The organism is Massilia sp. P1_C10, from assembly GCF_056406475.1.
Window position 1 is genome coordinate 109,429 of sequence record NZ_JBFUAC010000004.1, and the last position, 57,516, is coordinate 166,944.

The 57,516-nt window shown below is 62.5% G+C and carries 49 protein-coding genes (2 of these 49 cut by a window edge); 19 read left to right on the forward strand and 30 right to left on the reverse strand.

Annotated elements, in window-relative coordinates:
- The 8 genes from AC1D02_RS10550 to AC1D02_RS10585 form a co-directional block, all read right to left on the reverse strand.
- Positions 1-360 carry the 5' portion of a hypothetical protein gene (locus AC1D02_RS10550; protein ID WP_477316489.1) on the reverse strand. 318 nt of this gene lie to the left of the window's left edge, so 360 of the gene's 678 nt are visible here — the first part of the coding sequence; its start codon is at positions 358-360; its stop codon lies beyond the left edge, outside the window.
- Between the two features lie 152 nt (positions 361-512).
- Positions 513-2,732 (reverse strand): ATP-binding protein, encoded by a 2,220-nt coding sequence (locus AC1D02_RS10555; RefSeq protein ID WP_477316491.1) that lies wholly within the window; start codon positions 2,730-2,732, stop codon positions 513-515.
- Between the two features lie 61 nt (positions 2,733-2,793).
- A complete protein-coding gene (locus AC1D02_RS10560) occupies positions 2,794-3,708 on the reverse strand; it encodes an EamA family transporter (RefSeq protein ID WP_477316493.1) in 915 nt (304 codons plus the stop codon).
- 9 nt (positions 3,709-3,717) lie between these two features.
- Positions 3,718-4,446, reverse strand: a complete 729-nt coding sequence (locus AC1D02_RS10565; protein ID WP_477316495.1) for an ABC transporter ATP-binding protein — start codon at positions 4,444-4,446, stop codon at positions 3,718-3,720.
- A gap of 10 nt (positions 4,447-4,456) precedes the next feature.
- Complete coding sequence (locus AC1D02_RS10570; RefSeq protein ID WP_477316497.1) at positions 4,457-6,403, reverse strand: branched-chain amino acid ABC transporter ATP-binding protein/permease; 1,947 nt, start codon at positions 6,401-6,403, stop codon at positions 4,457-4,459.
- 2 nt (positions 6,404-6,405) lie between these two features.
- Entirely contained in the window at positions 6,406-7,296 is an 891-nt protein-coding gene (locus tag AC1D02_RS10575) for a branched-chain amino acid ABC transporter permease (RefSeq protein ID WP_477316499.1), read from the reverse strand.
- Between the two features lie 99 nt (positions 7,297-7,395).
- Positions 7,396-8,553 (reverse strand): ABC transporter substrate-binding protein, encoded by a 1,158-nt coding sequence (locus tag AC1D02_RS10580; protein WP_477316501.1) that lies wholly within the window; start codon positions 8,551-8,553, stop codon positions 7,396-7,398.
- Positions 8,554-8,789: 236 nt separating this feature from the next.
- Positions 8,790-9,179 (reverse strand): hypothetical protein, encoded by a 390-nt coding sequence (locus tag AC1D02_RS10585; RefSeq protein WP_477316502.1) that lies wholly within the window; start codon positions 9,177-9,179, stop codon positions 8,790-8,792.
- A 107-nt stretch (positions 9,180-9,286) separates the two neighbouring features.
- Between AC1D02_RS10585 and AC1D02_RS10590 the strand changes: the two genes are divergently transcribed.
- The gene (locus tag AC1D02_RS10590; RefSeq protein ID WP_477316503.1) at positions 9,287-9,817 is read left to right on the forward strand and encodes a GNAT family N-acetyltransferase; all 531 of its coding nucleotides are present in this window, start codon (positions 9,287-9,289) and stop codon (positions 9,815-9,817) included.
- 22 nt (positions 9,818-9,839) lie between these two features.
- Here AC1D02_RS10590 and serB read toward each other — a convergent pair whose 3' ends face one another.
- From serB to AC1D02_RS10625, 7 genes are all read right to left on the reverse strand, one after another.
- Positions 9,840-10,688 (reverse strand): phosphoserine phosphatase SerB, encoded by an 849-nt coding sequence (serB, locus tag AC1D02_RS10595; protein WP_477316504.1) that lies wholly within the window; start codon positions 10,686-10,688, stop codon positions 9,840-9,842.
- Positions 10,689-10,695: 7 nt separating this feature from the next.
- Entirely contained in the window at positions 10,696-14,142 is a 3,447-nt protein-coding gene (gene mfd, locus AC1D02_RS10600; RefSeq protein WP_477316506.1) for a transcription-repair coupling factor, read from the reverse strand.
- 66 nt (positions 14,143-14,208) lie between these two features.
- On the reverse strand, positions 14,209-15,144 hold the full coding sequence (locus tag AC1D02_RS10605; RefSeq protein ID WP_477316508.1) for a 5'-nucleotidase: 936 nt from the start codon (positions 15,142-15,144) through the stop codon (positions 14,209-14,211).
- Positions 15,144-16,115: an HDOD domain-containing protein gene (locus AC1D02_RS10610; protein ID WP_477316510.1), complete on the reverse strand. Its 972-nt coding sequence runs from the start codon at positions 16,113-16,115 to the stop codon at positions 15,144-15,146. Before AC1D02_RS10610 ends, AC1D02_RS10605 begins: the two co-directional genes overlap by 1 nt.
- Positions 16,116-16,195: 80 nt before the next feature.
- Positions 16,196-18,163, reverse strand: coding sequence for an OPT family oligopeptide transporter (locus tag AC1D02_RS10615; RefSeq protein WP_477316512.1), 1,968 nt, complete (start codon positions 18,161-18,163; stop codon positions 16,196-16,198).
- 95 nt (positions 18,164-18,258) lie between these two features.
- Positions 18,259-20,568, reverse strand: a complete 2,310-nt coding sequence (locus AC1D02_RS10620; protein WP_477316514.1) for a penicillin-binding protein 1A — start codon at positions 20,566-20,568, stop codon at positions 18,259-18,261.
- A 142-nt stretch (positions 20,569-20,710) separates the two neighbouring features.
- Complete coding sequence (locus AC1D02_RS10625) at positions 20,711-21,640, reverse strand: NAD-dependent epimerase/dehydratase family protein (RefSeq protein WP_477316516.1); 930 nt, start codon at positions 21,638-21,640, stop codon at positions 20,711-20,713.
- Between the two features lie 104 nt (positions 21,641-21,744).
- Here AC1D02_RS10625 and AC1D02_RS10630 point away from each other — a divergent pair, with 104 nt between their 5' ends.
- A complete protein-coding gene (locus AC1D02_RS10630; protein WP_477316518.1) occupies positions 21,745-22,647 on the forward strand; it encodes a LysR substrate-binding domain-containing protein in 903 nt (300 codons plus the stop codon).
- Positions 22,648-22,690: 43 nt separating this feature from the next.
- Here the strand turns inward: AC1D02_RS10630 and AC1D02_RS10635 are convergent, their stop codons facing one another.
- Complete coding sequence (locus AC1D02_RS10635) at positions 22,691-24,205, reverse strand: peptide MFS transporter (RefSeq protein WP_477316520.1); 1,515 nt, start codon at positions 24,203-24,205, stop codon at positions 22,691-22,693.
- 277 nt (positions 24,206-24,482) lie between these two features.
- Between AC1D02_RS10635 and ppnN the strand changes: the two genes are divergently transcribed.
- Both ppnN and AC1D02_RS10645 read left to right on the forward strand, forming a co-directional pair.
- Positions 24,483-25,856, forward strand: coding sequence for a nucleotide 5'-monophosphate nucleosidase PpnN (gene ppnN, locus AC1D02_RS10640; protein ID WP_477316522.1), 1,374 nt, complete (start codon positions 24,483-24,485; stop codon positions 25,854-25,856).
- 81 nt (positions 25,857-25,937) lie between these two features.
- Complete coding sequence (locus AC1D02_RS10645) at positions 25,938-26,234, forward strand: hypothetical protein (protein ID WP_477316524.1); 297 nt, start codon at positions 25,938-25,940, stop codon at positions 26,232-26,234.
- Between the two features lie 45 nt (positions 26,235-26,279).
- Here AC1D02_RS10645 and lysS read toward each other — a convergent pair whose 3' ends face one another.
- The 3 genes from lysS to prfB form a co-directional block, all read right to left on the reverse strand.
- On the reverse strand, positions 26,280-27,812 hold the full coding sequence (gene lysS / locus AC1D02_RS10650; RefSeq protein ID WP_477316526.1) for a lysine--tRNA ligase: 1,533 nt from the start codon (positions 27,810-27,812) through the stop codon (positions 26,280-26,282).
- A 27-nt stretch (positions 27,813-27,839) separates the two neighbouring features.
- Complete coding sequence (locus AC1D02_RS10655) at positions 27,840-28,505, reverse strand: HAD family hydrolase (protein WP_477316528.1); 666 nt, start codon at positions 28,503-28,505, stop codon at positions 27,840-27,842.
- Positions 28,506-28,508: 3 nt separating this feature from the next.
- Positions 28,509-29,613, reverse strand: a protein-coding gene (prfB, locus tag AC1D02_RS10660) for a peptide chain release factor 2 (protein WP_477316530.1) whose coding sequence is annotated in 2 segments (ribosomal slippage) — positions 28,509-29,531 and positions 29,533-29,613 — 1,104 coding nt in all. Because the reading frame shifts where the segments join, the coding sequence is not laid out codon by codon here.
- Between the two features lie 127 nt (positions 29,614-29,740).
- Here prfB and AC1D02_RS10665 point away from each other — a divergent pair.
- Positions 29,741-31,744, forward strand: a complete 2,004-nt coding sequence (locus AC1D02_RS10665; protein WP_477316532.1) for a bifunctional 2',3'-cyclic-nucleotide 2'-phosphodiesterase/3'-nucleotidase — start codon at positions 29,741-29,743, stop codon at positions 31,742-31,744.
- A 40-nt stretch (positions 31,745-31,784) separates the two neighbouring features.
- On the opposite strand, the gene AC1D02_RS10670 is transcribed toward AC1D02_RS10665, so the two are convergent.
- From AC1D02_RS10670 to AC1D02_RS10680, 3 genes are read right to left on the reverse strand one after another with little or no spacing between them, the layout of a single operon-like run.
- Positions 31,785-32,105, reverse strand: coding sequence for a DUF2288 domain-containing protein (locus AC1D02_RS10670; RefSeq protein ID WP_477316534.1), 321 nt, complete (start codon positions 32,103-32,105; stop codon positions 31,785-31,787).
- Positions 32,106-32,122: 17 nt separating this feature from the next.
- Positions 32,123-32,809 (reverse strand): RES family NAD+ phosphorylase, encoded by a 687-nt coding sequence (locus AC1D02_RS10675; RefSeq protein ID WP_477316536.1) that lies wholly within the window; start codon positions 32,807-32,809, stop codon positions 32,123-32,125.
- Positions 32,806-33,243 (reverse strand): antitoxin Xre/MbcA/ParS toxin-binding domain-containing protein, encoded by a 438-nt coding sequence (locus AC1D02_RS10680; protein WP_477316538.1) that lies wholly within the window; start codon positions 33,241-33,243, stop codon positions 32,806-32,808. Before AC1D02_RS10680 ends, AC1D02_RS10675 begins: the two co-directional genes overlap by 4 nt.
- Before the next feature lie 119 nt (positions 33,244-33,362).
- On the opposite strand from AC1D02_RS10680, the gene AC1D02_RS10685 reads away from it, so the two are divergent.
- On the forward strand, positions 33,363-33,821 hold the full coding sequence (locus AC1D02_RS10685) for a YybH family protein (protein WP_477316540.1): 459 nt from the start codon (positions 33,363-33,365) through the stop codon (positions 33,819-33,821).
- Here AC1D02_RS10685 and AC1D02_RS10690 read toward each other — a convergent pair.
- The 5 genes from AC1D02_RS10690 to AC1D02_RS10710 all read right to left on the reverse strand — a co-directional run bounded on the left by AC1D02_RS10690 (position 33,818) and on the right by AC1D02_RS10710 (position 39,790).
- Positions 33,818-34,855: a hypothetical protein gene (locus AC1D02_RS10690; RefSeq protein ID WP_477316542.1), complete on the reverse strand. Its 1,038-nt coding sequence runs from the start codon at positions 34,853-34,855 to the stop codon at positions 33,818-33,820. The two genes, AC1D02_RS10685 and AC1D02_RS10690, sit on opposite strands and share 4 nt — an antisense overlap.
- Entirely contained in the window at positions 34,852-35,649 is a 798-nt protein-coding gene (locus tag AC1D02_RS10695; protein WP_477316544.1) for a hypothetical protein, read from the reverse strand. The genes AC1D02_RS10690 and AC1D02_RS10695 overlap by 4 nt, the downstream gene beginning before the upstream one ends.
- 30 nt (positions 35,650-35,679) lie before the next feature.
- Positions 35,680-36,939: an alpha-xenorhabdolysin family binary toxin subunit A gene (locus AC1D02_RS10700; protein WP_477316546.1), complete on the reverse strand. Its 1,260-nt coding sequence runs from the start codon at positions 36,937-36,939 to the stop codon at positions 35,680-35,682.
- A 146-nt stretch (positions 36,940-37,085) separates the two neighbouring features.
- On the reverse strand, positions 37,086-38,780 hold the full coding sequence (gene recJ, locus AC1D02_RS10705; protein WP_477316548.1) for a single-stranded-DNA-specific exonuclease RecJ: 1,695 nt from the start codon (positions 38,778-38,780) through the stop codon (positions 37,086-37,088).
- Positions 38,777-39,790, reverse strand: coding sequence for a hypothetical protein (locus AC1D02_RS10710; protein WP_477316550.1), 1,014 nt, complete (start codon positions 39,788-39,790; stop codon positions 38,777-38,779). The genes recJ and AC1D02_RS10710 overlap by 4 nt, the downstream gene beginning before the upstream one ends.
- Before the next feature lie 129 nt (positions 39,791-39,919).
- Here AC1D02_RS10710 and AC1D02_RS10715 point away from each other — a divergent pair, with 129 nt between their 5' ends.
- From AC1D02_RS10715 to AC1D02_RS10725, 3 genes are read left to right on the forward strand one after another with little or no spacing between them, the layout of a single operon-like run.
- Positions 39,920-41,182 (forward strand): lipoprotein-releasing ABC transporter permease subunit, encoded by a 1,263-nt coding sequence (locus AC1D02_RS10715; RefSeq protein WP_477316552.1) that lies wholly within the window; start codon positions 39,920-39,922, stop codon positions 41,180-41,182.
- A complete protein-coding gene (gene lolD / locus AC1D02_RS10720) occupies positions 41,175-41,867 on the forward strand; it encodes a lipoprotein-releasing ABC transporter ATP-binding protein LolD (protein ID WP_477316554.1) in 693 nt (230 codons plus the stop codon). Before AC1D02_RS10715 ends, lolD begins: the two co-directional genes overlap by 8 nt.
- Positions 41,868-41,876: 9 nt before the next feature.
- Positions 41,877-42,680, forward strand: coding sequence for a TatD family hydrolase (locus AC1D02_RS10725; protein WP_477316556.1), 804 nt, complete (start codon positions 41,877-41,879; stop codon positions 42,678-42,680).
- Here AC1D02_RS10725 and AC1D02_RS10730 read toward each other — a convergent pair.
- Complete coding sequence (locus tag AC1D02_RS10730; protein WP_477316558.1) at positions 42,669-43,376, reverse strand: hypothetical protein; 708 nt, start codon at positions 43,374-43,376, stop codon at positions 42,669-42,671. The genes AC1D02_RS10725 and AC1D02_RS10730 overlap by 12 nt on opposite strands.
- A gap of 163 nt (positions 43,377-43,539) precedes the next feature.
- On the opposite strand from AC1D02_RS10730, the gene AC1D02_RS10735 reads away from it, so the two are divergent.
- The 4 genes from AC1D02_RS10735 (at position 43,540) to AC1D02_RS10750 (ending at position 46,296) form a co-directional block, all read left to right on the forward strand.
- Positions 43,540-43,827 carry an autorepressor SdpR family transcription factor gene (locus AC1D02_RS10735; protein WP_477316560.1) on the forward strand — a complete coding sequence of 96 codons (288 nt, stop codon included), beginning with the start codon at positions 43,540-43,542 and terminating at the stop codon, positions 43,825-43,827.
- Entirely contained in the window at positions 43,824-44,474 is a 651-nt protein-coding gene (locus AC1D02_RS10740) for an SdpI family protein (protein ID WP_477316562.1), read from the forward strand. The genes AC1D02_RS10735 and AC1D02_RS10740 overlap by 4 nt, the downstream gene beginning before the upstream one ends.
- Positions 44,464-45,441, forward strand: a complete 978-nt coding sequence (locus tag AC1D02_RS10745) for an alpha/beta hydrolase (protein ID WP_477316564.1) — start codon at positions 44,464-44,466, stop codon at positions 45,439-45,441. The genes AC1D02_RS10740 and AC1D02_RS10745 overlap by 11 nt, the downstream gene beginning before the upstream one ends.
- A 90-nt stretch (positions 45,442-45,531) precedes the next feature.
- Entirely contained in the window at positions 45,532-46,296 is a 765-nt protein-coding gene (locus tag AC1D02_RS10750; RefSeq protein ID WP_477316566.1) for a ComEC/Rec2 family competence protein, read from the forward strand.
- Here AC1D02_RS10750 and AC1D02_RS10755 read toward each other — a convergent pair.
- Positions 46,291-47,703, reverse strand: a complete 1,413-nt coding sequence (locus tag AC1D02_RS10755) for a PEP-CTERM sorting domain-containing protein (protein WP_477316568.1) — start codon at positions 47,701-47,703, stop codon at positions 46,291-46,293. The genes AC1D02_RS10750 and AC1D02_RS10755 overlap by 6 nt on opposite strands.
- A gap of 746 nt (positions 47,704-48,449) precedes the next feature.
- Between AC1D02_RS10755 and AC1D02_RS10760 the strand changes: the two genes are divergently transcribed.
- Positions 48,450-50,291, forward strand: a complete 1,842-nt coding sequence (locus AC1D02_RS10760; RefSeq protein WP_477316570.1) for a recombinase family protein — start codon at positions 48,450-48,452, stop codon at positions 50,289-50,291.
- 543 nt (positions 50,292-50,834) lie between these two features.
- Here the strand turns inward: AC1D02_RS10760 and AC1D02_RS10765 are convergent.
- The gene (locus tag AC1D02_RS10765) at positions 50,835-51,680 is read right to left on the reverse strand and encodes a hypothetical protein (protein WP_477316572.1); all 846 of its coding nucleotides are present in this window, start codon (positions 51,678-51,680) and stop codon (positions 50,835-50,837) included.
- A 394-nt stretch (positions 51,681-52,074) separates the two neighbouring features.
- Between AC1D02_RS10765 and AC1D02_RS10770 the strand changes: the two genes are divergently transcribed.
- From AC1D02_RS10770 to AC1D02_RS10790, 5 genes are all read left to right on the forward strand, one after another.
- The gene (locus tag AC1D02_RS10770) at positions 52,075-52,830 is read left to right on the forward strand and encodes a hypothetical protein (protein WP_477316574.1); all 756 of its coding nucleotides are present in this window, start codon (positions 52,075-52,077) and stop codon (positions 52,828-52,830) included.
- Between the two features lie 201 nt (positions 52,831-53,031).
- Complete coding sequence (locus tag AC1D02_RS10775) at positions 53,032-53,493, forward strand: H-NS histone family protein (RefSeq protein ID WP_477316576.1); 462 nt, start codon at positions 53,032-53,034, stop codon at positions 53,491-53,493.
- 36 nt (positions 53,494-53,529) lie between these two features.
- On the forward strand, positions 53,530-54,267 hold the full coding sequence (locus AC1D02_RS10780) for a hypothetical protein (RefSeq protein ID WP_477316578.1): 738 nt from the start codon (positions 53,530-53,532) through the stop codon (positions 54,265-54,267).
- A gap of 93 nt (positions 54,268-54,360) precedes the next feature.
- Positions 54,361-57,246 (forward strand): plasmid replication protein, CyRepA1 family, encoded by a 2,886-nt coding sequence (locus tag AC1D02_RS10785; RefSeq protein WP_477316580.1) that lies wholly within the window; start codon positions 54,361-54,363, stop codon positions 57,244-57,246.
- A 99-nt stretch (positions 57,247-57,345) separates the two neighbouring features.
- Positions 57,346-57,516: the 5' end (the start) of a DUF4240 domain-containing protein gene (locus AC1D02_RS10790; RefSeq protein ID WP_477316582.1), read on the forward strand. 351 nt of this gene lie beyond the right edge of the window; only the first 171 of its 522 coding nucleotides appear in the window; its start codon is at positions 57,346-57,348; its stop codon lies beyond the right edge, outside the window.

Sequence of the window (57,516 nt, forward strand, 5' to 3'; positions counted from 1 at the left end):
GCTGCGCAGCCAGTAGCAGTAGCTCACCGCGTCCATCGCGAAGGAGGGCTCGTGCAGGAAGCTGTCGAATTCGTCGGGCAGGCAGCGCTGCACCTGCAGCGCCATCGCGCGCGTTTCGGCGCGCGGCAGCTCCTGCACGTGGCCCTTGATTGCCGCGCCGAATTCGCCGAGGTGCAGGAACCAGTGGTCGCCCTCGCCGTTGCGCATCGACCCCATTTGCTCGGTGTCGCCCCAGGTCGCGTCGAAATTAAAGTAGCGGTACTCGAATTCGGGGCAGATGATCGCGTCTAGCATGGCCAGCGCCATGGCCCGATTACCCAGGGTGCGCGGGTCGGGGAAGGACTGGGGGTCAAGCTGCATGGCTGCCTTTGCGTTGCGCGGCTTATGCATTCGGCATGGCGCCGAGGCTGCATTCACCGGGCGGTGAGGGGGAATAAGGAAGAGCTATGGTCCCATGAAATCCAAATTCGCCGCAATCACAATCGCTCCGCTCAAGGCGCCTGGAGCGCACTTCAGTTGTGCGCCCACAACGCAGTTGGCGAGAGGGCAAGCTCCAGCTGCTCGATCGTTATCGGTTTCGTAAAATGATGCTGGAAGCCGGCGTCGAACGCGCGCTGGCGGTCGTCGGCGCTGCCGTATCCGGTCAGCGCGATCAGTTCGATCGGCGCCGTTGCCGGGTTGGCCTTGAGCGCCGCCGCGATGGCGTAACCGTCCATGCCGGCCAGGCCGATGTCGATGAAGGCGATCTCCGGCAGCGCGCAGCGCGCCAGTTCGATGCCTTGCACGCCGTTGGACGCGGCCATCACGTCGCACGACAGCATCTCGAGCAGTGCCGCCATCATGTCGCGCGCGTCCTCGTTGTCTTCGATCAGCAGCACGCGCCGACGCGACTGCGCCGGCGCGGCAATCCGGATCGCGGCCGGCGCCGACTGGTCCGCCGCCAGCGGCAGGTACACCGTGACGCTGGCGCCCTTGCCGTCGCCTTCGCTGTCCACCGCGACCGAGCCGCCATGCAGTTCGACCAGGCGCCGCACCAGCGACAGGCCGATCCCCAGCCCGCCCTGAGTCCGCTGCAGCGATTGCTTGCCCTGGACGAAAATCGTGAACACGTTGGGCAGCAGCTCCGGTGCGATGCCCATGCCGGAATCGCGCACGATCAGCTTCGCATTGGCGCCGTCGCGGCGCAGCACAACGTCGACCCGGCCGCCGCGCGGGCTGTATTTGACGGCGTTATCGAGAATATTGTCGATCACCTGCACCAGCCGGGTCGGATCGGCGGTGACCACCGCCGGCGCCAGGTCCGGGTGGAAGTCGAACTGCGCGGTGCGTCCGCTCGCCTGCAGCGTTTCGACGCAGCGCGCCACTGTATCGGCCATGTCGAGCGGCGTGCGCGCCAGCGTCAGCTTGCCCATCAGCGCGCGGTTCACTTCCAGCAGGTCGTCTACCAGCTTGCGCAGGTGGTCGGTCTGGCGCCGCACCACGTCGCGCGCACGCGCCGCCAGCGACTCGTCAATCGGTCCGGCGGAGTCGAGCAGGTGGACCGCGCTGGTGACCGCCGACAGCGGGTTGCGCAGTTCGTGTGCCAGCATCGCCAGGAATTCGTCTTTCGCCAGGTTCTGTTCTTCGGCGCGGGTGCGCGCCTCTCGCTCGAGCACCAGCAGCATGTTGCGCTCTCGTTCGGCCGTGCCGCGCGAGCGCACTTCCGCCTGCAACCGGGCGCCCGCCTCCTGAATCGCGTCGTGCAGTTCGGCCAGTTCGACGATGCTGGCCGATGCCAGCGGCGCGGCCGGCTCGCCGCCTCCGAGCTGGCGTGCCGCCTGCGATGCGCCGGACACGAACCTGACCAGGCGGCGCCCGGCGACGATCGCCAGCGTCAGCGCCGCGGCCATTGCGACGAACAAGCCGACGCCGATCGCGGCAACGCCGCGCCACACCGCGAGGTCGATTTCCGCCACCGGCGCGCCGACGATGATCGTCCATCCCGATCCCGGAATCCGGTGGAACACGTCGTAGACTTCGACGTCGTCGCGCGTGTCATGGCGCAGCACGCCGTTCGACGCGGCGCGCATGGCGGCGAGCATTTCGGGCTTCGCCGGCAGGCCGATGTATTTTTCCAGGTTGTGGCTGCGCGCGATGATGGTGCCGCTGGCGTCGAAGACCTGGACGCGCCAGCTTGCGGGGATCGCGCTGCCGGCGAAGGCGCGCGTAAAGAACTCGGGCGCATAGGCCTGGCCGATCACGTACTCGCGCCCCGAATGCGTGCGTACCGGCGTTTCCACCATGACGAAGTGGCTGTTCAGCACCGCCCCCCAGCGCAGCCCCGAGATGTTCGATTTGCCGCTGGACAGCAGGCGTGCAAGCTGTTCCGGGTCGGGCCGCACCGGCAGCTCGCTGCCGAACGGTTTGCGGGTGTTGACCAGCTGCTGGCCCTTGGTGTCATAGAGGATGATCCAGGCGCCCGCGCCGGCGTTGACGGCGCGCGCTTCATCGTAAAAGCGGCGCATGTCGCCGTCGTCCAGCGAACTCGAAGCGCCCAGCGCCTTCAGCACCGCATCGGCGCGCCGGGTGTCGCTGTCGATCACGATCGCGGCGAGGCGCACGCTGCCCTGGATGCGCTCGATCGCCGAGTCGTGCTGCGCGTCGAGCATGACCTTCAGCGCGATCGCGCAGAAAATCGCCGCGGGCACGAGGATCGCCATGGCCAGCAGAATGTAGTAGGTGCGCAGTTTCATCGGAACGGGACGGAGGGCGGAAGCGCGCATTTTACAGTATTGACGTAATTACATCGCATTGTTATCGGCCGCGTTGCAGCCAGCGCGCGCCGAACATCACGGTCGCCAGCGCCGCCACGACCAGCGCGATGCCGGCCCATTGCCAGGCGCTGATCGAATCGCCCAGCACCAGCATGCCGGAGCTGATCCCGACCACCGGCACGGCGAGCGAGAACGGCGCGACCCGGTTCAGCGGATGGCGCTTGAGCAGGCCGGTCCAAAGCGCGTAGGCGAGGATGGTGGCGAACCAGCCGAGGTAGGCCAGCGACAGCCATGTGCTCCACGGCGCGCCGGTCCAGCGCCAGCGCGTTGCGGGGTCGTCGAAGGCGAGCGACAGCAGCACGAACGGAATGATCGGCACCAGCGAACTCCAGACCATGAAAGGCATCACGTCGAACTGCGCGGTCGATTGCTGCGCGCGCCGCACCACGATGTTCGACGCCGACCACATCGCCGCCGAGCCGAGCACCAGCACGAAGCCGAGCGGGGTGGTGCCGCCAGCGTCGGCGCCCGGCGACAGATAGTTCATCGCAAAGCAGGCGATGCCCAGCGCGGCGAGCAGCAGGCCGGCGATCAGCGCGCGGCTGGCGTGCTCGCGCAGCAGCACGAAGCCGAACAGCGCGGTGAAGAAGACCTGGGTCTGCATCAGCACCGAACCCAGCGCCGCCGACATGCCGACCTTCAGCGCCAGGAACAGGAAGCCGAACTGTCCGACTCCTTGCAGCAGGCCGTACAGCGCGACGAACTTCCAGTGCAGTTTGGGAGGACGGATGAACAGCACCAGCGGCAGCGCGGCGAACACGTAGCGGCCGGCGCCGAGCTGGAACGGCGTCATGTCGTGCAGCGCGAATTTCATCGCGATGAAGTTGGTGCCCCAGATCAGGACAACGCCCAGCGCCGCGGCATAATCGCGCGCGCCGAGGGCGCCGTTGTTCATGGCCGCCGCCTAGTGCGAATGCCCGCCGCCGAGATATGCGGCGACGACTTTCGGGTCGTTCTTCAGGCTTTCGGCGGGGCCGTGCACCGAGATGCTGCCGTTTTCCAGCACGTAGCCGTAGTCGGCCACGTTCAGCGCGGCGGCGGCGAACTGCTCGACCAGCAGCATCGTCACGCCTTCGCTTTTCAGGCGCGTGATGATGCGGAAGACTTCCTCCACCAGGATAGGCGCGAGGCCCATCGACGGTTCGTCCAGCAGGATCACATCCGGGTTGAGCATCACGGCGCGCGCCATCGCCAGCATCTGCTGCTCGCCGCCGGACAAGGTGCCGGCCAGCTGGTGCTGGCGCTCTTTCAGGCGCGGGAACAGTTCCAGCGCCTTCTCCAAATCGTGCTTGATGTCGCCTTTCGGGCGCGCACGGGTGAAGCGCGGGAAGGCGCCCAGCAGCAGGTTGTCGGTCACGCTCATGGTGGCGAACACGCGCCGGCCTTCGGGAGAGTGGGCCAGGCCGGCGCGCGCGATCTTGTGCGATTCGAGCCCGGTAATGTCGCGCCCGTCGAGCGTGACGGTGCCGCCCTTGGGCCGGATCATGCCGGAGATGGCGCGCATCGTGGTGGTTTTGCCGGCGCCGTTGGAGCCGATCAGGGTGACCAGCTTGCCCTTGGGGACCTCGAGCGATATGCCGTGAAGGACTTCAACCTTGCCGTAGGCCGCTTGCAGGTTCTGGATCGATAACATGGGAATCCTTTCAGTGCGCCGCGGCTGGCGCGCTGTCGTCGCTGCTGCCGCCAAGGTAAGCTTCGATCACTTTCGGATCGCTCTGGACCGTCGCCGGCGTGCCTTCGGCGATCTTCTGGCCGAAGTCGAGCACCGTGACGGTATCGGAAATGCTCATCACGACATCCATGTGGTGCTCGATCAGGATGATGGTGATGCCGTGGTCGCGGATCTTGCGGATGATCGCCATCAGCTCCTTGATGTCGGGCGCGGTCAGGCCGGCGGCCGGCTCGTCGAGCAGCAGCAGGCGCGGATTCAGCCCCAGCGCGCGGCCGATCTCCAGCAGGCGCTGCTTGCCGTAGGGGAGGTTGCGCGCCTCTTCGTTGGCCAGGGCCGACAGGCCGACGAATTCGAGGATACTGGCGGCCCGCTCGCGCGCCGCCGTTTCTTCGCGGCGGTAGCGCGGCGTATGCAGCATCACGTCGGCCACGTTGGAGTGGAAGGTGTGGTGCAGGCCGACCAGCACGTTCTCGGTGGCCGTCATCTCGCCGAACAGCTGTACGTTCTGGAAGGTGCGGGCGATGCCGCCCAGCGCGATCTGCGATGGCGTGCGGCCGGTGATGACTACGCCGTCGAACGACACCTGGCCGGCGGTTGGCTGATAGATCCCGGTCAGCACGTTCATCATCGTGCTCTTGCCCGAACCGTTCGGGCCGATCAGGCCGTGCACCGATTGCGCGGCCACGTTCAGGTCGACCTTGTTCAGCGCCTTCAGGCCGCCGAACTGCATCAGCGCCTGGTCGACCTTGAGCAGGGGCGCGCCCGCGGCGCCGGCCTTGGCGCCGGCGAACGGATCGGCGCCGGCGGCGGCCACCGCCAGCGACGCGTCGTGCACCGCGCCGCGTCCCATCAGCGAACGCAGGAAGCCGACGATCCCGTCCTGCAGGTAGTAGACGACGAACAGCGTCATCAGACCGAAGATGGTCAGGCGCCAGTCGATCATGTTCTCCAACCGGTACGAGAAGAACACCATGCCGGCGGTGGCGACGACCGGCACGATCACGCGGCCCGGCGTGCTCTTTTTCTTGGCCAGCGCGATGCCGGCGCCGACCACGGCGAGGACCGCGGCGCCGATGGCGATCTTGCGGAACAGTTCGATGTCGGCCAGCAGGCTAGGCAGCATGACGACGATGATCGCGCCGATGATCGCGCCCGAGCGGGTCTTGCGTCCGCCCATGATCACCGCCAGCAGGAACAAGATGGTCAGCTCGAAGTTGAAGGTCTGCGGCGAGATGTATTCTTCCGAATAGGCGAACAGGCTGCCCGCCAGGCCGGCCAGGCCGGCGCTGATGACGAAGGCGTAGACCTTGTAGCGGTAGACCGAGACGCCCATGCAGTCCGATGCGATCGGGCTGTCGCGCAGCGCTTCGAAGGCGCGGCCCAGGTTCGAGCGCAGGATGCGGTGCACCACGATCAGCGAGATCACCATCAGCGCGGCGACCAGGTAGAAGTAGCCCACTTCGGTCAACTTGGTCCCGAACACCACCGGCTTGGCGATCTTGATGCCGAGCGGGCCTTCGGTGAGCCAGGTCATCTCGTTAAGCAGGATCTGGATGATGGTGCCGAATGCCAGCGTGACCATCGCCAGGTAAGGACCCGTCACGCGCAGCGCCGGCAGCGCGAGGATTGCGCCGAACAGCGCGGCGCCGCCGATACTGCCCACCATCGCCAGCGGCCACGGCACCCCGAGCTTGAACACCAGCACGCCGGTGATATAGGCGCCGATGCCGAACAGGCCGGCGTGGCCCAGCGAAACCTGGCCGGTGTAGCCGACCACGATGTCGAGGCCGAACAGGAGGATCGCGTAGATCAGGATCGTTTCGGCCAGGTGGATGTAGTAGGGGTTCGGGATCAGGATCGGATAGGCGATCAGCGCAGCGATGCCGACCAGCCCGATGACTAAGTTTTTCTTATCCATTCTTATACTTTCTTGATCGCGGTTTTGCCGAACAGGCCAGCCGGTTTCACCGCCAGCACCAGCAACAGCAGCAGCAGGCCCGGTACTTCCTTGTAGCCGGTGGAGATGTAGAAGCCGGTGGCGGTTTCGGCGATGCCGAGAATCAGGCCGCCGACAACGGCGCCCATGCCCGAGGTCAGGCCGCCGATGATCGCGACCGCGAACGCCTTGAGGCCGAGCGAGGCGCCCATGGTGGCGCCGGTCAGGGTCAGCGGCGCGACCAGCACGCCGGCGAATGCCGCGGTGGCCGACGACAGCGCATACGAGAAGGTGATCACCATGCTGGTGTTAATGCCCATCAGGCCGGCCGCATCACGGTCGTTCGAGGTGGCGACGACCGCCTTTCCGTATATCGATTTGCGGTTGAACAGTTCGACCGCGAGCATGATGGCGACGGCGCCGATCACCACCGCGACCTGCATCGGCTGCACATTGGCGCCGAGGACCTTGAACGGAGTGGTCGACAGCGGGGACGGGAAGGTGAGGTCGTCCTTGCCCCAGATGTTTTCGGCGACGTTCTTGAAGATGATCGCCAGCGCGATGGTCGACATGATCCAGCCGAATTCGGACTTGATCTTGATTGCCGGCCGCACGCCGATCCATTCGACGAACATGCCCTGCAGCGCGCCGAACACCAGCACCACGGGGATCATCAGCATGTAGCCCATGTAAGGGCCGCCGTGGATGTTACTGACCAGGGACAGGCCGACCAGCGCGCCGAGCATCAGCGCCTCGCCCTGGCCGAAATTGAGGGTGCCGGAAGTGGCGAAGGTCAGCTGGTAGCCGAACGCGATGACGGCATAGATCATGCCGAGCGCGATGCCGCTGAAAATAATCTGTAACAGGATATCCATGATCTCACCCAATGGATGGCGCGCGGGCGCCACCGGTCAACAAAAAAATGGCCAGGCTTGAATCCTCAAGTCTGGCCAGTGCGGCTTGAACCGAATCGCTTACTTCGCCAGCACCACTTTGCCGCCCTTGACTTCACCGAACACGGTGTTGTTGAAGTCGATCGCTTCGTGGTCGGTTTTGCTGTACGGCTTGTTGTAGGTGGTGACGACGCCTTCGACCTTCTCGTTCAGGTTCTCCAGCGCGTGCAGCACTTTCGGGCCTTCGGTGCTGCCGGCCTGCTTGATGGCCGCGGCCAGCAGGTAGATCGAGTCGTAGCCCTGTGCTGCCGACACGCCCGACGGCATGCGGTCGCCGGCCGGATGGTAGGCCTTGATGTAAGCGTCGATGAAGGCCTTGCGCTTCGGCGTGCTGGCGTCCTGGATGAAGGTCTGCGGCATGCGGGTGCCGTCGCCGTTCTTGCCGGCGTTGTCGATGAAGTTACCCATCGCGAGCGTCCAGCTGCCGATCAGCGGCACCTTCCAGCCCAGCTTCTCCATGCCGTTGGCGATCTGCGCCAGCTCGGGGCCGATGCCGTAGGTGAGCACGACTTCGGCGCCGGCCTGCTTGGCCTTCAGCAGCTGCGCCGTCATGTCGACGTCCTTGATGTTGTACTTCTCGACCGCGACCGCTTTCACGCCGCGCTTTTCGAGTGCCTTCTCCAGGTCTTCGCGGCCAAGCTGGCCGTAGTTGGTGGAGTCGGCCAGGATCGCGACCTTCTTGAACTTGCGGCGGTCGACCGCTTCCTGCACGATCATCTCGGACTGGATCGTGTCGTTGGCGGAGTTACGGAAGATGTAGTTCTCCGGCTCTTTGGCGAACTGCTGGGTGACGACCGAACCGGTGGCGACGTTGTTCATGACCGGGATCTTGGCTTCCTGGTAGAAGCGCTGCGAGGCCAGGGCGACGCCGGTGTTGATGTAGCCGACGGTGGCGGCGACGCGTTCCTTGTTGATCAGCTCCTGGGCGACCTGCACGCCGCGCGGCGGCGCCGCTTCGTCGTCGCGCTCGACCAGCTGGATCGGGCGGCCCAGGACGCCGCCCTTGGCATTGATTTCGGCGGCGGCCAGGCGCACGCCGTCGCGCATCGACACGCCCATCGGCGCGGAACCGCCGGTGAACGGGCCGGACACGCCGATCTTGATCGGTTCAGCGGCCATCGCCGACATGACAAAACCCAGTGATACGCCCGCAACAATCGCTTTCAACTTGAAATTCATTTTTGCTGTCTCCATAGTGTTTTTCTATTGCCGTACGCTGGTTTGCTGCTTCCATCGATAATTGATTGTATGGCAGCATTTTGCTGACGGCAATCGAATGCTATGCTGCGTCGCACCATGCCGCACTGTAAGGAATCGGTAAGGAAGCAACTGTAGGAAGATCAAGTACTTACGCCGCAAATGAAAAGGCCGCCCAAAGCGGCGGCCGTCGTTAATTTGTGCAAATCTACATTCGGTTACGGCCAGTGCGTGCCGATGCCGATTCCGCCCCAGTTGCGGCTGTGGCGGCCGCCCCAGCTGCGGCCGAAGCCCAGGCTGAGCGACACCGGCGGATAGTAATAAGCCGGCGCCGGCGCGTAGTACATCGGGGCCGGCGCGTAGTAAACCGGCTGCGCAACGTAGACCGGACGGGGCACTGCGACGATCGGCTGGGAAGTGGTTTCGACGTAGGTGCCGGGCGCGGCGCCCAGGCGGGCACCGGTGCCGGGCGCGACCGGCGTCACCGACACGGTGTGCCATTGGCTCTGATCGAGCGGCGCCCCGTAGCGTTGGGCGTACGGCGCCGGCGGCGGGTAGGCGCACCCGCTCAGGACGGCCAGGCCGAGAAGTGGAATCAGGATTTTCATGGTGTCCTCGCGAGGTGGGCGCTTATCATATGACTACTATATGAACTTTTTCGATTTCTTGCCGCGCATTTACAGCTTGTTACATCCACAACAATGACTGAAACAATATGAGACCGCTGCTGCGCGTGGCGCTGCCGAGCGACGTGCCGGCGCTTGAGGCGCTAATAGCGCGTTCGGCCCGTGCGCTGAGCGTTGGTTTTTACACACAGGCGCAGATCGACGCGGTCACGCGCGAGGTGTTCGGCGTCGACAGCCAGCTGGTGGCGGACGGCACCTACTATGCGGTCGAGTCCGACGGCGACATCGTCGCCTGCGGCGGCTGGGGAAAACGGTCGACCGGCTACGGCGGCGACCAGGGCAAGTCGAAGCCGGAACGGCTGCTCGATCCGTCGACCGAGGCGGCGAAGATCCGCACGTGCTTTGTCGATCCGGCGATGGCGCGGCGCGGGCTGGGCGCGACGCTGATGGCGCACTGCGCGGCGCAGGCGGCTGCGGCCGGCTTCACCCGGCTCGAGCTGGTGGCTACGATGCCGGGCGTGCCTTTATATCAGGCGCTGGGATTCGAGGCGGTGGAGCGTTTCGATCTGGCGCTTTCGCAGGGCAGCGTGATGGTGCCGGTGCTGCTCATGCGGCGCTGACCCCAGAGCCTGGTCCGCGCCGCTAGCCGAGAATCGTCAGCAACCCATCGAGCCCCGAATAATTGAGGGCGATGCCGGCCTGCTGGCGCACCACCGGCTTGGCGCGAAACGCCACCGACAGGCCCGCAATGCCCATCATCTTCAGGTCGTTGGCGCCGTCGCCCATGACGATGGCCTGCTCCGGATCGATTCCCATGTCGGTGCACACGCGCTCCACGGTCTGCATTTTACCGACCGCATCAACGATCGCGCCGACCACACGGCCCGTCAGTTTTCCGTGCTCGATTTCCAGCACGTTCGCATGCGTGTAGTCGAGCCCGAGCCGCTCCTGCAGCCGCTCGGTGAAGAAGGTGAACCCGCCCGACACCAGCAGCGTCTTCAGCCCGGCCGCCTTGACGCCGGCCAGCATCGCCTCGCCGCCCATCGAGATCCGCAGGCGCTCGTCGTACACGCGCTGCAGGGCGCCGGCGTCGAGGCCTTCGAGCAGCGCCACGCGCCGCGTCAGGCTTTCGGCGAATTCGATCTCGCCGCGCATGGCCGCTTCGGTGATCTCGGCCACCTGCGGCTTGAGTCCCTGCATGTCGGCGATTTCGTCGATGCACTCGATCGTGATCAGCGTCGAATCCATGTCCATCGCCACCAGCCGGTAATCGGCGAGCGTGCGCGAGGCGTCGATGAACGTCGCGTCCACGCGCGCTTCGAGCGCCGCCATTTCGACCGACTGGCGGATGCCGTTGGAAGCGTCCACCTGCTCGCAGCGCAGCGCGTGCGGGCTCAGGTCGACCATCCGCGCCGGCAGCGCGAGGGCGGCGAGGCGGCGCAGTTCCGGCATCGATGCTTCGGGGCCTTGGAGTACCAGGTTCAGCGTCATTTGTTTGTCACGCCAACAGTTGTTTGATTGTTTGCTTCACTTGCGTCACGCGCGCCGCCAGGTCCGGCATCGCCACGGTGATTTTCAGCCTGTCCTGGCCGGCCAGCTTGATGTGGCGGTTTTTCTGGATCAGCGCGATGATGCGCATCGAGTCGATCGGCGGATTGACCATGAACTGCAGGTTGGCCGCTTCGCTGTGCGCGTCGATCTTGACGATGCCGACCGCCTTGGCCGCGATGCGCAGCCGGTGGGTTTCGATCAGCGCCTTGACCGGCTCCGGCAGCTTGCCGAAGCGGTCGATCAGCTCTTCCTGCATGTCGTCGATCTTGTCGGCGTCGTTGCAGTTGGCCAGCCGCTTGTAGATCGACAGGCGCTCGTGCACGTCGCCGCAGAAGTCGGACGGCAGCAGCGCAGGCACGTGCAGGTTGATCTCGGTGGTGGTCGCCAGCGGCGCCGCCAGGTCAGGCTCCTTGCCCGCCTTGAGCGACTTGACCGCCTCGTGCAGCATGTCCGAATACAGCTGGAAGCCGATCTCCAGCATCTCGCCGGACTGGTTCTCGCCCAGCACTTCGCCGGCGCCGCGGATCTCGAGGTCGTGCATCGCCAGGAAAAAGCCGCTGCCCAGTTCTTCCATCTGCTGGATCGCATCGAGGCGGCGCTGCGCCTGCTTGGTCAGGCTCATCACATCGTGCACCAGCAGGTAGGCGTAGGCCTGGTGGTGCGAACGGCCAACCCGGCCGCGCAGCTGGTGCAGCTGCGCCAGGCCGAAGCGGTCGGCGCGGTGCATGATGATGGTGTTCGCGGTCGGCACGTCGATACCGGTCTCGATGATCGTCGTGCATAGCAGGATGTTGTAGCGCTGCGCCACGAAATCGCGCATCACGCGTTCGAGGTCGCGCTCGTGCATCTGCCCGTGCGCCACGCCGATGCGCGCCTCCGGCAGCAACTCCTGCAGCATCGCCAGGCGGTTCTGGATGGTCTCGACTTCGTTGTGCAGGAAGTAGATCTGGCCGCCGCGTTTCAGTTCGCGCAGGCAGGCCTCGCGGATCACAGATCCGTCTTCGCTGCGCACGAAGGTCTTGATCGCCAGGCGCTTCTGCGGCGCGGTGGCGATGATCGAGAAGTCGCGCAGTCCTTCGAGCGCCATGCCCAGCGTGCGCGGAATCGGCGTCGCGGTCAGCGTCAGCACATCGACTTCGGCGCGCAGCGACTTGAGCGCTTCCTTCTGGCGCACGCCGAAGCGATGCTCCTCGTCGATGATGACCAGGCCCAGGCGGGTGAACTTCACGTCCGGCGACAGCAGCTTGTGGGTGCCGATCACGATGTCCAGCGTGCCGTCGGCCATGCCCTGGATCGCGTTGTTGATCTCCTTGCCGGTGCGGAAGCGCGACAGCTCGGCGATGCGCACCGGCCAATCGGCGAAGCGGTCGGCGAAGGTTTGCGCGTGCTGCTCGGCCAGCAGCGTGGTCGGCGCCAGGATGGCGACCTGCTTGCCGCCCATGACGGCGATGAAGGCCGCGCGCAGCGCCACCTCCGTCTTGCCGAAGCCGACGTCGCCGCACACCAGCCGGTCCATCGGCTTCCCGCCGGTCATGTCCTTGATGACGTTGTTGATCGCCTCCTGCTGGTCGACCGTCTCTTCGAAGCCGAAGCTGTCGGCGAAGTTCTGGTAGTCGTGCGACGAGTACTCGAACGAATGGCCCTTGCGCAGCGCGCGCCGCGCGTACAGGTTGAGCAGTTCGGCGGCGGTGTCGCGCACCTGTTCGGCCGCTTTGCGTTTGGCCTTGTCCCAGCGGTCGGAGCCGAGCGCATGGAGCGGCGCGTCCTCAGGCGAGGCGCCCGAGTAGCGCGAGATTACGTGCAGCTGCGACACCGGCACATACAGCTTGGTGTCCTTGGCGTATTCGAGGTGCAGGAACTCGGTCTCGCCTTCGCCCAGGTCCATGCTGGTCAGGCCCATGTAGCGCCCGATGCCGTGGTTGATGTGCACAACCGGATCGCCGATCTTCAGCTCCGACAGGTCGCGCACCATCGACTCGACCTGGGTCGCGCCTTCCTGCTTCTTCTTGCCGACGCGGCGGCCCGAACCAGCATACAGTTCGGTCTCGGTAATGAACACCAGGTTGCCGGCCTGCTGCTCGAACAGCTCGAAGCCGGCCTGCAGCGGCGCGACGCCGAGGGCCAGTTTGGCATCGGACGCGCGGAAGCCTTCGAAGCCTTCGACAGGCGCCAGCGCCAGGCTGTATTCGTTGAAGTACTGCTGCAGCGTCTCGCGCCGGCCGTTCGATTCGGCGCAGATCATCACGCGCGAATCGTTCTGGAACAGGAAGGCGCGCAGGTTCGCCAGCGGATCTTCGATGCGGCGGTTGACGGCGATGTTCGGGATCGGCGCCGACAAATCGGATGCGCCGGAGTCGGCGTCCTTGGAGATCACCCAGCGCGGGAACGGCTTGGCCAGCGCGAAGAAGCCCTCGTCGCTGAGGAACAGTTCGTCCGGCGGCAGGATGGGGCGTTCGCGGTCGGCCTTGAGGAAGCGGTAGCGCGATTGCGTGTCGGTCCAGAAGCGCTTGATGGCGCCGTCGATGTCGCCCACCAGCGCCAGGCTTGCGTGCATCGGCAGGTAGTCGAACAGGGTCGCGGTCTCTTCGAAGAACAGCGGCAGGTAGTATTCGATACCGGCCGAGGCGATGCCGCTGCCGATGTCCTTGTACACCACCGAGCGCGATGGATCGCCCTCGAAGCGCTCGCGCCAGCGGCTGCGGAAACTGGTGCGCGCCGGCTCGTCCATCGGGAATTCGCGGCCGGGCAGCAGCCGTACTTCGCGCACCGGGTACAGCGAGCGCTGGGTGTCGGCGTCGAAGGTGCGGATGGTTTCGATCTCGTCGCCGAACAGGTCGAGCCGGTACGGCAGCGCGGAACCCATCGGAAACAGGTCGATCAGGCCGCCGCGCACCGAGTATTCGCCCGGCGACATCACCTGCGACACGTGGGTGTAGCCGGCCAGCGTCAGCTGCTGCTTTAGGCGCGCCTCGTCGAGCTTTTCGCCCTGCTTGAAGAAGAAAGTGTAGGCGGCCAAAAACGACGGCGGCGCGAGGCGCACCAGCGCGGTGGTCGCCGGCACGATCAGGACGTCGCACTGTCCGTTCTGGATTTCGTGCAGCGTTGCCAGGCGCTCGGACACCAGGTCCTGGTGCGGCGAGAAAGCGTCGTAGGGCAGGGTCTCCCAGTCCGGCAGCAGGTGGCAGGACAGTCGATCGTCCGCGAACCACGGGATCTCGTCGAGCAGCCGCTGGCCGTCGCTGGCATTGGCCACGACCACCGTCAGCATCTGCTTGTCCTTCTTCAGTTCCAGTCCGGCCACGGCGAGTGCGTACGCGTCCGACGAGCCGTACAGGGCCGGCAGCGCGAAACGGGTGCCGGGCTTGGGAAGGGATTTCTTTAAATCGAAGGGCATGCAGGAGGCGAAAACGATGGGCTTTAATGACTAATTATAGTCGTTATCGCCACCTTCGACCGCCCGCTACGCTGGCCGGCGGTTGGCGATCCCGAAGGGCACGTGCACCATCGGGATGGTGCCGCCGGGCGAGGACTTCAGGTGCGTCAGCTGGTCGTCAAAGAAGATGTGCGGCTTGAACACCGACAGCACGCGCGCCTTGTCCATCCCGCCCAGGAAAAACGTCTCGTTGGCCGACACGCCCCAGCTCTTGAGGGTGGTGATGACGCGCTCGTGCGATGGCGCGCTGCGCGCCGTGATGATCGCGATGCGCAGGACCCGGCGGTAGTTCGGATCGCGTTTCTCCATGCGCTCTTCCATCCGCTGCATCAGCGCCAGCTTCTGGAACATGTCGGCCAGGGGCCCGGGCTGGTGCGGCCGGTCGATGTGCAGCGCTTCGTGGGCGTGGAATTCGTCCAGCCCGTTGGTCTTGAAGACGGTTTCGGCTTCGTCGTCGGCGATCACGCCGTCGAAGTCGAAGGCCACGCGCAGCTCGGCGTCGTCATCGTCGTCGACGATCTTCGACGGCAGCACCAGGCCGGCCGGGTAGTTCGCTTCGATCGCGTTCTTGACGTCTTCTTCGTTCGCGCTGAGGAACAGCGACGTGTTGAAGGCCGGCAGATAGGCGTAGGGCGACTTCCCCGTGGTGAACGAGGCGCGCGAGATATCGAGGCCGTAATGGGCGATCGAACGCATCACGCGCAGGCCGGTCTCCGGCGAGTTGCGCGAAAAGAGCACGACTTCGACCGGGGCCTGGCGCGGGAAGCGCTTGTTGATGTTCAGGAAGCGGCGGATGAAGGGAAACGCCACGCCTTTTTCAAGGATGACATCGAGATGCTGCTCCTGGAATTTGCGGTATTCGTCCGGGCCGCTGTCCAGGTAGACCTGGTGCGATCCGGTCAGGTCGAACAGGGCGCTCGACGCGACCCCGATCACCAGCTTGTGTTCAATCTGAAACGGCATCAGTGTTCCTCGGTGCGGAGTTTGTCGAAGACGGCCCGCGCATCGGCGGAAAGGGCCAGTATCGATGGATGGTCGGCGTCGATCACGCCGGCGTCGGCCAGCAGGCGCAGCATGCCGATGTGGTCGGCCAGCGCAAGCGTCTGCGCCAGCGGCGAGGCGCCGGGCTGGGTGGCGTCGACGATGGCGTTGCATACCGATGCGGGAAATTCCCAAAGCGCGGCAATGCGGGCCGACAGCACGCGCGCGTTGGCCACCAGCGGCGCGCCGAATTCGTCGGACTGCGGCAGCGCGGGACCGGTGTAGATCTGGTCGATCAGGCGCAACGCGACGATCAGGCCGACGTGGTGCAGCAGGCCGGCGAGGTAGGCTTCGAAGGGATTGGCGCCCATCGCCGGCGCGAGCATGCTGCCGGCCAGCGCGCATGCCTCGGACTGGCGCCACACCAGCGGCGCGGCCTGCAGCGCGAACGGGCCGGACTGGCTGTTGATGATCGGGCGGAAGGCGACCCGCGCGAGCAGCATGCGCATGCCGTTCTGCCCGAGCAGCATGACAGCGCCCTCGATATTCTTGATCGGCGCGGCGGGGCTGTAGTACGGGCTGTTGGCCTCGCGGATCGCCTCGGCCACCAGCACGACGTCCTGCGCCAGCTGGCGCGACAGGTCGGCGCCGGACATGGATTCGTCGCGAAGGCTGCGCAGCAGTTGGGGGATCACCGCCGGCACGCGCGGCACCAGGTCGGCTGCCGTCGTCGGCGCATCGACCAGGCGCGCGAATTCGTCGAGGATGAGGCGTTCGGTGGAAGGAAGGACGTCGGCGCCGGGCGGGCCGGCCAGCCAGCGATAGAACAAGGTGGGGATGCCGGCAGGTTGGTGCGCCGGTTCGGCTTGCGCGATCTGGGCGACCGGCGCTGAAGACGCAGCGGGCGTCTTGTCAGCAGGTCGATAGAACCATCGCGCAAGCCATTTGATCATCGGTCCGGGAGCATCGCCAGTTAAAAAAGGATGGCTCATTCTACCCGAGAGGAGGAAAGGCCGGCGCACCGGCCCCTCGGTCAGGCTTCGACGCGCTTGGCGTTGTTCGCCGCCCACCGGTACAGGCCGGCCACCACCGCCGCGCCGAGCGCGGTGGCGATCATCATCGCCTGCGCTTCGCTCAGGTTATTCATGATGGCCAGCGGTTCGCCCTTGCCGGTCGAGACGATCAGGCCGGCCAGCGCCACGTTGAACAGGCTTTCGCCGACGATGAAGCCGGACATGATCAGCACGCCCATGCGCTTGGCCGCGCCGCCCCAGGTGCGGTGTTCGACCGAGCGCTCGAACAGGTAACCGGCGACCGCGCCGACCACCACCGGCAGCGTGACCGCGCTTGGAAGGTAGATCGCCAGGCCGACGCCCAGCGGCGGCAGGCTGTATTTACCGTGGCTCGATTTCTTCAGCACGAAGTCGATCGCCACCAGCGCCAGGCCGATTATGACGCCGTAGCCGAGCAGGTTCCACGGCAGGTTGCCGCCGATGACGCCTTTGGCCAGTGTCGAAATCAGCGTCGCCTGTGGCGCCGCCAGCGGCGTCGAGGAGATCGCCTGCAGGTTCGGCGCGCCGGCAAAGCCGTTGGCGCGATTGAGCAGTTCCAGTACCGGCGGCACCACGGCCGAACCGGCCGCCACGCCGATCAGCAGGGCGACCTGCTGCTTCCAGGGGGTCGCGTCGACGAGCTGGCCGGTCTTCAGGTCCTGCAGGTTGTCGTTGCCGATCACCGCCACCGCCAGCACCACGGTGGTCACGAACAGGGCATAGGCGACCAGCGCCTGGGCGACGTCGGGGCCGATGGTATGGCGCGCGACCATGCCGACGCTGAGCGAGGCGCCCAGGATGGTGAGGATGGCGATGCCGGACACCGGCGAATTGGACGAACCGATCAGGCCCGCCATGTAGCCGCAAACTGCGGCTGCGAACATCCCGGCCAGCAGGATGTAGCCGACTCCGACCGCAACCAGCGGCACCGACAGGCTGGCCAAAGGGCCGCCCTGCAGGAACATGGCCAGCAGCCATCCGGCCGGCACCATCGCGATCAGGGTCACCAGGCCGACGATGAAGATCGGCAGGTCCTGTTCCGAACGGGCGATCACCGCGCCCTCGGTCTTGGCGTGGCGCGCCGCCGCCATCGCCGAGCGCAGGCCGCCGAGGACCGGCTTGGCCAGGCTGGCCAGGGTGACGATTGCGGCTGCGCCGATCGCGCCGGCGCCCATCATGCGCACCTGGCTGCTCCAGACGCCCAGCGCCAGGTCGGCCGCCGGGACGGCGGATGCGGGCTGCAGCGCCGTCATGATTGGCACCAGCACGCCCCATGCGATGATCAGGCCTGCCAGCATCGCGATGCCGACGGTGATGCCCATCAGGTGGCCGGCGCCGATCAGCGCGAGCGAACTCGATGCGCCGATGCCGGTCGCGCCCTGGCCGGTGCGGAAGTAGACCGACACCTCGGCGGCGATCAGTTTGGCGGCGGCGAAGGCGGCGAACAGCGCCGAGGCGATGCTGCCCCAGATGACGGCCCACAGGCCGGCTTTGCCTTCTTCCGCGCCGCTGCGCGAGGCCATGCCGACCTTGAGCACTTCGGCCGCGGCCACGCCTTCCGGATAGGGCAGGTCGGACTGCGACACCAGCGCGCGCCGCAGCGGCACCGTGTACATCACGCCCAGCACGCCGCCAATGGCGCAGCAGCCGAAGGTTGGCCAGAACGGCACGTTGGCCCACCAGCCGATCATCAGCAGGCCAGGCAGCACGAAGATCACCGACGCCAGCGTGCCGGCGGCCGAGGCGATGGTCTGGACGATGTTATTTTCCTGGATCGTCGCGTCCCTGAAGGCGCTGAGCAGCGCCATCGAGATCACCGCTGCGGGGATCGACGTGGCGAAGGTGAGGCCGACTTTCAGTCCGAGGTAAACCTGGGCCGCCGTAAAGATCAGGGTGATGACCACGCCAAGGATGATTCCCCTTACCGTGATCTCTTTTGGTCCAGCCATCGACACCGTCGCCATCCGCAGCACTCCAATATGAGAGGTTGTTTTTATAAAAAGCGTCTCATCATAACCGCGTACCGCGAAGCTCGGCAATGGGCTTACTGCGCGGGCGGCGGTGGCGGCGCCTCGGCTGGCGCCGCGTCAGGTGTGGCCGGCACGTCGATCGACTTGAACTCCGTGCTGTCCGCGTATTCGGCGTAGATCCAGTCTTCGCCCTGGCGCACCACGCCTTCCGGCGCCTTGCGTTCCTCCTCCGGCCGTTTTGCCAGCGCCACGCGCATGTAGTCGATCCAGATCGGCATCGCGAGCGTTGCGCCGAATTCGCGTCCGCCCAGCGACTTCGGCTCGTCGTAGCCCATCCACGCCACTGCCACGATATTGGCGCCGTAGCCGGCAAACCAGCCGTCCATCGCATCGCTGGTGGTGCCGGTCTTGCCGGCGATGTCGGAGCGGCCCAGCTTCCTGGTCGCGTCCGCGCCGGTGCCGTAGCGGGTCACGTCGCGCAGCATGCTGTCGGTGACGAAGGCGTTGCGCTCGTCCAGCACGCGGTTCTCGTCCTTGCGAACCTGCGGCTTCTTCGCCTCGGCGATGACGACGCCGCGCGAATCCTCGATCTTGCTGATCAGGTAGGGCTGGACCTGGTAGCCGCCGTTGGCGAACACAGAATAGGCGCCGGCCATCTGCAGCGGCGTGACCGCGCCCGTGCCAAGCGCCATGGTCAGGTTCTTCGGATGGCGCGCCGGATCGAAGCCGAACTTGCCCATGTAGTCGTGTACATATGGGACGGTCACCGCGCGCAGCAGGCGCACCGACGCCACGTTCTTGGACGCTGCCAGCGCGCGGCGCATCGTGATCGGGCCGTCGAACACGCCGTCGTCGTTCTGCGGCGACCAGGTCTTGCCGGCGTCTTCGCCCGGCATGTCGAGCGGCGCATCCATGATCAGCGTGGCCGGCGAATAGCCTTTTTCCAGCGACGCCGAATACAGGAAGGGCTTGAACGCCGATCCGGGCTGGCGCCACGCCTGCGTCACGTGGTTGAACTTCTGCAGGTTGTAGTCGAAGCCGCCGACCAGCGCGTGGTACGAGCCGGTATCGGCGTCGATCGACACGAATGCGGCCGACACTTGCGGCAGCTGGACGATGGACCAGCTTTTCTTGCCATCCTGGCTGAGGCGCACGATCGAGCCTGGCGCCAGCCTGATGCTGTTCTTCGCGTTCGGCGCCAGGCCCGCGGCGGCGAACTTCAGGCCGGCGCCGCTGATCTCCAGCGTTTCGCCGTCCACGGTCTGGACCCGCACCATCTTCGGCGACGCGGCCAGCACCACCGCGGGCGGCAGGCCGTCGCTCGAGCGCCGCTTCTGCAGCGCCTCGTCGATCGCGTCGTCGCGTTCTTCCGGGTTCGACGGCAGGTCGATCGACGCTTCCGGACCGCGATAGCCGTGGCGCTGGTCGTAGGCCAGCACGTTGCGGCGCAACGACTGGTAGGCGGCATCCTGGTCGGCCTTCAGGATCGTCGTGGTGACCACGATGCCCTTGGTGTAGGCGTCTTCCTTGAGCTGTGCGTAGGCCGCCTGGCGCGCGATTTCGGCGACGTACTCGGCGTGGGTGTCGAATTCCTGGCCCTTCTGGTTGATGTGCAGGTTTTCCGCCAGCGCCTTCTGGTACTGCGCCTCGGTGATGACGTCCTGGTCGCGCATGCTCCTGAGGACCACGTGCTGGCGCGCGCGGGCGCCTTTCGGATTGACCACCGGGTTGTGGCGCGCGGGGTTTTGCGGCAGGCCGGCCAGCATCGCCATCTCCGCCACCGACAGCTCGCCCAGGGACTTGCCGAAGTAGATCCGCGACGCGCTGCCAAAGCCGAACGCGCGCTGGCCGAGGTAGATCTGGTTCATGTAGACCTCGAGGATCTGGTCCTTGGTCAGCGCCGCCTCGATCTTGTAGGCCAGCGCCACTTCATTGAGCTTGCGGGCGATCAGCTTGTCGCGCGAGAGGAAGAAATTGCGCGCCACCTGCATCGTGATGGTCGAGGCGCCCTGGCGGAAGCCGCCGCGCAGGTTCGCCTTGGCCGAGCCGGCCGCCCGGATCCAGTCGATGCCGCCATGTTCGTAGAAGCGCTTGTCCTCGATCGCCAGCACCGCCTTCTTCATCAGCGCGGGCATCTTGTCAACCGGGATGAAGTCGCGGTGCTCTTCGCCGAATTCGCCGATCAGGACATGGTCGGCAGTGTAAACGCGCAGCGGGATCTTCGGCTGGTAGTCGGTGACAGCGTCGATCGCCGGCACGTTCGGCAGCAGCGCGGCCAGCGCGTACACCGCGGCGCCGACGATCAGCAGGAGGACGATGGCGGCCAGGATGAAGAATCCGCGGGCCGATTGGGGGCGTTGCGACTGCTTGTACGTACGTGTCAAAACTTGCTCTCTTCGGTAGGTTGCGCGAAATTATAATCCCGCGTTTGATTCACCCCACCTTATGCGAAAGCCGTCCCTGCGCCAAACGATGTCGCGCAGGGCGCGCTTGCCGGTACCTTCGAGCCTTTCCGGGAATACCTGGTCAGACGAACGCCAGGTCGTGCTGGCGGATCAGGTTGTCGAGCCATTCGTCGCTGTGGCCGAAGCGGTAGCCGAGAGCCGTGGCGCGGCTGGTGTCGGCCATCAGTTGCGCCGGGAAGTCGAACGGACTGAGTTCGCCGGGTTCGCCGGCGTGCTTCACCGGGATCGCCTTGACCGGTTCGTCGAGCGCCATGCCGACGCGCTGGTACAGGTCGAACGCGGACAGCGCGCCGTCGCAGGCGGCGTTGACCGGGCCGGTGAAGTCCTGCATGCCGGTCCATACCAGAAAGTCTGCGACCGTCTGGACGGACATGAACGAGCTGGCAGCGGCCGCGTTCGAGTAGCGCAGCGGCGCGCCCTGGCGTACCAGGTCGACGTAATGCGCAAGGCGTCCGGTGAAGTCCTCGGCGCCGGCCAGCACGTGGCCGATGCGCACCGAGACGACCGGCAGCGAGCCGTCGCGGTAAAAGTAGGCTTCCGCCTGGACCTTGCCCATGACGTAGCTTTCACAGGCCAGGTGCGGGTCGTTCCATGGATAGCGCGTGTCGATCGGCTGCGCCAGCACCTTGACCGCAGATTCGGCGAACGGGGCGTCCTGGCTGCCCAGGAGCGGGCGGTAGACGTCGATGGTCGAGGCCATCACGTAGCGTTTGACCTTGCCGCCGAAGACGCGCGCCGAGATGGCGGCGTCGATCGGGTTGTAGCACATCTGGTCGTAGACGATGTCGTAGCCGGGGGTATTGGCGAAGGCGGCGCGCATGGCGTTTTCGTTGCGGCGGTCGACGCGAATGCGCTGGATCCGGTCGCCGAACGGGTCGGACGCGAGGCCGCGGGTGGCGATGGTGACGCTGTGGCCGGCCTGAAGCAGGCGCTGGACCAGCAGTTTGCCGAAATAGCGTGTTCCGCCGATAACCAATATATTCTTGCGCATGGCGTTCCCTTGTCGATTCAGGTATATTTTCTACCTATAGCGCTTTGGCATCAACCGAGAAAAATTTACGCTATGACTAAGAAAAACTTATGCATGGAGGCGAAATGAAGCCTTTGCGCAGCCTCGGAGGCCTGATCGATTTCGATTGCGCCGCCCGCTGGGGCAGTTTCAAGCTGGCGGCCCAGGAGCTGCACAAGACGCCGGCGGCGGTCAGCCAGGCGGTCAAGCACCTCGAGGAGACGGTGGGCTTCGCGCTGTTCATCCGTCATCCGCGCCACATCACGCTGACCGAAAAGGGCCAGGAGCTGGCGGTCGCGGTGCACCGCGTGCTGGGCGACCTGCGCGCCAAGATCGGCGCGCTGCAGGGCGGCGACGAGGAGGCGATCCTGCGCATCTCGACCACCCATTCGTTCGCGATCAAGTGGCTGGTGCCGCGCATGCACCGCTTCACCAAGCTGTATCCCGAGCTCGATATCCGCATCGACTCGAACGACGCCCCGGTGGACCTGGAGGACGACAGCATGGACGTGGCGGTGCGCTACGGGCCGGTGACCGATGGCGACCCGGCGCTGCTGTTTCGCGAGCGCCTGATCGCTGTCTATAGCCCGGACCTGCTGGCGCCCGGCCAGTCCGAACTGACCCTGGCCGATTTGCCCAACTTCCCGCTGCTGTACGAGAAGACCCCTGAGTCGTGGCTGCAGCTGCTGAACGAGAACAAGGCGCTGAAGGGGAACTACGATTTCTCGCGCGGCTACAGCCATTGGGGCGTGCTGGCGCAAGCGGCGGTGGCCGGGCAGGGCATCGCGCTGGTGGCGTACGGAATCGCGTTCCAGGACATCCTCAAGGGATCGCTCAGGCAGATCAACTGCCGCAGCGCGCCTTTCGGCAGCGGCTACCGCTTCCTGGTCAATCGCAGTAAGGAGAACATGCCGAAGGTGCAGCGTTTCCGCGCCTGGCTGGTGGGGGAGATGGATGATATGCGACGCGCGCTGGCGCAGTCGATGTAGGGAAGATGGGGCGGGTGCGCGGCACCCGACCCCGAAACAACGATTACTTCACGCCGTGCATCAGCTTCTGGATCAACGGAGCCAGGACGAACAGCAGCACGCCGCCGGCCATCAGCGACCAGAACCCGAAGGTGTAGCCGCTCAGCGCGGAGGTCACCGACATGCCCGCTTCACCCGACACGTGGCTGGCGAAAATGCCCGACAGGTTGTTGCCGATGCCGGTCGAGAGGAACCAGCCGCCCATGCCCAGGCCAACCAGGCGGGTAGGCGCCAGCTTGGTGGTCATCGACAGGCCGATCGGCGATAGACACAGCTCACCGATCGACTGGATCCAGTACACCGCGAACAGCGTCCAGAACGGGATCTTGTTGATGGTCGGGTCGACCAAGTACGACAGCGCGTACATCAGCAGGCCGAAGGCGAGGCCGTTGAAGAGGATGCCGAGGCCGAATTTGCGCGGGATCGACGGATTGACGTTGCGCTTGCCCATCGCGACCCACACCCAGGCGATGATCGGTGCGCAGACGATGATGGCCACCGAGTTCACGCTCTGGAACCAGGCGGTCGGGAACTCGGTCATGCCGAGCGCGCCGGCGCGGTTGACGATGTTCTCGGCCAGGAAGGTGAACGAGCTGCCTGCCTGTTCGAAGAACATCCAGAACAGGATGTTGAAGGCGAAGATGATCAGCAGGGCGATGGTCTTGTCGCGCGCGACCTTACCGTCGCGGATACCTTCGATCATCAGCATCAGGACCAGCACCAGGAACAGGATCGACAGCACGATCTGCAGGTTGGCGGCGCCGGCCTTGAGCAGGAAGTACACGACCGGGATCACGGCAACGGCGCCGATGGCGACGTACACCATGCGCATCGGGTTCTGGGCATCGGCTTCAGGAGCGCCGATGCCTTTGAGGGCCTGGCGGCCGATGGCGAACCACACCAGCGAGATCAGCATGCCGATACCGGATGCGATGAATACGATCTTGTAAGCGGGGACGTCGTTGACGCTGAAGACCTTCTGCGCCAGGACCTGGGTCAGGATCGGTGCGAGAAATGCGCCGGCGTTGATGCCCATGTAGAAAATCGTGAAGCCGCTGTCGCGACGGGTGTCGTTCAGCGAGTACAGCTTGCCGACCATGGTCGAGATGTTCGGCTTGAACATGCCGTTACCGACGATGATGGTGGCCAGGCCGATCTTGAAGATGTCCGGATTCGGGATCGAGATGGCGAACAGGCCAGCGGCCATGAAGGTCGCGCCGATCAGGATCGAACGCTGGTAGCCGATGACTTTGTCGGCGACGTAGCCGCCGAACACCGCGCCGGCGTACACCAGCGCGAGGTAGGAACCGTAGGTCAGGTTAGCGTCAGCCTGGCCGGCGGCCGCGCCGGCGTGGAATTGCGTAACGATGTAGAGCACCAGTGCCCACCGGATGCCGTAGAACGCGAAACGCTCCCAGAATTCGGTCATGAACAACATCCACAGCGGACTTGGGTGACCCAGGATCTGCTTGAATTCCGGTATTACGACTTGCTGGCCAGGTGTAGCTGCACCGCTCATGCGGGTTTCTCCCGAATATAGTTATGAATGGATAAATCATATGGAAAATGCAGCGCATTGCGCAGGGACCGATGTGATTCCTGAACCCGCCGCCGATTCCAATAGGGCTGCATTCTAATGTAAATCTCGCACCATCAGCGAATTTTTGCCGGATGTGTTATTTAGGCGGCATTTGGCACGGCGCACTGCGGCGAGATTCTGCAACCCGCACCTCTGCGAGATGTCGTATATTGGCATTGCAGGCTCGATTTCACAGAATCAGAAAAGGAAGTGCACCATGGACCACCACGACGTTGTCGACACCCTGATTTCGCCGGAAGGCCGGCTGGAAGTTTTGTCCAAAGCGGAAGTCGCCAAACTGCTCGATACCAGCCAGGGCGGCCTGTATCAGATCTTCCGCAATTGCGCGCTCGCGGTCCTGAACTGCGGCAGCTCGATCGACGACGGCAAGGAACTGCTGGAGCGTTATAAATCGTTCGATATCAGCATCGTCCAGCGCGAGCGCGGGATCAAGCTCGATATCAAAAGTGCACCGGCGATCGCGTTCGTCGATGGCAAAATGATCAAGGGGATTCACGAGCACCTGTTCGCGGTGCTGCGCGATATTGTCTTCGTCAGCAATGAGGTGACCGACAATCCGAATTTCGACATGAGCCGCTCCGACGGCATTACCGATTCGGTGTTCCATATCCTGCGCAATGCGAATGTGCTGAAGCCCCAGCGCAATCCGAACCTGGTGGTGTGCTGGGGCGGCCATTCGATCAACCGCGTCGAATACAATTATTCGAAGGAAGTCGGCTACCAAATGGGGCTGCGCGACCTGGACATCTGCACCGGCTGCGGCCCGGGCGCGATGAAAGGGCCGATGAAGGGCGCCACCATCGGGCACGCCAAGCAGCGGCTGACCGGCGGACGCTATCTCGGGATTTCGGAGCCGGGCATTATCGCGGCCGAATCGCCGAATCCGATCGTCAACGACCTGGTGATCATGCCGGATATCGAAAAGCGGCTGGAAGCGTTCGTCCGCACTGGCCACGGGATTATCGTGTTTCCGGGCGGCGCCGGCACGGCGGAGGAGATTCTTTACATCCTCGGCATCCTGCTGCATCCGGATAACGCGGAGATTCCATATCCCCTGATTTTCACCGGACCTGAAACCGCGCGGGATTATTTCAGGCAGATCGATTCGTTCATCGGCACCACGCTGGGCGCCGAGGCGCAGAAGCGCTACAAAATCATCGTCGACGATCCGGAAGCGGTGGCGCGCGAAATGCAAATGGCGATCAAGGAAGTGCGCGAATTCCGCAAATCGCGCAGCGACGCGTATTACTTCAACTGGCTGCTGAAAATCGACCAGGAATTCCAGCGCCCGTTCAAGCCGACGCACGAAAACATGCGCAGCCTGAGCCTGCACAAGAATCAGGAAACGCACCTGCTGGCGGCCAATCTGCGGCGCGCTTTTTCAGGCGTGGTGGCCGGGAACGTCAAGGACGAGGGTATTCGGGCGATCGAGAAATACGGCCATTTCGAGATTCATGGCGACCCGTCCATCATGGGTCCGATGGACGCGCTGCTGTCCTCGTTCGTCGCGCAAAGCCGGATGAAACTGCCGGGCAAGACGTATGTTCCGTGCTATCGGGTGATTCAGTAGGTTTGCTGAGATGGCAAAACGGTCAGCGCGGTTCAATCCTGCGGCCGTTGACGCCATGTTCGCGCGGCGCGAACATAAGGAATGAACCACGATTCCTGTTCGTTTGAAGATGAGTTGGCGACGTTGAAGGTCGACGTGGCCGTCATGCGTTCGAACTATGCGACGAAATCGGACTTGCAGGACTTGCGTCTCGAGCAAAAATCAGGCTTTCAAGACCTTCGCGCCGAGCACAAGTCTGATTATCATGAGCTTAAACTGCACATCGAACGTGTTCGAGTCGAGCTGCACAATGCGCTTCGCGCGCAGACTTGGAGGGTGGTCGGACTCGTTGGCGCGTTGCTTGCCGCCAGCCACGTCGCGACGCGCTTCGGCTACTAACCAAAACCGGGGTCAGGTCCGCAGGACCAGACCCCTACACTATGCTTAGTCTTCCTTGCGCAGGTGCGGGAACAGGATCACGTCGCGGATGTTCGGCGAATCGGTGATCAGCATCATCAGCCGGTCGATGCCGATGCCGCAGCCGCCGGCCGGCGGCATGCCGTATTCCAGCGCGCGGATGTAGTCGGCGTCGTAGTACATCGCCTCTTCATCGCCCGCATCCTTGGCCGCGACCTGCGCCAGGAAACGCGCCGACTGGTCTTCCGCATCGTTCAGCTCCGAGAAACCGTTGGCGATCTCGCGGCCGACGATGAACAGCTCGAAGCGCTCGGTGATCCCAGGCTCGGTATCCGATGCGCGCGCCAGCGGCGACACTTCGGCCGGGTAGTCGATGATGAAGGTCGGCTCCCACAGCTGCGCTTCGGCGGTCTCTTCGAACAGCGACAGCTGCAGCGAACCGAGGCCCGACGTGGCGAACGGCTTGACGCCGAACTTGAGCAGCTCCGCTTTCAGGAACTCCATGTCGTGCAGCTGCTCGTTGGTGTAGTGCGGCGCGAACTTGTTGATCGCCTGGACGATCGTCATGCGGTGGAACGGCTTGGTCAGGTCCAGTTCGCGGCCGCCGTAGGTCAGCATCGCGGTGCCGTGCGCGTCGATCGCGGCCTGGCGGATCACCGCTTCGGTGAAGTTCATGATCCACTGGTAGTCGGTGTACGCCGCATAGAATTCCATCATCGTGAATTCTGGATTGTGGCGCGGCGAGACCCCTTCATTGCGGAAGTTGCGGTTCACCTCGAACACGCGGTCGAAGCCGCCGACCACCAGGCGCTTGAGGTACAGCTCCGGCGCGATGCGCAGGAACATCTCCATGTCGAGCGCGTTGTGGTGCGTGATGAACGGCTTGGCCGCCGCGCCGCCAGGGATCGTGTGCAGCATCGGCGTTTCGACTTCCATGAAGTCGTTCTTCTCCATGAAGCGGCGGATCGACGACATCGCGGCGGTGCGCGCCTTGAAGACGCGGCGCGTGTCTTCGCTCATGATCAGGTCGACGTAACGCTGGCGGTACTTGGTTTCCTGGTCGGCCAGGCCGTGGAACTTGTCCGGCAGCGGGCGCAGCGATTTGGTGATCAGGCGCAGCGTGGTGACCTTGACGGTCAGTTCGTCGGTCTTGGTCTTGAACAGCGTGCCCTCGACGCCCAGGATGTCGCCCAGGTCGTAGTGGTGCAGCGCTTCCATCGCTTCGGCGCCGGTCAGGTCGAGCGTGGCGTAGATCTGGATGCGGCCGTCGGCGCGCGCGCCCGACGAGTCCTGCAGCGTCGCAAAGGCGGCCTTCTTGCCCGCTTCGCGCTTGAGCATCATGCGGCCGGCGAGGACGACGGCGACCGGATTGGCTTCGAGTTCTTCGCGCGACTTGGCGCCGAATTCCGCGTGCAGCTCGGACGCCTTGTGCTGCGGGCGGAAGTCGTTCGGGAAGGCGACGCCCTTGTCGCGCAAGGTCGCCAGCTTGGCACGGCGCTCGGCCATGATCTTGTTCTCGTCAGCCGGCTGGGCGGCTTGGTCCTGGATATCCGTAGTCATAATTAATATTGTTTTGGTGTTGGTTGGTCAGGCTGCAAACAGCGCGTCGATGTCGAGCGCGGAAAAGTCGCTGGCAATGGCGATGACGTTGTCGAATTGGGCGAACGCTTCGGCCGGCAAAGTGGTGGTCAGCACCACGCAGCGCATGCGCGCGCGGCGCGCCGCCTCCACGCCCAACGGCGCGTCTTCGAACACGATGCAGTCGGCAGGCGCCACGCCGCAGCGTTCGGCCGCGAGCAGGAAGCCATCGGGATTCGGCTTGCCGCGCGCGACATCGGCCGCGCCGACGATCACGTCGAAGTGGCGGCGCAGGTCGAGCCCATCGAGCGTGAACTCGATGTTGGCAGTCGGCGCCGCGGTCGCCACCGCCAGCACGACGCCTTGCCGCTTCGCGCGCGCGATCAGGTCGTCGAAGCCGCCGACGGTCTTGCGATGCGGGCCATACAGCTCGCGATAGACCGATTCCTTCTCCTGGTTCAGCGTAACGACTTCATGGTCTTCGAGGTGCTCGCCCATGTGGGCGCGGATGATTTCCTTGCCCTGGCGGCCGGCGGTGGTGCGGAAAAATTCCTCCGCGTCGATCGACATGCCGCGCTGCTCGAAGAAGGTGATCCACGACTTCGTGTGGAACGCCATGTTGTCGACGATGGTGCCATCCATGTCGAAAATGAATGCGCTTTTTTCGGTTGCCATCGCTTATACGCCTTGCTTGAGGGAGGCCGAGATGAAGTCGTCCAGGTCGCCGTCCAGCACGTTCTTGGTATTGCCGGTCTCGAAGTTGGTGCGCAGGTCCTTGATGCGGGACTGGTCCAGCACGTAAGAGCGGATCTGGTGGCCCCAGCCCACGTCGGTCTTCGAGTCTTCCAGCTTCTGCTGCTCGCTCATGCGCTTGCGCAGTTCGGCCTCGTACAACTTCGCCTTCAGCATCTCCATCGCTTCGGCGCGGTTGCGGTGCTGGCTGCGGTCGTTCTGGCACTGCACCACGATACCGGTCGGGCCGTGCGTCAGGCGAACTGCCGAATCGGTCTTGTTAATGTGCTGGCCGCCGGCGCCCGACGCGCGGTAGGTGTCGACGCGGATGTCGGCCGGGTTGATGTCGATCTCGATCGAGTCGTCCACCTCCGGGTACACGAACAGGCTGGTGAACGAGGTGTGGCGGCCGTTGGCCGAATCGAACGGCGACTTGCGGACCAGGCGGTGCACGCCGGTTTCGGTGCGCAGGTGGCCATAGGCGTACTCGCCCTCGACTTTCAGCGTGGCGGTCTTGATGCCCGCGACTTCGCCGTCGGACTGCTCGAGAATCTCGACCTTGAAGCCCTTGCGCTCGCAATAGCGCAGGTACTGGCGCAGCAGCATCGAGGCCCAGTCCTGGGCTTCGGTGCCGCCGGCGCCGGCCTGGATGTCGATGAAGCAGTTGTTGGCGTCGAGCTGGCCGCTGAACATGCGGCGGAATTCCATGCCTTCGACGACTTTCAGGATGGCGTCGGCGTCGGCGATGACCGCTTCCAGCGTGTCGTCGTCGTTTTCCTCGCGCGCCATCTCGAACAGGTCGTTCGCGTCCTTCAGGTCCGCGTCGGCCTTGATCAGCGTGTGCACGACGCCTTCCAGCGCCTTTTTCTCTTTGCCGAGGTCCTGGGCGCGCTTCGGATCGTTCCAGACGGTCGGATCTTCGAGTTCTTCGTTTACCTGCTCGAGCTTCTCTGACTTCTTATCGAAGTCAAAGATACCTCCGAAGTTCGGCTTCACGACTGGTCAAGTCGTTCAGCAGGGCGGAAAGGGCGTTGATGCGTTCAGCTTCCATGATCGTGTCGGTCTTCTAGAATTGGTTGAATCGAACCTTCGATTATACCCCACCGCGCGCGCGGCGCCTTGATCGCGGCACGGGCGTTACCGTATGATGTTTGCGATCTGACCATCCGGGCCGCCCCATGAAACTTCGCTTCGCTTATCAAACCTGCATCGTATTGACGCCGCTGCTGCTCGCGGGCTGCGCCACGGTGCAGTCGCCTTCGGTTCCCGCCGGCGCGACCGCCACGCTGGCGGTGCTGGAAACCACCGACGTCCACTCCAACGTGCTTGGATACGATTATTACAAGCTGGCGCCGGATCCGTCGTTCGGCCTCGATCGCACCGCCACGCTGATCCGGAAGGCGCGCGCCGAATTCCCGAACACCCTGCTGCTCGATAACGGCGACACCATCCAGGGCACCGCGCTGGCCGATTACCAGGCGCTGGTGGCGCCGCTGGCGTGCTCCGAAACGCTTGCGGTCTACAAGGTGATGAACAAGCTTGGCATGGAAGGCGGGGGAATCGGCAACCACGAATTCAACTACGGCCTGGGCTACCTGAGCCAGGTGACCGGCAGCCAGTTCGACGTGGAGGGCGTCGATCCCGCCAAACCGCGCTGCGCCGGTCCGGCGTTCCCGCAGGTGCTGGCGAACGTCTACAGCACCAAAACGCGCAGGCAGCTGTTTGCACCGTACCGCATCATCGCCAAGCAGGTCAGCGCGCTGGACGCCAACGGCAAGCCAATCAGCGCCACCGTCAAGGTGGGCATCATCGGCTTCACGCCGCCGACCATCGTCGCCTGGGACAAGCGCTGGCTGGACGGGAAGGTATATACGGAAGGAATCCGCGAGACGGCGATGAAGTACATCCCGCAGATGCGTGCCGAGGGCGCCGACCTTGTCATCGCGATCTCTCACGGCGGGCTCGATAACAGCCCGTACACGCCGGACATCGAGAACGGCAATTGGCACCTGTCGCAGGTTCCCGGCATCGACGCGATGCTGATCGGGCACTCGCATCAGATTTTCCCGAACGCTTCCAGCGCGGTCGCCCAGTTCAACCTGCCGGGAGTGGACAAGGCGAAGGGGCTGGTCAACGGCGTGCCGACCACCATGGCGAACCTGTGGGGCAAGCACCTGGGCGTGATCGGGCTGCATTTGAAATACGACGGCGCGCGCTGGACGGTGGACAAGGGGCAGACCACGGTCGAGGCGCGCAGCGCGCAATCCGCGGCGCCGGATCCGGAGATCGCCGCGCTGGTAGCAAACGAACACCAGGCCACGATCGCGTACGTGAAGACGCCAGTCGGCGCCAGCGCGTTTCGCATGTCGAGCTATTTCGCGGACGTCGGCGACGAGTCGGCGATTGCGCCGGTCAATCACGCGCAGGCCGATTACGTGTCGAAGTATGTGCAGGCGAACCTGCCGCAGTACGCGAAGCTGCCGGTGCTGTCGATGGCGTCCGCGTTCAAGAGCGGCTCGGCCGGCGTCAGCGACTATACCGACGTGAAGGCGGGCAGTCTGGCGCTGAACAATGCGGCGGACCTGTATCTGTATCCGAACACGCTGTACGCGGTGAAGGTCGACGGCGCGGGACTGAAGGCCTGGCTGGAGCATGGAGCCGGGCGCTTCAACACCATCGACCCGTCGAAGGCGGCGCCGCAGGAGCTGGTCAACCCGTCCTTCCCGAGCTATAACTTTGACACCATCACGTCGGACGATTTCAGCTACGAGATCGACATCACCCAGCCGCCGGGCAAGCGGGTCGGCAAGCTGGCGTACCGCGGCAAGCCGGTCGCAGCGTCGCAGGAGTTCATCGTCGCCACCAATAACTACCGGGCCAGCGGCGGCGGTGGATTTCCCGGACTGGACGGCAGCAAGACCGTGCTGGCGTCGCCGGACACCAACCGCGAGGTGCTGATCAACTGGATCAAGGCGTCGAAGCAGCTGTCGTTTGCCGCGCACGGGGCGCAGCGCAGCTGGCGCTTCGCGAAAGTGAAGACGGCCGGGCCGGTGGTGTTCCATTCGGCGCCGGGGATGCTGGACGTGGCGCGCCAGGCAGGACTGGACAATGTGTCTCTGTTGAAGGCGGATGACGGCGGCGGTAAAGGCTACGCGCTGTACGCGGTGGATATCTCGCGCTAGCGGGAACCCCGGGGTCAGGTCGCCGGCCTGACCCCATCCTTCAGTTGAGTTTCTTGCGCTCCTGCTGAACCAGGATGAACGGGTGCACCACCGACGTCCACAGCTCGGCCTGCGCATCGCTCCACGCGAGCGCCTGTTCATCGGTCACCTTGCCAATCTTCCCATCCTGCATCCAGCTTGCGATGCTGTCCTTGTCGTCGTGCGAGATGCGCACCGCGACGTCGATCAGGTCGAGGTCCGGGCTGACGAACACCACCGATCCCTGGGCGAAGTGGCGCAGCAGTTCAGCCCAGGGCAGGCGCGCGGTTTCGCTATTGATTTTTTGGTGCAGTTCGATGTCTTTGTCTGGATTGGTCTTCATGGCGCTGGATGTAAAAGTCAGATGGACTCGACGACCGGAGTCGGCGAACCCGCCCATGTTAACCGATAGGCGCGTCCCTTGCGCACATTGCCCACCAGCGCGGGCCGGAAGCACGCCAGGCAGGTGCCGCCGGCGCGCCGCACGCTGGGATAAATCACGCCCATCGAGCCCGCTTTGAGCAGTTCCTCGGCCAGCGCCTGCGAGGCGATGTAGCTGTCGGGCGCCAGCGTGTTCCTGAAATTGCGCGCGCCGCGCAGGTCGTGGAAAGTGCTGGTGAAATCGGCCAGCATGGTCTGGTAGCTGACGCTGTCGTCGAAGCGGTCGATCTCCTGGTACTCGACGGTCTTGTGGAAGGTGATCTCGGCCAGCGCGGTTTCGGGCTCGAACGCGCAATACCAGGCGCCGCGTTCGCCGTCGTTGAAGCGGCTGCCTTCGGGACGGGGATAGGTGTAGGCGGCGTTGATGATGCGGAAATTGGGCACGCCGAATACCAGTTCGTCGACGCCGATGCCGGGCAGGCCGCCGTACTCGCCGCGCAGCCGCTCGTTGGTGGCGTTATCGAGCTCGAACAGGTCGCGCAGCATGTCGCTGTCCTCGGCCAGCGGCGCCAGCACCGAGTCCTCGACGTCGGCAAAGCGCGACGGGATCAGCCGGCAGGTGTCGAACTGGCGCAGCGGGGTGACCGGCAGGATGGCCAAGGTCACAGGCCCCCGCGGCGTGCGTCGAGCAGCTTGCGTACCGTCTGCATCGCCAACAGGCCGCCGGCCAGCATCTGCGACAGCGGTGTGCGGCCGCCGAACACCGGATTCTTGTTGGGCAGCGCCACCCATTCGTCGGCCAGCTTGTCGCCGTACAGGATGTGCAGCGCTTTGTAGATGCCGAGCAGGTAGGAGATGCGCGTGATGCGGTCGACTTCCAGCACGCGGTCGGGATTCTTCTTCCACTCGTAGAAGGCCGATGAGGACAGGCCGCCGAGCAGTTCGCGGGCATCCTCGTCGCGCAGCTTCCAGGCCGCGGCGAGCTTGAAGAAGCCCTTCAGCGCGGACTTGGACAGGCGCTCGCGCTCGGCCCGGGCATTCAGGTCGACCAGCACGGCGGGTTCGAATCGGCTCTTCGGGTAGGCGTAGGCTAGGTTCATGATGGCTCCGTTTGTGGAGTAGTTATACTCCTTTTCTGATTGACGCGCAAGCGACTCATGTTGTCGTCCGGACATCTCTATGCCAGAATGGCCGCACGTTTTTCACCCCGGGAGCGACGATGACCTTGAAATCCACGAGCGCGGGCATCGTGCTGGCCTGGTTTGCCGCGGGCGCCTGCGCGGCGGCGCCGACCAATGCGGAATTGAAGCAGCAGGTGACCGATACCGAGCGCGCCTTCGCCGCCTCGATGAAGGCGCGCGACCATGCGGCGTTCAGCAGCTTCCTGTCGGACGAGGCGGTGTTCTTCAACGATCCGGAGCCGCCGATGCGAGGCAAGGAGGCGGTAGCCAAGGGATGGAAGCGCTTTTTCGACAAGCCGGCGGCGCCGTTTTCGTGGGAGCCCGACCAGGTCGAGGTGCTCGCGTCCGGGAAGCTGGCGATCAGCGGGGGACCGGTGTACGACCAGGGCGGCAAGCTGGTGGCGCGATTCAGCTCGATCTGGCGGCTGGAGGCGCCGGGACGGTGGCGCATCGTGTTCGACCGCGGCAACGACGTCTGCGACTGCAAGAAGCCCTAGTCGCGGGCGGCCTGGTGTGCCGCGGGCAGGAGATCGGCCATGAAGTCGCGCGCGGCCCGTTCGAGCGCGCTCCACTGGCACACCGATTCGGCCGGGCCGAGCGTGCGTTCGAGCCATCGCCCATCGGCCAGCTCGGCGTCCGAGGAGTCGACGGCCACCTGCGTCATGCCGGCGCCGAAGCGGGTCCACGCGGTCCTCAGCTTTTCCAGCGTTTCGATCGCATCGGCCAGCGCCGGCCCGATCCAGGCGCCTTCGTCGAGGAGGGCGTCGAAGGCGCGCAGTTGCAGCTCGACGCAGTGCTCGCGCTGCATCGCCGCGGCGCGATCCCTTTGCATCGCATGGAGCCGCGACAGCACTGCCTGTTTGCGATGGGCGTTGAACAGGCCGAGGCGGGCGAGTTGGCGTTCGAGCCGGCTGACGCGCTCGTGCGCCCCGGTCACAGCATCCTGGCGGTGCAGCAGCATTTCACCGACCCGCACGCTGGCGTCGGACAAGGCGCGATTGGTCTCCAGCAGCGCCACCCTGGCGTCGGTGAGGCCATCGAGCAACGGCGCGACCCGGCGCCTGGCCTGGTCCGCGATGGCGGCGAGCAGGCGCAGGTGGCTGCGGATATCGGCGGCGCCGGTGTGCGGGGTGGTCATGCGCTGAAACACCGACGCCGTCATTCCGGCAGCCTCCTGCAGCCCGCCGGTCCACCAGATCACCGCGGCATATGGCGCCTCGGGCGCCAGGTCGCCGGACAGGATGGCTGGCTGATCGCGCAGCTGCTGCCGCACCGTGGCGGGCGAACCGAAGGCGATCGCTGCGTCACGGATGTTGTCGAGCACCCGGCCGGCGCCGTCTTCGCCCACCGTTGACGGCTGCAGCTCCCTCGCGAGGGAAATCCAGGTCTGCAGATGGCGCCACGAGGCGCTCGCGAAGACCAGCGCGTAGCCGTCGCGGCGGCGTTCGAGCGCCGCATTCGGCACCGCGACCGCATGCGCCGCCGATATGGTCGCCGCGGCGACCGCGCTCGATTCCTGCATGTACGTCATCCTTGCCTCCGTGTGAAACCATCGTCGTCGTAGCCGAGCGAAGCGGCAAAGCGCCCGCACGCCTCGCCGACCGATTTCCACGCCGCGATCGCGCGGCGCGACCTGGCCGGATCGAGGAAGGGCTGGCTGCCGACGTGCGCCTCCGTGATGCGATTGCCCAGGATGACCATGTGGGAGTTCACTTCGACCCATGCCGCCTCCAGCAACAGCAATCGGTCGACGATGCCGGCCACCGCCCTTGCCACGCGCGGAATCGGCACGCCGAAGTCGAGATCCTGGCTGCAGCGCCGGATGCTGTCCTCGAGCCGTTTGAATTTTTCGATCAGCATGTCGACTTCCGCCGCCATCGCTTTCGCCAGCGGCACCGGGCCGACGGCGCGGTCGTACAGCCAGGCGGAGAGGACGGCGGCCTGCTCCCTGGCCGGGACCTCCGGCAGGTTGCGCAGTACGCTCTCGAGGCCGTTCGCAAGCATGCCGGCGGCGTCGGAGACGCGCTTGGCCAGCCAGGCGGTATGTGCTACGACGCCGGCCGGCGCGTCCCACGCGTCGAGCAGCGACGGCGTCTCGCGCAGCGCGGCGCGGATTGTGCCCGGATGACCGCATTGCTCCGCCGCGGCGAGCACCAAAGTCATCGTCGCGGAGCCGTGCGCCGCCGCCGGCAGCGCGCCTGCGGCGTTGACGAACGCCAGCAGCTCGTGCCAGCCTTCGCAGGACATCGCGAACCGGGCCGGATGACCGGCCGGGACGTATGCGAGCATCCCCGCCGGCGGACCGATCGAGGGTGGTGCGGGCATCGCGGCGGCGTTCAAGGATGTGGCCTCATCTCAGGCAGCCTTGCGGAAGGAGAAATGGGCCTGCCAGGCGCTGTCGTCGCGCGGCAGCACGCTGCCGAAATCGATCGCGTCGGCTTCCAGGAAGGCGCCGGCCACGAAAGCCCGGATGGCGCTGTCGAGCAGCCGCCAGCCGGCCGCCGCCTGCTCCATCGCCTGTTCGTCGAGCCAGGTTGTTCCATGAAGGTTCGCGGCACTCAGTTCGTTGGCCCGCGCGCTCAGCTCGCGGATCGCGCCGGTCCAGCCGTGCTTCAGCGCCACAAGGTCGCCGATCACGCCGCTCGAATCGGGCAGCGAGAACTTCATCAGCTGGTCGAGCGCGCCAAGGTCGGTGCGGAAGCAGACCTGGGTGGTGAACAGGTCGCCTTCGGCCTGCAGGTCCGCCACTAGGGTTTCGTAGGCGGCGCGCGCCGCGGCAGCCGAATGGGCCAGCGACGCGGCCGACGCCGTGGTGCGCGCGCCGGCGGCGGCCGGACCGATCGCGAAGCTCGACGCTCCAGGGGGCAGCGCCAGCGTGACCATCAGCATGGCGCCGGCGATGGCGATCGAGCCGGGCACGATGCAGGCCGACAGCGTCAGCGCGAGCCACCTCTGGTAGGCGGCTTCGCGCGCGCGCTCCAGCGCGACCACGGCCGCCTGCAGCGCGCCGATTTCCTTGTCCAGGCTCGCGCGGGTGCGCGACGCGCGCTCGGTGAAGGCGGTCATCGCCAGCTGCGCGGCATCGAGTTCGCTTTCGATCGCCTGGAATTCCGCGATCAGGACGTTGAGCTGGTCGATCGTGATGTGCATCCGGTCGATGATCCTGCCCTCGCCGAGGAGTCTCGCCTTGATCGCCGCGACCTCCCCGGCGCGCGCGAGCGCGGGGATGGTTCTGAACGCTTCGGCCAGCGCCTGGGCGTCTTCGTGCGCGTGTTCGAGGGTCCAGACCGTCGCCGCCAGGGCGTCGTTCCGCGGGCGGTCCGCATCGGCGAGAAAGCGCGGGTCGTTCAGGATGTGCGCGCGCAGGCTTTTAGGACTGCCATAGCGGCTCGCGGTTTGCTGCAGTTTGCGCATCGCATGGAAGCATTGCTTCATCTGGGAGCCGGACGCGTCGCCGTAGCGCTCCTCGAATTCGCCGAGATCCGAAGGCAGGGCCAGCATCGCCTGGACGCGGGTCTGCAGGTCGATCCATTCCGTGGACGCGAGCAGGAAGCGCTGCGCCTCTTGGTTCTCGCCGGCCTGCAGCAGCAGGGACGTAGGCACGTGCAGGGTCATGGTGGCTCCTCCAACCAGGTGCGACGGGCGGAAAACCACCCGGCTTGGGTTGAAGTGTAATGAAAGGGCGCGGGGCGGCAAGCTATTACTACGCATAGCTTTCGGGAGCCGAAAAGCCCGGCGGGCCTGCCGCCGGAGTTACGACGCTATATCGGTTCGGCGTGCTCCACCATCAGCTGCACCTTGGTCACGCCGTTGTATTCGTTGGCGTCGAGCCGGAACGCCACGCGCGCGCGTTCGCCCAGCGAGGCGGTGTGGCCGAACCAGATCGCGTCGTAGCGCTGGCCGTTCCGTTCGAGCAGCAGTTTCAGGTGGCGCTCCTTGAGGATGCGCTGGCTGATGACCCTGAACTCGTCGCAGAACACCGGCGGCGCGAAGCCCTGGCCCCACACCTGGCCGTCCATCAGCTCGATGAAATGCGTCGTGTAGTACGCATCTTCCAGCGGTCCGTCGGTCTCGATCACGCGCTCGAGCTGCGCTTCGCTGAGCCAGGCCTTGCCGACCGCCTCGAACGCCTCCGAGAACGCGTCGAACGCATCGGCGCGCAGGGTCAGGCCGGCGGCCATCGCGTGGCCGCCGAATTTGTCGATCAGCGAAGGCGCCCGTTTCGACACCAGGTCGAGCGCGTCGCGCAGGTGAAAGCCGGGGATCGAACGGCCGGATCCCTTGATCCAGCCGTCCGCGCCGGGCGCGAACGTGATCGTCGGCCGGAAGAATTTCTCTTTCAGGCGCGAGGCGACGATGCCAATCACGCCCTGGTGCCAATTGGCGTCGAACACGCTAATGGTGCTGCTGTCGGCAGGCTGCCACGCATCGAGGTGCAGCAGCGCGGCGTCCTGCATCTCCGCTTCGATCTCGCGCCGCTTCAGGTTGATCTCGTTGAGCTGCTGGGCGATCGCCCAGGCGCGTCCCTCGTCGTCGGTGACCAGGCATTCGATCCCGAGCGACATGTCGTCCAGCCGGCCGGCCGCGTTCAGGCGCGGGCCGAGCGCGAAGCCGAGGTCGAACGGCGAGGCGCTGCGCGCTTCGCGGCCGGCCACCCGGAACAGCGCCGCCACGCCAGGGTGCATGCGCCCGGCGCGCATGCGCTTGATGCCCTGGGCGACCAGGATGCGGTTGTTGGGATCGAGCCGCACCACGTCGGCCACGGTGCCCAGCGCGACCAGGTCGAGCAGGCTGTCGAGCTTGGGCTGGGTCTGGGCGTCGAAAATGCCGCGCCGGCGCATCTCGGCGCGCAGTGCGAGCAGCACGTAGAACACCACGCCGACGCCGGCCAGGTGCTTGCTGGGGAAGCCGCATTCCGGCTGGTTCGGGTTGACGATCACGCGCGCGTCCGGCAGCGTGTCGGCCGGCAGGTGGTGGTCGGTCACCACCACTTCGATGCCGCGCCGGTTGGCCTCGGCCACGCCGTCGATGCTGGCGATGCCGTTGTCGACGGTGATGATGATGTCGGGCGCCTTTTCGCGCGCGGTCAGTTCGACGATCTCCGGCGTCAGCCCGTAGCCGTATTCGAAGCGGTTCGGCACGATGTAGTCGACGGTCGCGCCCATCGCGCGCAGTCCGCGCAGCGCGGTGGCGCAGGCGGTGGCGCCGTCGCAGTCGTAATCGGCGACGATGGTCATCTTCTTGCCGGCGGCGATCGAGTCGGCCAGGAACACGGCCGCCGCGTCGATGTGCAGCAGGCCGGCCGGCGCAATCAGCGCGGCCAGTTCGCTCGACAGCTCGCGGGTGTCGGTCAGGCCGCGCGAGGCGTACAGGCGCGCGAGGACGGGATGGACGCCGCCCTGGCGCAGCATCTCGGAAGTACGGAACGAACAGGGGCGGGTGGAAATGCGGGTCATGGCAGCAGTCGGTCCAGAGTCGGGCGGCGCCAGAATTTGCGTTGCGCCATGGCGGTGGTGGTGAATTCGGCGAGGGCGTTGCGGTGGCTTAGCACCAGGCGCGCGCTGCCGATTCGGCCCTTTGTTACCGCGTCGAGCAGCGGCGTGAAGGTGTCCTGGTCGAGCTGGCGCATGTGCTGCAGCCAGCCCGCCCAGTCGGTGGCCAGCGCCGCTTCGGCCAGGCGGCCGTCGCAGAACAGGGCCGGCTTGCCGGCGTCGAGCAGGCTGCCGAACGTGCCATGCTGTTGGGCGATGGCGGACAGCCAGGGCGGCGAGCCGGCGCACGCAAGCTGCGTCGACGGCATGTCGCCCGCGCTTGCGGCGCCCCACGGCCAGAACGAATTGACCGCCGGCCAGCCGCGCGCTTCGCGCTCGATGTTGGCGGGATGCTGGTGCCACAGCATCTGCACTTCGTTTTGCAGCTTGCGATAGTCGAGGGCGCGCGCGCCCAGCGGCAGCCAGTCGGTCAGGTTCATGCCGCCCGCGGCGTCGGGCGAGGCGGTGTCCAGGTCCCGCCAGGCGTCGGCGCGCATGAACCAGGTGTGGGCGTCGCCGTACAGCAGCGTCAGGCCGCTGTCTTCGAAATACGGCCTGGCGCTGTCGAACAGCGCGCGCGAATGCGATTCCACCAGGCCGAGACGGCGCAGGTCGCCCATCATCAGGAAGGTGCGCGAGATCTCGATGTGGGCCGGATGCAAGATCATCCAGGCGCCGCCGGCCGGATCGAGTCCGAAACCGCGCATCGCCGCGGCGGCGAACGACAGCTTGCGCCCGTCGGACAGTCCGAGCGCGCGGCCCAGCCACAGCTCGTGCGGCAGCGCGCGCGCGTCGGGATCGGCCGCGCTGGCGCGGTCGGACGAGGTGCGCGACAGCAGCGCGGCCAGGGAGGGCGTCTCCAGCGCGCGTACCAGGTCGGGGGCGAGTTCGGGCGGGGGCAGGGCGAACGGCAGGACAAGCGTAATTTCGGTCATGCCCGACATTGTAGGGCATCGGGCGCCGGCGCCGGAAATCCGCGGGGGCGATTCAATTGTGACAAGCTCTGTCGTGGACCAGCTTTGTGTGGCACACTGCGGGCTCAATCGAATTTCCCGTCGGAGCCCATGAGTATCATCCACAAAATGCCGTATGAATGGCTGGTCGGCCTGCGCTATACGCGCGCCGGCAAGCGCAGTGGCCGCAACAGCTTCATCTCCTTTATCTCCCTCATTTCGGTGGCCGGCATCGGGCTCGGCGTGGCCGCCCTGATCGTCGTGCTGTCGGTGATGAACGGCTTCCAGAAAGAAGTCACCGACCGCATGCTGTCGGTGCTGGCGCATATCGAGGTGTTCGATCCGCGCGGCGCGCTGCCCAGCTGGCAGACGTCGGTGCAGGACGCCTTCAAGAATCCGGCGGTCAAAGGCGCGGCGCCGTTCGTCGAGACCCAGGGCATGCTGGTGCGCGACGTGATGCGCCCGGCGATCATCCGCGGCGTGCTTCCTTCCGAAGAAGGCAAGGTGTCGGACGTCGCGCGCCAGATGAAGGCGGGCAGCTTCGACGACCTCAAGCCGGGCTCGTTCAACATCGTAATGGGCTACGCGCTGGCGCGCGCGCTGAACCTGTCGATGGGCGACAAGGTGACGATGCTGCTGGCGCAGGCGCAGACCACGCCGGCCGGCATGCTGCCGCGCACCCGCACCTTCACGCTGGCCGGCATCTTCGAAGCCGGCCACTACGAATTCGACTCGGGCCTGGCGTTCATCAGCCTGGAAGACGCCGAGAAGATGGAGCGGCTCGACGGCCCGTCCGGCCTGCGCCTGCGCATCGCCGACATGCACCAGGCGCCGCAGGTGGCGCAGGAACTCAAGGGCAGCATGCCCGGCGGGCTGGTGGTGCGCGACTGGTCGCAGCAGAACGCGACCTGGTTCGCCGCCGTACAGACCGAAAAGAAGATGATGTTTATTATCCTGACCCTGATCATCGCGGTTGCCGCGTTCAACCTGGTGTCGACGCTGGTGATGACCGTGACCGACAAGCAGGCGGACATCGCGATCCTGCGCACGCTCGGTTCTTCGCCCCGTTCGATCATGAAGATCTTCATGATCCAGGGCGCGCTCGTCGGCCTGATGGGCACCGCCATGGGCGTGGGCTTCGGCGTGCTGGTCGCGCTCAACGTGGACGTCATCGTGCCGTTTATCGAACACCTGTTGGGAGTGCAGTTTTTGTCCAAGGATATCTACTTCATCAGCACCGTGCCGTCCGACCTGCGCTGGCCGGACGTGGCCAAGATCGGCGGCCTGGCCGTGATCCTGGCTTTTGTAGCCACGCTGTATCCAAGCTTCGCCGCATCGCGCGTGAAGCCGGCGGAGGCGCTGCGCTATGAATAAGCAAGCAAACATGCCGGTGCTGTCGTGCCGCGGCCTGGGCAAGACCTTCACCCAGGGATCATATTCGGTCGAGGTCCTGAGCCACGTCGATTTCAGCATCAAGGCCGGCGAGCGCATCGCCATCGTCGGCGCCTCGGGCTCGGGCAAGTCGACGCTGCTGCACCTGCTGGGCGGGCTCGATACGCCGACCACGGGATCGGTGACCCTGCTCGGCGAGGATTTCGCGACCCTGTCGGAGACCCGCCGCGGCGACCTGCGCAACGGGGCGCTCGGTTTCGTCTATCAGTTCCACCACCTGCTGCCCGAGTTTTCGGCGCTCGACAACGTGGCGATGCCGCTGATGATCCGGCGCGAGAAGCGCGCGGAGGCGGTGCTCCAGGCGCAGGCGATCCTGGAACGGGTCGGCCTGGGCAAGCGCGTTGCGCACCGGCCGGGCGAGCTGTCCGGCGGCGAACGCCAGCGGGTCGCGCTGGCGCGCGCGCTGGTGACCCAGCCGGCCTGCGTGCTGGCCGACGAGCCGACCGGTAACCTGGACCACACCACGGCGCAGTCGATCTTCGACCTGATGCTGGAGTTGTCGAAGACGCTGGGCACCGCGTTCGTCATCGTCACCCACGACATCGAACTGGCGCGCCGCTGCGACCGCGTGTTCCGCCTGACCGAAAACGGATTGCAGCCCGAATAAGGCCCCGCCATGTGGATCGACACCCATTGCCATCTCGACGCGCACGAATTCGGCGGCGAGTCGCTGGCGGTGGCTGAAAAGGCCGGCCAGGCCGGCGTGTCGATGATCGTGATTCCGGCGGTGGACCGCTACAACTTCGCTGCCGTCGCCCAGCTGGCGGCGACGGCGCCGAACGCCAGCTACGCGCTCGGCATCCATCCGATGTGCGTGCCGAATGCGACCGAGGAAGACCTGGTTGCGCTGCGCGCGCTGGCCGAAGCGGCGCTGGACGATCCCCGTTTCGTCGCCATCGGCGAAATCGGGCTGGACTTCTTTATCCCGATGCTGTGCGAGCCCGGCATGCGCGAAAAGCAGGACCACTTCCTGCGCGAGCAACTGCGCATCGCCCGCGATTTCGGCCTGCCGGTGCTGCTGCACGTGCGCCGCTCGCAGGACCAGGTGCTCAAGCACGTGCGCCAGATCCGGCCGGCTGGCGGCATCGCCCACGCCTTCAACGGCAGCTTCCAGCAGGCGCAGACCTATATCGACCTGGGATTCAGGCTGGGCTTCGGCGGCGCCATGACGTTCACGCGCGCGCTGCAGATCCGGCGCCTTGCGACGACTTTGCCGCTCGACGCCATCGTGCTCGAGACGGACGCGCCGGACATTGCCCCCGCATGGATCCACCCGGCCCGCAACAGCCCGGAGCAGTTGCCGGCGATCGGCGCGGCGCTGGCGGAAATGCGCGCCATGGCGCCGGCGCAGGTGGCCGCGGCGACCTGGAACAACGCGCTCGCCGCGCTGCCGCGGCTGGCCCGCGTGCTACCTGCCTGAATCCCACACCTCCGAAGCGGCGCGCGCGCACTTGATCGCGACGCCGAGCGCCGCGATGACGAACGCCAGCAGCAGGAACTCCCACGCATCGGGACTCTCCAGCAGGGCCGACATCGCCTCGTCGCTGCGGGCGGCGCGCTTGCTGTCCTCGAGCGCCGCGATCTCGTCGGCCAACCTGGCGGCCGCCGCCACCGGGGCGTCGCAATCGGAGTGGCTGGTGAACACGTTCGGTATGCAGCCGGGATATCGGCTGCCGAAATCGCGCAGCGACCGTTGCGCCGTTTCCAGGTCGCCGGCTTGTCCGTTGGCGCCGCTGTAGGCGCGGGCGACGGCGCACAGCTCCTTCCTGACGATGGCCGGATTGAATGGCGCCAGTGCGTGCTTCGCGGCGGGCGCGCAGTTATCGAGCGTGACGGCGCGCACGCGCTCGTCCACCGCGGCCTGCGCCATCCGGACGCGTTGTTCCAGCATCTGGTGATCGGAGCTGATCTTCATCCGTCCGGCAAACGTCGCCAGGCCGATCAGGCCGACCGCGACGCAGACTTCCGCGACCAGCGCCAGGCGCCGCCAATAGGCTGCGCCCTTGCCGCGGCTGGCGCGGAAGAACGCATAGCCGAACACGGAGACGAGGAACACGGACACCACGAAAGCGGTCGACGGCGAGGAGAACAATCTGACAAAGCCGAGTTGGGTCATTGCGGTTCCCGCAGGGGTAAATACGTGTAGCGCGAAAAGGTGTCGTAGCTCATGCACTCGATTATCACGGCTTTTGCCTTCGTGGTGCGCACGAAGTTTTGCTTGACAAGGAGGAAAGGCCGGTTCAGTATTTAGATGGATTCCTAATTAGGTGATATTCGAAATGGCGAGTGCGGTCAATCAGGTGTTCAAGGCGATCGCAGATCCTACCAGGCGCGAGATCCTGCGCATGTTGCGCAAGGAGGAGATGACGGCGGGGGACCTGGCCGAGCGCTTCGACATGACCAAGCCGAGCATGTCGCATCATTTTGCGGTATTGAAGGCGGCCGACCTGGTGACCAGCCGGCGCGACGGGCAGACCATCTGGTACGCGCTCAATACCACGGTCGTCGAAGACGTGCTGGCGTGGGCGGTGGAACTGGCTGGCGGATCGAAAGGAGAAGGACGATGAAAAACAGGTATTTGGTGCTGTCGGGACTTGCGGTGCTGGCCGTTGTCGGCTTCACGATGGCGCTGTACTCGCAGCTTCCCGCGGTGATTGCGGTGCACTGGGACGCGGCAGGCCGGCCAAACGGCTATGGTCCGCGCGCGATGGTGTTCGTGCAGACCGCCATCATGGTGGCCATCATGCTGCTCTGGACGGTGCTGCCGACGATTTCTCCGAAACGCTTCACGGTCGATTCGTTCGATCCCACCTATTGGCAGATCGGGCTGATCGTCGTCTGCATGCTGGGATACTTCCAGTGCGTGATGGTCTGGGCGGCGGCATCGCCTTCGACGCCGATGACCCGCGCGATGATCGGCGGACTGGCCGTCTTCCTCGGCCTGCTCGGCAACGTGATGGGCAAGGTGCGGCGCAATTTCTGGATCGGCATCCGCACGCCCTGGACCCTGGCCAGCGAGAAGGTATGGTATTCGACCCACCGGTTCGCAGCCAGGACGATGGTGGCCGGCGCCTTGCTGTCGCTGGCGGCGACGTGGATGGGACTCCCGATGTCGGCCTGCCTGGGGCTGGCGCTGGCCGGCCCGATCATCCCGGCCCTCTATTCTCTCTTGATCTACAAACGCCTTGAAAGGAGTGGAAATCTTGAAGCCTGATTCCCTGCGCCTGTTGTTCGCCGCGCTCGCGGCGTTCCTGATTGCGTCGGCCGCGCACGCCGGACCCGCCATTCCGGACATCCCGGTCACCCTCGACACACCGACCGGTCAGCTGGCCGGCAGCCTGTCGCTACCCGCGGCGAAAGCGCCGGTGCCGGTGGCGCTGATCATCGCCGGCTCCGGGCCGACCGACCGCAACGGCAACAGCAAGCTGCTCCCCGGCGCCAACAACAGCCTGTTGCTGCTGGCGCAGGCCTTGGGCGACGCCGGGTTCGCGAGCGTGCGCTACGACAAGCGCGGCGTTGGGGGCAGCGCGGCCGCACTGATCCAGGAAAAGGACGCGCGCTTCGACAACTACATCGACGACGCCGCGGGCTGGATCGCCAAACTGAAGCGCGATCCGCGTTTTTCATCCGTGACCGTGATCGGCCACAGCGAAGGATCGCTGATCGGCATGGTCGCCGCGCACAAGGCGGGGGCGGACGCCTTCGTTTCCATCTCGGGCGCCGGCAGGCGCGCCTCGGACGTGTTGCGCGCCCAACTGGCGCCGAAGCTGAGCGGCGAACTGGCGATGCAGAACGAGGCGATCCTGAGCGGCTTGGAGCAAGGCCGGACCACCGCCGCAGTCCCAGCCGCTTTCCAGGGTTTGTACCGCGAGAGTGTCCAGCCTTACCTGGCTTCCTGGTTCCGTTACGATCCGGCCCAAAGCGTCGCAGCGCTGGCAGTGCCGGTGCTGATCGTGCAGGGGACGACCGACGTGCAGGTCGCCGTCAGCGAGGCGGATGTCCTCAAGAAGGCGCGCCCGCAGGCGCAGCTGACGGTCATCCCCGGCATGAACCACGTCCTGAAAATGGTCGATGCCGGCGAGGGGCCGCCGTTTTCTTCGTATTCCGATCCGGCGCTGCCGCTTGCGCCAGCGCTGACGACCGCGCTGGTCGAATTCATGACAAAGAACAGTCGACGGTAGCGCACTTTTTTTGCTTTCGGTCGGCCTGGCGCAATATCGATTCTTCCGCATCGGTGCACACTGGCGCATTTGCCCTTTCGGTGCCGACCCATGCGTTGTGCGATCCTCGGATTCGTGGCCGGAGCTTCGTGGCTCCAGACCATGGGCGATTTGCCCGATCGCGCCGTGCTGTGGATGTGCGCTGCCCTGGCGCTCGCGCTGCTCTTGGCCCTGCGCGGACCGATGCGCGCGGCAGTGGCCGGCGCCTTGCTCGGATTCGCCTGGGCCGCGCTGGTTGCGCAGCTGGCGCTGGCGCCGCAGCTGGCCAAAGATGACGAGGGCCGCGATGTCACGCTGGTCGGCACCATTGACAGCCTGCCGTACCGGTTCGAGCAGGGCGTTCGTTTCAATTTCGCGGTCGACCGTGTGGCCGGCGCGCCGATGGCCGTGCCGCCGCGCGTGTCGCTGGCGTGGTACGCGGGCTTTCGCGACAAGCTGCAGCAGGTCGGCGCGGTGCAGCCCGGCGAACGCTGGCAACTCACGGTGCGGCTGCAGCGCCCGCACGGCAACGCCAACCCGTACGGATTCGATTACGAAGTGTGGCAGCTCGAACAGGGCGTGCGCGCCACCGGCTACGTGCGGCCGGAAGCCCACCGAAACCGGCGCCTCGACAGCTTCGTCTTCAGCATCGGCAACCTGGTCGAGCTGTGCAGGTCCCGGCTGCGCGACCGCATCCTGGCCGCGCTCCCGGGCAAGCAGTACGCCGGCGTGATCGTCGCGCTGGTAGTGGGCGACCAGCGCGCAATCGACCAGTCGGACTGGACGATCTTCAACCGCACCGGAATCAGCCACCTGATCTCGATCTCTGGTCTATGAATACATCAACCTGACTGTTCCTAACCATCCTCCCCGGCCGTGTTTACTCGCTAAGGTAACATGCTTCTTATGGGCCGATTTTTTCTGCTTAGCCACACGTGCAACCAGAGTTAATAATGACAAGAGGAAGATTGATATTGTTGACGGTTCGGGAACATGGATTGATTCAGCCAAGGCTCGCTGTTCGAACACAGTCGTCCCTGTACCGGCGAACGTCAATTGAGTTGCGAAATCGGATTTTCCAACGAATGGACCTTCGAACCCTCGCAGCGAAAAAAAATCAACTGGGGTTGAAAACTTGAACAATTCGTCTGGATGTAAGGTATAGCTGTTCCCATTCACATCGAGAATAAACTCCGACAGCCCCGGAACGGAAAACTGGGGAACTAAAACAGATTCGAACAGTGGGCCCGCCCAGGACGCGTACGAAAAACCGGGTGCCGCAATGGGATCAAACAGGATAGGAGTGGACGATGCATTTTCTACGAAGACCGAACTGCCTTGCCCCGTCACCACGGGCTTTATCGCTTGATCAGGTGGAAGGCTTCCGCTTCGAACTTGAATCGCAGCGACCGCTCCGCTAAGTCCCCAAAAATCAAAATTGGCAGGCGACTGTGGTCCATCGTCGGCTGTAAAAAATTTTTCGCCAAGAACATTCTGCGATATTGCTTTTCCGACATTATAAACGGGATCGATTATGAGGCCCACCACCGCAGCAGAGAGCGGATTGTCGATCAAGTTGTTCCCGAGACCGCTAGCGTACACCTGAAAGAAATGGTCGGTATTTGCTAAAGTAGTTATGTCCAAGTTCTTTAGCTGGATAAATTCGTTATTAACGCCGTAAAAACCATGGCGAGCGTCTTCGAGAGCGGAAAACGCCGCTTCTGCGATTTCGCGTTCCGTCTTTCCCTGATTCGCAGGACTATTGCGAACGATGTCAAGCACAGTATTAATGGTGTTTTTTGTAGGATTAGTATCCATGATGTTAATGTTGAGTTTCGTAGGTCCAAGCCGGACCACGTATGGAGATGTCTGGTCTGCAGTCACAACATTCGTACCGTTACTAATTGCATTTAGAGCGATGGAGGAGGACCAACTGACCGGAGAGAAATTGCACGGAGAGCCAGTATTCGTATCTGGATTATACGGACCGCAGGTTGCGACCTTTTGAGAGTTTAGGGACACTACCACGCCGGCCGAACTACTCACAGATGAATTTCCAAAGGTTCCATTTATTGTCCCTCCAGTTATATATGATCCAGACGATAGCGAAAGTGAAAATTGCCCTACGGTTCCACTTCCACCGGAATATTCAGGTAGGACGATGTTGGTGGGGGTGGCCGTAACGGATGCGGAAACGAATATTGCCGCAAATCCAAAAAAGTAATGTGCGAAGCGAGTTTTCATCACACTTCTCCTTGATAGGTGTTGAGCTGGTGGTTCAAGCAAGAAATGAGCCAAAAACAGGGGCCACGATAACTATATGATTTAATGCCGCTTTTTCGTGAAGCGCGTTTTAAGCTGAAAAAGTGTGTAATATTCTTCGACAATAACGAGGGCTCATTTTTGGTTTTCGCGCTGAAATTTTTGAATCTCGGTGGAAAATCGTTTTGCTTGTGAAGATTGTTATCTCGGAGAAAAGTATAATTGTTCACCCGCGAACGAGTGCCTATGTCGCCACATGGTTTTTGTACAGTTACCTTTTCGCAAATTTCTCCGGTTATCGGCGGTATATTTCCGTTTGGAAGGCTATAGCGCTATCATCTTCTGCGCGTATGCGAGAATGCGAACATATTTCGTTTCGTTATGGGGATCTGCTTTCGGTGGCGGGACGCGGGTCGAATTGCGTTCGTTTCATTCCGGGCCGCGTCGGAAATGGGAGCTTGAGGGATAAATTGTCGGGCGCGACGCAGACAGCGTTGTACGGATTTTTAGTTCGGCGGCCAACGCCCCGCCGACCTGCGATGGCATCGCTTCTTCCGATGACCTCCTTCCGAGCTGTGGAGAATGTTTGTTTCGCAACGCTTCATGCGTATCATATTGTGAGAAAATCTCTGGCGTGGTGGGTCGTATAGATATCGATATAATGTCTATGAATACATCGACGGTGGCGGTGTATAATTGCCATTCCGCAACCAAATTGGACCAGCGCCTTGCCCGTCGCCTACAGCTACATTCGCTTCTCTACGTCCGAACAGAAGAAGGGCGATTCGCTCCGCAGACAAACTGAGCTGTCTGAACACTATGCCGCCAAGCATGGCCTCACCCTCGATAATTCTCTCCATCTGCATGACCTCGGTCTGTCCGCGTTTGATCGTTCAAACATCGAGCGCGGCGCACTTGGCGGATTTCTTGAAGCCATCAAGCGTGGCCGCATCGTTCCTGGCTCATTCCTGCTAGTCGAATCGCTGGACCGTCTTTCGCGCGACAAGGTGCTCGCCGCGCTTGAGATTTTCATCTCTATTTTGCGGCAGGGCATCACTATTGTCACGTTGGCTGACAACATGGTTTACAGTGCGGAATCCGTCGGCGACAACTTCTCAAGCTTGATCATCTCGATCACCATCATGGCTCGTGCTCACGAAGAGTCTGCCATGAAAAGCCGTCGCATCTCGGCGGCATGGGAAGCAAAACGTGCCCGTATCGACGAGAAAAAATTGACTGCCCGGTGTCCTGCGTGGATGCGGTTGAACGCTGACAAGACCGAGTTTGAGTTGGTCCCTGAGCGTGTAGAACAGGTCATGGAAATCCTCGGCATGGTCAAGGCAGGGATGGGACAAGCATTAATCGCTAAACGATTTAATGAACGTTCCGTACCGCCAGTTTCGTCTCACGGAAAAGGCTGGTATCCGTCGTACATCAACAAGATCGTCACGAGTACAGCACTATACGGCGAGTTTCAGCCTCAGCTTTGGAACGGAGGAAAGCTGACGCCTCACGGCGCGCCAGTTCCAGATTACTATCCGGCGTTGATTACGAAGGAGGCATTCTTCCATTTGCAGAATATCCGAGCGCAGCGCCTGTTCGTCGGAGCTAGAGCAAGAAAGGGTACAAACATTCCGAATTTGCTCAGTGGAATAGTGAAGTGTGGCTATTGTGGCAGCACGATGATTCTTGCTGGCGGAGCCGCCCAGCGCGTTCGATCCGATGACGGCAATAGCGTGAAGCGGCCAGGTAAAAAGGTCTTGGTATGTGACGGTGCACGACGCGGCCTCGGTTGCTTCGCGGTTCAGTGGCCGTACAAGGATTTTGAGACGAGCTTCTTGGCGTTCTGCCACACCTTGCAGTTGAAGGAACTGTTGGCTGACGTTGATGCCGTTGAAGGCGAGAATGCTCGTGAACTCACGATCAGCGAACAACTTCAATCGGTTAATTCGGCGGTCGATGATACGAACAGGCGTCTAGAGCGTCTCATGCACGCGCTTGAACTTGGCGACACGCCAGCGGCGGTACTTTCGCGAATCCGCGAAGTGCAGCATGAACTTGAAATTTTGACCGGGTCGAAAGCAGCGCTTGAGAACGAATTGACATCGGCCAAACTATCGACTCGACATCGTTCGGAAGAAGTCGAGTCAGTTCGTGAAATGATTAGCAAGTTGGCAGGGCTCAGTGGAGATCAGCTGTTCACTGTCCGCGCAACGCTGGCCGAACACATTCGTCACCTGATCAAAGTTGTTCGCGTTTTCCCTTCGGGGACGCTAGATACGTCGGAAGCGATCGAATTTAAGCGTGCCGAGTTGGTCGAGATCGGATTCTCGCTGGAGGAGGTGGAGGCGTTTATGAGCCACTTTCGGACCGAGCCGAAACGCACAGGGCGAGGTGTTCGCGGTCGCTATGCCACTAGAAAGGATACGGGGCGGTATTTTACGATCAAGGCCAAGAACGGTGGCTTCCGAGTAGTGTACCCAGACTTTGATGACCCTACGCAGTCCGTGATCGTGATCGGAAGCGGAAGGGAGGATTTTACTGTGAATTTATCGAAAGCCCGAAACTGAATTATGGAGAGCAGGATGGCAAGCATGGCGTTGTTTGATGGCTCGGGCCGCAGAATAGGGTTCACTGAAACTCGACCTAACGGGAACATCGTCGCGTACTCACCGCATGGGAAGCCATTAGGCTACTACTGTGCTTCCGCGAAGTACACTTTTGAATGGTTGGGGCGTCGTGTCGGCAGCGGCAACCAGATCGGATTATTGTTTCGGTTGTAAGGGGACTGTCCTGCCCGTTCCCGCTTTGTGCGCGGGATAACACAGTCATTCTCTTACTTTAATACAGAGCTGAACCTGTTATCCCCGACGTGCCACGCTTGCTCATTCAGGTGGTCGCATGCTATCAGTCTAGACAGGTCGAGGGTTTCCCCAGTCACCCGGCCGCATGCCGACGTATCCCATACTAGCATCGAGGCCCGATCAGGAGCATCCCAGGGACCGCGATCATCAGGACGGGTAGTGCAAGGTCAGGCCAGGTGCTGGATCGAACTGGCGCACTTACGTCAGAGTACGCCGACGAGAGCAAGGCCTCGTCTTTTCCCAAACAGTTCAAGCCGCAGCGTCGAATTCGTGCCACGTCAAATGCTTGGAGTCGAAGACCATCGGTATAGTGCCGGTTGGTCCGAAGGCGTTGGCGGCAACGACCAGTTCGGCATTGTGCTTCGATGTCGAATCGGCATTGCGGTGGGTGAACAGTACGACATCTGGCTTGATGACGCTGGCAGCGTCGGGAAGATCGTCGAGTGATGGACTCTGCATGGTCATGCTACCTGCAACATCATTCCGCATCGGCAGTTGCCAAAACACGCTACTCATCGAATTCGTTCCGCGTAGTTCTTCGACCATGCGCAGCGCATGAGTTTGGCGAACTAGTATTTCAAACGGGTCCAGCGTCACTTCGTCGAAGATCGATTCATCGATCACGATCAGCGTTGGCCTGAAGGACGATACCGATGCGAGAAATTCCTGTTCTACCTCGATATCGCCGCAGTCCTCGACATTGCAGAAGTCGATCCACATTTTCCCGATCTGCTCGTGCGCGTGCGCTAGTTTGAATAGCCCGACTGCGTCAAGCTGAACATCAGCGCCGCCCGTGGGTAGTTCGAGGCCAGCGATTTTGAACATTAGTTGCTCGTACATGCGACGCATGTCCTGGGTAGTCCCGATCCAGATCACGTGACCACCGTTTTCGGCAAATTTCTCTGCCAACGTCAGCGCCAGCGGCCGCGCACCCGAATCCGGATTGCCAGTGATGACATAGTTTGCCCTTGGCTCCCAATGCTTAAGGTGCGCGATAGGCAGTGGCGTGTTTGGAGGCATCAGATGCCCGAGGCTTTCCTGGGCAATGACTGATATCGTTCTGCGGGTGTGTACGCTTGTAGTGCTGTTTTTCATTCAATTTTCTCCTCGTTTACATGATATTTATGCAAGTCGAGAAGCAGCTCCTTGCCGGAATCATTGACGTCCTGCATCATGTGTGTGCCGTGTGGCAACATGAGCGGGATAACACTTGTGCACTCATGTATAGATAAAAACGTTGTCTGTTGTCCCCATTAAGGCGCTCTAGACATCCTGATAGGTAAGGAACGCAACTTCTTGTTCGTAACCTTCATCCTAGTGTGTGCAGGGGATGCTCAGGCGACAAATTTGCCAAGGTGGTAGCACAAGGTCTGGTCGAATGCAGAGGTTCCCCAAAAGCGGCTACACCCGACGTTACGAAATTAACGAACTATAGAAAGCGATCTGGTAAATAATGAATGAAGCATGTGACACGGATGATTTCGAAGAAATGGTTGACTATTCAAAGCTTTCAAGCGACGAAGTGCAAGGAAAATTAATTTGGTTTTGGTTCCGATTTTTCCGGCTAAATAAAAGTTTTGAACAGTATTGTGATGCGCGGCGAAGCGATGATGACTTGACCCGCAAGAGGCTTGAGAAAGAATTTTCAAAAATCGAAGAGTTGTACGTAGACTGGGGTGATATCCATATTCTTCCAGATATGTACCACGACGATTTGATAGAATGGCAGGAGTGGTTGGCTAGTAAGCGTTGGTTATTCTTCATTCCGCCGGCAAAATTGCTTGAGCCGCCGATTGCTAGTGTCGAAGCGGGCAGTGTTTTGTTGTCGATTCCCTCTGGACTGGACAAAAATAAATTAAAAAAGCTATTCGATGAATTTGTCGACAGTCATTCAGAAATCGTCGGGGATGGTCCAAGATATATTCCGATGAAAATTAAAGGTCAGAGCCAGTCCGAAATATTGGAAAGGCTCGATAAAGCAGAACTTGTAAATGACCTAGTCTCCGGAGAAGATGAATTCAAATATTCTCATGCGGAAATCGCGAAATTGGTTCTGCAAATTCCCTTTCTTCGTAAGCTTGGATTTAATTGGCACGCATCGAACACACAGAAAATTATGCTCGCCAATGGCACGTTGTCGCACGAGGACGTTGCACACTACAAACGAACATTGATAAATTTGAACAAGTTCTTCAAAAAATCCATTGAAGATACAATTCACGGTCAATTCCCAGCTTCCTTGTAGCTAAACACTACCGCGCGCCGCTCGAAAGCTCCAGGTCGATTCGATCTCGGAGCTTTTTTATTGACTGACTCCATTTTCAGCTGCCCGACCCTGGCGCATAAGTGAAACGCATTTCCTGCCGGCAGGAAATGCGTTTCACTTATGCGCGCCGCGCTCCGCCGGCATCATTCGTCCTCTCATCAACAACGAAACGAGGACGAAATGAACCATCAGCAAACACCCCCTACCTACTTGGAACTCAACCTACAGCGATTGGCGCTCCGGGCGGAGCTAGAGAAATTAGACCTGCTAGCCCATGACGCGCAAGCCCGTGAACGTGGTGACGCGTTGAAGAAAGCGCAAGCGCTGATTGACGCCTTCGGGCTCACAGCCGCCGAGTTGCAGTTGGCAAAAGCCAAGAGCGTGTCTAAAAAATCGACAACGACCACATCAGGGCTCGGTCCAAAGAAATTCCGCCACCCTGAAACTGGCGCTGAATGGTCTGGCCGAGGTAAAGCACCCGCATGGATTAAAAATAATGACAAAACACTATTCGTGAACCCTGCTTGGAGTGTTTCGACATCCAAAACCACGCTTATATCGCAACCGACAGGAGGTAGCCAACGTTCGGATCTTCCCGAGAGTGCCGCTTTTGCTGAGACGCATGGTGCAACGAATAATTAAATCCTTTAATTCAACCAACAATCATATAGAGGTCAAGTGATGAATAATTATAGCAAAGAAGTTAGTTCTTCCCGCTCGGATGAAGTGAGCAGTCAAATTGACATGGTCTCGTCAGATGAATTGGTATGTTCTCTTGAGTCGGAGATGGAATTTATGGCAAGTGAAGGAACTTCGACAGCCATTTTATTAGAGAGAGAGCAATCTATTAGGGAGCGTGAAATTTTGCTTAGAGGCAACAGCGCATGGGAAAGTTGGGCAGACAGCGTTATTTACAATGGATTTGATTTTTGCTCGACCTGTCGCACTTCTTCGGAGGACGCATATCCACCGAATAAAAAGCGGCCTTGGCTCGGAATTGGCGAGGACGAACATTGTCGAGACTGCGGGGCGTTCGCAGTTCGACATCCTCATGAATATCGGGACATTTCTCGTAGACACGTAAGCCGATTGGTAGCTGATATAGCTGCCGTTGAATCGGTATACGTATCTCCAATTTTTATGACGAAAGCGCAAACAGAAAAAAATCGTGATTATCTCAGTCGCCTTCTATCTGCTGCAATGAAGAAAGACCTTAGCCACGAGCCGCGCCGCTATGAAATGCGAATCTTCAGGAGGCATCGTGAAACTCTTTTTGACTACCTGATCGATTTGGCGACAAAAGTTTATGGCGACAAGGAAAAAGCAATGGAAGTTTACGGCGACGTGTCACGTGACTTCGACGACATATACCTCTTTATTGATGAGGTCAAGAGAAAAATTCAAACTCTTCCATGACTAATTCAGTGCTCAAAATATTTAACGCTGTGGCTCACGAGGGTGAAATCCACCCAATAGTAATAAAATTAAATTATGAAGAGGATTGCTAACATGCTTAAAATTGCCATTAACCCGTATATCGTTAATAAAATCGAAAAGGGCGATAAAAAAAATTTCAGTGTGCTTACGCGATGTTTTGAAAATGCGGATGTGACCCTATCTCAGCTTGCCGAAGCAGTGAACGCAGGCCATCCATTTTGTGCACAGCATCGTGATATCCGGAAGGACGAGAATTTTATCTGCGCAGATGTTGTGGCTGTGGACATCGATAGCGGAATGAGGCTTAGCGAAGCGCTGAGTAATCAGTTCGTGAAACAGTATGGCGGCTTCGTATACACGACACCATCGCACACCGACGAACACCACCGATTCCGCATCGTGTTCCAGACTGCTCGCACCATCGCGGACGCCGATGAAATGACCGCTGTCTATCAAGGGCTGATTCGCAAGTTTGGCGGCGATAAGTCTTGCCAAGATGCGTGCAGGGCCTTTTATGGTTCGAAGGGCAGCAACCCTATCATTATTGACAATGTGCTATCGAACGACCAGCTCGACCATCTGATCGAACTGGGGCGTGATGCGGCATCTGTTCCAGATAGGAGCAGCAGTGTTGGGACCAAGAATTACCCTATTGCTGCCCGCAGGTCGGGCGTCGTTGTTGCGGCAGATCATCCCGTGACCCGCGCTAACGGGGTAACTGAGGCATTCGAATTGGTGCCATTTGGCGAAAATATTCATTGCCCTGTGCATCTGGATCGCAACCCGAGTGCATTTGTGGTCGAGAGCAACCAGGGCAATAAGGGCGTTTACTGTCACTCATGCGCCGCCACGTTCTGGATGAAATCATTACGTGCAAGCTTCGATTTTAATCGCACGGAATCGATCATTAGAGAGATCGAGTACCAACAGGACCCGGCCAGCTACTACGAGGAAGACTGTGCTCCAGAGGGCTTGTTTGAATTGGCCAGCGCGCAGAGAACCGCGCATACGTTCGCTACCAAATTCTTGCATTCGGCCGACATCGCCGTCATCCCCGGTGTAACGTTTCTGTCCAGCGAAAAAGGTTCGGGGAAGTCGAAAGTGCTTGCTGATAAGGTCGCCGCGTTCCTTTCAATGGGTCTGTCCGTGTTGCTGGTCGGTCATCGCCAAACGCTTTTGCAGAGCATGGCTCGGCGCTTGAAGTTGACGTGCTACTTCAACCGGGACAACGGCAAGTTCAAGAACACCAAACCCACTGCCTACTATGCAATCTGCGTGGACAGCATGTCCAAGCTTTTGAAGCCAGCGCGCCATAAGTACGACGTGGTTATTCTGGATGAAAGCGAGCAGATTTTCGGCCACCTCACTGGCAGCACCTTGAAGGATAAGCGCCGAGCCTGCTACATGCAGCTCTTCCACTACCTCGCTGTCGCGAAGCATGTATATGTCGCTGATGCGGATCTGGGTTCGATTACGGTCGAGGGCGTATATCAAGCCATGGGGCCATCGGTTCCATACCAGTTCTATATGAACGAGCATAAGGAGAGCAAACACAGCCGACGCGATTTCCATCATTACCGTAGTGAGCCACACCTGATGCAGGGAATGCTGGACGCAATTGGTGCGGGCGGCCGCCACTATATCGCGACCAACTCCATCACGAAAGCTGAAGAAATATTGGCTGCGATTCGCTTGGTTCATGGGGATGTCCCGAAGATCATGTTGGTCACGTCAAAGACATCCGGCACGGACGAAGTGCAAGGGTTTATTGAAGACATCAAAACGGAAATTCTTCAATACGATGTAGTGATCGCGACTCCCACGCTCGGCACGGGCATTGACATCACCTTCGCCAACGCCGCAGAGCATATCGATACGGTGTTCGGCTTTTTCGTAACTCGGGTCAATACGCACTTCGATATCGACCAACAGTTGGCGAGGGTGCGTCATCCCAAGGCAGTCAAAGTTTGGATTGCGCCGGAAACTTACACCTTCGAAACAGAGCCCGACGTAATTCTTCGTGAAGCGGAAATCAATGGCGTCTTGAACGACCTCCTGATCGGGTATCGAGCCGATGGTTCGCCTTCGCTCGACTCGACCTACCTAAACGTCTTCGCACATGTGACCAGCATTGCGCGCGCATCGAAAAACAATTTGCGTAAAAATTTGCTGGATCTGCGAGCACGCAATGGCTGGAACTTGGTCTACGTCGATGTTGATGAAAAAGGCGCCGAGGCCGGTAAGGTTGTTAAAGGTATCGCTAAGGAATCAGTCGAAGAAAAGCGTGTCCAGGACATCTGCGCCGCAGAACGATTGACGGCTGAAGGCTACAACGTCTTGCGGGAAAATACAGCGCCGTCCACCAAAGCAGAGGACGACGCCCTGCAGCGTTACGAAGCGGAGCGTTTCTATCGTGAAGATGTCTCGGCAAGCTTGCTCGCTCTCGACAACAAGGGCGCATACCGTCGCCAGCTCGGCTTGCTGGAAATCTACATAGCGCCAACTGATAAGTTGGCAGCGAAGGATTTCCGTGAATCCGAACTCGCGACTATTGTCACCGATAGGAAAAAGCGCGTCCTAAAACAAGTAATGCTGAAAGGGTTGCTGACCCGGGCCGGTCTTGCCGACGACGTGATGCCGATGAAGTCTGATGCTGTGATCACCGCCGCTGAGCTGGGCGAATTCGCCAAGTACTGTGAAGCACATTCTGCACGTCTTCAAGACCTGTTTGGCATGTCGGTGCGTCAGGATTTGCATACGAAACCAATGGCCCAGCTTGGTGTTGTGTTGGGAAGGATCGGACTGTCATTGGTCAAGGTTCAGGAGAAAAAGGTCGCCAAGAAAAAAGTCTACTACTACTCGATACATCCCGATGAGTGGGCACAGGCCGTCCATTACCTCAGCCAGCGTATGGGGTCGACCGAAGTCTTGCCCCTTCGTTTAGCTGGGCGGGTATAACTCACGCGAAGTAATAGTATTAATAATGATAGTTGGTGTTATCCCCGCAGAGGCCAACCGAATCCGCATCAACAAATTTAAAACCATTGAGAGAAAGATATGAACGTAAACGATTTTTGGAAAATTATTGAAGTTGGCAAGAACGCTGATCAACCAGAGGAAATCCTTGAGGAGCTGCTTAGTGGCCTGTCGCCTGAGCAGATTCACTTGTTCGCGACATATTTCGAAAATATGTTCGACAAAGCTTACCGTTGGGATATCTGGTGCGCC

Excerpts from the sequence above, each read along its gene's own strand:
- AC1D02_RS10765 (WP_477316572.1), bottom strand. The coding sequence starts at position 51,680 with ATGAAAAACAGCACTACAAGCGTACACACCCGCAGAACGATATCAGTC.
- AC1D02_RS10625 (WP_477316516.1), bottom strand. The coding sequence starts at position 21,640 with ATGCGCAAGAATATATTGGTTATCGGCGGAACACGCTATTTCGGCAAA.
- AC1D02_RS10670 (WP_477316534.1), bottom strand. The coding sequence starts at position 32,105 with ATGAAGACCAATCCAGACAAAGACATCGAACTGCACCAAAAAATCAAT.
- lysS (WP_477316526.1), bottom strand. The coding sequence starts at position 27,812 with ATGACTACGGATATCCAGGACCAAGCCGCCCAGCCGGCTGACGAGAAC.
- AC1D02_RS10655 (WP_477316528.1), bottom strand. The coding sequence starts at position 28,505 with ATGGCAACCGAAAAAAGCGCATTCATTTTCGACATGGATGGCACCATC.
- AC1D02_RS10635 (WP_477316520.1), bottom strand. The coding sequence starts at position 24,205 with ATGAGCGGTGCAGCTACACCTGGCCAGCAAGTCGTAATACCGGAATTC.
- AC1D02_RS10785 (WP_477316580.1), top strand. The coding sequence starts at position 54,361 with ATGCTTAAAATTGCCATTAACCCGTATATCGTTAATAAAATCGAAAAG.
- AC1D02_RS10680 (WP_477316538.1), bottom strand. The coding sequence starts at position 33,243 with ATGAACCTAGCCTACGCCTACCCGAAGAGCCGATTCGAACCCGCCGTG.
- AC1D02_RS10775 (WP_477316576.1), top strand. The coding sequence starts at position 53,032 with ATGAACCATCAGCAAACACCCCCTACCTACTTGGAACTCAACCTACAG.
- AC1D02_RS10770 (WP_477316574.1), top strand. The coding sequence starts at position 52,075 with ATGGTTGACTATTCAAAGCTTTCAAGCGACGAAGTGCAAGGAAAATTA.
- AC1D02_RS10740 (WP_477316562.1), top strand. The coding sequence starts at position 43,824 with ATGAAAAACAGGTATTTGGTGCTGTCGGGACTTGCGGTGCTGGCCGTT.
- AC1D02_RS10645 (WP_477316524.1), top strand. The coding sequence starts at position 25,938 with ATGAACCACGATTCCTGTTCGTTTGAAGATGAGTTGGCGACGTTGAAG.
- AC1D02_RS10630 (WP_477316518.1), top strand. The coding sequence starts at position 21,745 with ATGAAGCCTTTGCGCAGCCTCGGAGGCCTGATCGATTTCGATTGCGCC.
- AC1D02_RS10700 (WP_477316546.1), bottom strand. The coding sequence starts at position 36,939 with ATGACCCTGCACGTGCCTACGTCCCTGCTGCTGCAGGCCGGCGAGAAC.
- AC1D02_RS10590 (WP_477316503.1), top strand. The coding sequence starts at position 9,287 with ATGAGACCGCTGCTGCGCGTGGCGCTGCCGAGCGACGTGCCGGCGCTT.
- AC1D02_RS10605 (WP_477316508.1), bottom strand. The coding sequence starts at position 15,144 with ATGCCGTTTCAGATTGAACACAAGCTGGTGATCGGGGTCGCGTCGAGC.
- AC1D02_RS10715 (WP_477316552.1), top strand. The coding sequence starts at position 39,920 with ATGAGTATCATCCACAAAATGCCGTATGAATGGCTGGTCGGCCTGCGC.
- mfd (WP_477316506.1), bottom strand. The coding sequence starts at position 14,142 with ATGCCCTTCGATTTAAAGAAATCCCTTCCCAAGCCCGGCACCCGTTTC.
- recJ (WP_477316548.1), bottom strand. The coding sequence starts at position 38,780 with ATGACCCGCATTTCCACCCGCCCCTGTTCGTTCCGTACTTCCGAGATG.
- AC1D02_RS10610 (WP_477316510.1), bottom strand. The coding sequence starts at position 16,115 with ATGATCAAATGGCTTGCGCGATGGTTCTATCGACCTGCTGACAAGACG.
- AC1D02_RS10725 (WP_477316556.1), top strand. The coding sequence starts at position 41,877 with ATGTGGATCGACACCCATTGCCATCTCGACGCGCACGAATTCGGCGGC.
- AC1D02_RS10750 (WP_477316566.1), top strand. The coding sequence starts at position 45,532 with ATGCGTTGTGCGATCCTCGGATTCGTGGCCGGAGCTTCGTGGCTCCAG.
- lolD (WP_477316554.1), top strand. The coding sequence starts at position 41,175 with ATGAATAAGCAAGCAAACATGCCGGTGCTGTCGTGCCGCGGCCTGGGC.
- AC1D02_RS10755 (WP_477316568.1), bottom strand. The coding sequence starts at position 47,703 with ATGAAAACTCGCTTCGCACATTACTTTTTTGGATTTGCGGCAATATTC.
- AC1D02_RS10710 (WP_477316550.1), bottom strand. The coding sequence starts at position 39,790 with ATGACCGAAATTACGCTTGTCCTGCCGTTCGCCCTGCCCCCGCCCGAA.
- AC1D02_RS10575 (WP_477316499.1), bottom strand. The coding sequence starts at position 7,296 with ATGGATATCCTGTTACAGATTATTTTCAGCGGCATCGCGCTCGGCATG.
- AC1D02_RS10580 (WP_477316501.1), bottom strand. The coding sequence starts at position 8,553 with ATGAATTTCAAGTTGAAAGCGATTGTTGCGGGCGTATCACTGGGTTTT.
- AC1D02_RS10570 (WP_477316497.1), bottom strand. The coding sequence starts at position 6,403 with ATGGATAAGAAAAACTTAGTCATCGGGCTGGTCGGCATCGCTGCGCTG.
- AC1D02_RS10585 (WP_477316502.1), bottom strand. The coding sequence starts at position 9,179 with ATGAAAATCCTGATTCCACTTCTCGGCCTGGCCGTCCTGAGCGGGTGC.
- AC1D02_RS10685 (WP_477316540.1), top strand. The coding sequence starts at position 33,363 with ATGACCTTGAAATCCACGAGCGCGGGCATCGTGCTGGCCTGGTTTGCC.
- AC1D02_RS10665 (WP_477316532.1), top strand. The coding sequence starts at position 29,741 with ATGAAACTTCGCTTCGCTTATCAAACCTGCATCGTATTGACGCCGCTG.
- AC1D02_RS10735 (WP_477316560.1), top strand. The coding sequence starts at position 43,540 with ATGGCGAGTGCGGTCAATCAGGTGTTCAAGGCGATCGCAGATCCTACC.
- AC1D02_RS10695 (WP_477316544.1), bottom strand. The coding sequence starts at position 35,649 with ATGCCCGCACCACCCTCGATCGGTCCGCCGGCGGGGATGCTCGCATAC.
- AC1D02_RS10555 (WP_477316491.1), bottom strand. The coding sequence starts at position 2,732 with ATGAAACTGCGCACCTACTACATTCTGCTGGCCATGGCGATCCTCGTG.
- AC1D02_RS10730 (WP_477316558.1), bottom strand. The coding sequence starts at position 43,376 with ATGACCCAACTCGGCTTTGTCAGATTGTTCTCCTCGCCGTCGACCGCT.
- AC1D02_RS10565 (WP_477316495.1), bottom strand. The coding sequence starts at position 4,446 with ATGTTATCGATCCAGAACCTGCAAGCGGCCTACGGCAAGGTTGAAGTC.
- AC1D02_RS10615 (WP_477316512.1), bottom strand. The coding sequence starts at position 18,163 with ATGGCTGGACCAAAAGAGATCACGGTAAGGGGAATCATCCTTGGCGTG.
- AC1D02_RS10560 (WP_477316493.1), bottom strand. The coding sequence starts at position 3,708 with ATGAACAACGGCGCCCTCGGCGCGCGCGATTATGCCGCGGCGCTGGGC.
- serB (WP_477316504.1), bottom strand. The coding sequence starts at position 10,688 with ATGACGCTGAACCTGGTACTCCAAGGCCCCGAAGCATCGATGCCGGAA.
- ppnN (WP_477316522.1), top strand. The coding sequence starts at position 24,483 with ATGGACCACCACGACGTTGTCGACACCCTGATTTCGCCGGAAGGCCGG.
- AC1D02_RS10690 (WP_477316542.1), bottom strand. The coding sequence starts at position 34,855 with ATGACGTACATGCAGGAATCGAGCGCGGTCGCCGCGGCGACCATATCG.